45 protein-coding genes and 2 riboswitches (2 of these 47 cut by a window edge) are annotated in these 57,671 nt (G+C 43.8%); of the genes, 24 read left to right on the plus strand and 21 right to left on the minus strand.

The window, feature by feature from the left end:
- Nucleotides 1–585: the end of a Gfo/Idh/MocA family protein gene (locus DWX23_RS09975; RefSeq protein WP_122352528.1), read on the plus strand. Its footprint begins 822 nt before the window's first position; only the last 585 of its 1,407 coding nucleotides appear in the window; the start codon falls outside the window, past its left edge; the stop codon is at nt 583–585.
- 94 nt (nt 586–679) lie between these two features.
- On the opposite strand, the gene trxA is transcribed toward DWX23_RS09975, so the two are convergent.
- A complete protein-coding gene (trxA, locus tag DWX23_RS09980) occupies nt 680–1,042 on the minus strand; it encodes a thioredoxin (protein WP_122374369.1) in 363 nt (120 codons plus the stop codon).
- A gap of 407 nt (nt 1,043–1,449) precedes the next feature.
- Between trxA and DWX23_RS09985 the strand changes: the two genes are divergently transcribed.
- A complete protein-coding gene (locus DWX23_RS09985) occupies nt 1,450–3,240 on the plus strand; it encodes a TlpA disulfide reductase family protein (RefSeq protein ID WP_122374370.1) in 1,791 nt (596 codons plus the stop codon).
- 92 nt (nt 3,241–3,332) lie between these two features.
- Here DWX23_RS09985 and DWX23_RS09990 read toward each other — a convergent pair whose 3' ends face one another.
- Entirely contained in the window at nt 3,333–4,001 is a 669-nt protein-coding gene (locus tag DWX23_RS09990) for a superoxide dismutase (protein WP_122374371.1), read from the minus strand.
- Nucleotides 4,002–4,294: 293 nt separating this feature from the next.
- On the opposite strand from DWX23_RS09990, the gene DWX23_RS09995 reads away from it, so the two are divergent.
- The 10 genes from DWX23_RS09995 (at nt 4,295) to DWX23_RS10040 (ending at nt 15,940) form a co-directional block, all read left to right on the plus strand.
- On the plus strand, nt 4,295–4,834 hold the full coding sequence (locus DWX23_RS09995; RefSeq protein ID WP_122352532.1) for a pyruvoyl-dependent arginine decarboxylase: 540 nt from the start codon (nt 4,295–4,297) through the stop codon (nt 4,832–4,834).
- Between the two features lie 173 nt (nt 4,835–5,007).
- Nucleotides 5,008–5,484 (plus strand): PaaI family thioesterase, encoded by a 477-nt coding sequence (locus DWX23_RS10000; RefSeq protein ID WP_122374372.1) that lies wholly within the window; start codon nt 5,008–5,010, stop codon nt 5,482–5,484.
- A 37-nt stretch (nt 5,485–5,521) separates the two neighbouring features.
- Entirely contained in the window at nt 5,522–6,358 is an 837-nt protein-coding gene (gene nfo / locus DWX23_RS10005; protein ID WP_122374373.1) for a deoxyribonuclease IV, read from the plus strand.
- Between the two features lie 102 nt (nt 6,359–6,460).
- Nucleotides 6,461–7,870 carry a sodium:proton antiporter NhaD gene (gene nhaD / locus DWX23_RS10010; protein WP_122374374.1) on the plus strand — a complete coding sequence of 470 codons (1,410 nt, stop codon included), beginning with the start codon at nt 6,461–6,463 and terminating at the stop codon, nt 7,868–7,870.
- Between the two features lie 10 nt (nt 7,871–7,880).
- Nucleotides 7,881–9,521, plus strand: a complete 1,641-nt coding sequence (locus tag DWX23_RS10015) for a dipeptidase (RefSeq protein ID WP_122374425.1) — start codon at nt 7,881–7,883, stop codon at nt 9,519–9,521.
- 39 nt (nt 9,522–9,560) lie between these two features.
- Nucleotides 9,561–10,067, plus strand: a complete 507-nt coding sequence (locus DWX23_RS10020; RefSeq protein WP_122352536.1) for an outer membrane beta-barrel protein — start codon at nt 9,561–9,563, stop codon at nt 10,065–10,067.
- Between the two features lie 200 nt (nt 10,068–10,267).
- A riboswitch (cobalamin riboswitch) is annotated at nt 10,268–10,450 on the plus strand.
- Between the two features lie 146 nt (nt 10,451–10,596).
- Nucleotides 10,597–11,916: a DUF5074 domain-containing protein gene (locus DWX23_RS10025; protein ID WP_122374375.1), complete on the plus strand. Its 1,320-nt coding sequence runs from the start codon at nt 10,597–10,599 to the stop codon at nt 11,914–11,916.
- A 53-nt stretch (nt 11,917–11,969) separates the two neighbouring features.
- Entirely contained in the window at nt 11,970–13,049 is a 1,080-nt protein-coding gene (locus DWX23_RS10030; protein ID WP_147382532.1) for a YncE family protein, read from the plus strand.
- On the plus strand, nt 13,046–14,986 hold the full coding sequence (locus tag DWX23_RS10035) for a TonB-dependent siderophore receptor (protein ID WP_122374377.1): 1,941 nt from the start codon (nt 13,046–13,048) through the stop codon (nt 14,984–14,986). Before DWX23_RS10030 ends, DWX23_RS10035 begins: the two co-directional genes overlap by 4 nt.
- Before the next feature lie 15 nt (nt 14,987–15,001).
- A complete protein-coding gene (locus DWX23_RS10040; protein WP_122374378.1) occupies nt 15,002–15,940 on the plus strand; it encodes a T9SS type A sorting domain-containing protein in 939 nt (312 codons plus the stop codon).
- A 99-nt stretch (nt 15,941–16,039) separates the two neighbouring features.
- Here DWX23_RS10040 and DWX23_RS10045 read toward each other — a convergent pair whose 3' ends face one another.
- Entirely contained in the window at nt 16,040–16,675 is a 636-nt protein-coding gene (locus DWX23_RS10045) for an HAD family phosphatase (RefSeq protein WP_122374379.1), read from the minus strand.
- Nucleotides 16,676–16,871: 196 nt separating this feature from the next.
- Between DWX23_RS10045 and DWX23_RS10050 the strand changes: the two genes are divergently transcribed.
- Nucleotides 16,872–18,248 carry a DUF1080 domain-containing protein gene (locus DWX23_RS10050; protein ID WP_122352542.1) on the plus strand — a complete coding sequence of 459 codons (1,377 nt, stop codon included), beginning with the start codon at nt 16,872–16,874 and terminating at the stop codon, nt 18,246–18,248.
- Nucleotides 18,249–18,271: 23 nt separating this feature from the next.
- Here DWX23_RS10050 and DWX23_RS10055 read toward each other — a convergent pair whose 3' ends face one another.
- From DWX23_RS10055 to proS, 4 genes are all read right to left on the minus strand, one after another.
- Nucleotides 18,272–20,038 (minus strand): glycosyltransferase family 39 protein, encoded by a 1,767-nt coding sequence (locus DWX23_RS10055; protein ID WP_122374380.1) that lies wholly within the window; start codon nt 20,036–20,038, stop codon nt 18,272–18,274.
- Nucleotides 20,039–20,133: 95 nt separating this feature from the next.
- Nucleotides 20,134–21,693, minus strand: a complete 1,560-nt coding sequence (locus DWX23_RS10060) for a DUF4435 domain-containing protein (RefSeq protein WP_122374381.1) — start codon at nt 21,691–21,693, stop codon at nt 20,134–20,136.
- 199 nt (nt 21,694–21,892) lie between these two features.
- Nucleotides 21,893–24,610 (minus strand): alpha-L-rhamnosidase, encoded by a 2,718-nt coding sequence (locus DWX23_RS10065; protein ID WP_122374426.1) that lies wholly within the window; start codon nt 24,608–24,610, stop codon nt 21,893–21,895.
- A 217-nt stretch (nt 24,611–24,827) separates the two neighbouring features.
- Nucleotides 24,828–26,309: a proline--tRNA ligase gene (gene proS / locus DWX23_RS10070; RefSeq protein ID WP_122374382.1), complete on the minus strand. Its 1,482-nt coding sequence runs from the start codon at nt 26,307–26,309 to the stop codon at nt 24,828–24,830.
- A 99-nt stretch (nt 26,310–26,408) separates the two neighbouring features.
- Between proS and DWX23_RS10075 the strand changes: the two genes are divergently transcribed.
- The gene (locus tag DWX23_RS10075) at nt 26,409–27,509 is read left to right on the plus strand and encodes a Gfo/Idh/MocA family protein (RefSeq protein WP_122374383.1); all 1,101 of its coding nucleotides are present in this window, start codon (nt 26,409–26,411) and stop codon (nt 27,507–27,509) included.
- Nucleotides 27,510–27,516: 7 nt separating this feature from the next.
- On the opposite strand, the gene nrdG is transcribed toward DWX23_RS10075, so the two are convergent.
- The 3 genes from nrdG to pgk all read right to left on the minus strand — a co-directional run bounded on the left by nrdG (nt 27,517) and on the right by pgk (nt 31,836).
- Nucleotides 27,517–27,990 carry an anaerobic ribonucleoside-triphosphate reductase activating protein gene (nrdG, locus tag DWX23_RS10080; protein WP_122374384.1) on the minus strand — a complete coding sequence of 158 codons (474 nt, stop codon included), beginning with the start codon at nt 27,988–27,990 and terminating at the stop codon, nt 27,517–27,519.
- Entirely contained in the window at nt 27,974–30,067 is a 2,094-nt protein-coding gene (gene nrdD, locus DWX23_RS10085) for an anaerobic ribonucleoside-triphosphate reductase (protein ID WP_122352548.1), read from the minus strand. The genes nrdG and nrdD overlap by 17 nt, the downstream gene beginning before the upstream one ends.
- A 122-nt stretch (nt 30,068–30,189) precedes the next feature.
- Nucleotides 30,190–30,398, minus strand: a riboswitch (cobalamin riboswitch).
- A 166-nt stretch (nt 30,399–30,564) separates the two neighbouring features.
- Nucleotides 30,565–31,836 (minus strand): phosphoglycerate kinase, encoded by a 1,272-nt coding sequence (gene pgk / locus DWX23_RS10090; RefSeq protein WP_122352549.1) that lies wholly within the window; start codon nt 31,834–31,836, stop codon nt 30,565–30,567.
- Nucleotides 31,837–32,159: 323 nt separating this feature from the next.
- Between pgk and DWX23_RS10095 the strand changes: the two genes are divergently transcribed.
- The 3 genes from DWX23_RS10095 to DWX23_RS10105 are packed head-to-tail and all read left to right on the plus strand — an operon-like array spanning nt 32,160 to nt 35,007.
- Nucleotides 32,160–33,314: an NEW3 domain-containing protein gene (locus tag DWX23_RS10095; protein WP_199673264.1), complete on the plus strand. Its 1,155-nt coding sequence runs from the start codon at nt 32,160–32,162 to the stop codon at nt 33,312–33,314.
- A gap of 3 nt (nt 33,315–33,317) precedes the next feature.
- On the plus strand, nt 33,318–34,058 hold the full coding sequence (locus DWX23_RS10100) for an ABC transporter ATP-binding protein (RefSeq protein ID WP_122374385.1): 741 nt from the start codon (nt 33,318–33,320) through the stop codon (nt 34,056–34,058).
- Nucleotides 34,051–35,007: an ABC transporter permease gene (locus DWX23_RS10105; protein ID WP_122374428.1), complete on the plus strand. Its 957-nt coding sequence runs from the start codon at nt 34,051–34,053 to the stop codon at nt 35,005–35,007. Before DWX23_RS10100 ends, DWX23_RS10105 begins: the two co-directional genes overlap by 8 nt.
- Nucleotides 35,008–35,094: 87 nt before the next feature.
- Here the strand turns inward: DWX23_RS10105 and DWX23_RS10110 are convergent, their stop codons facing one another.
- From DWX23_RS10110 to DWX23_RS10120, 3 genes are all read right to left on the minus strand, one after another.
- Nucleotides 35,095–35,562: a hypothetical protein gene (locus DWX23_RS10110; protein ID WP_122374386.1), complete on the minus strand. Its 468-nt coding sequence runs from the start codon at nt 35,560–35,562 to the stop codon at nt 35,095–35,097.
- Nucleotides 35,563–35,591: 29 nt separating this feature from the next.
- Nucleotides 35,592–36,668: a GNAT family N-acetyltransferase gene (locus DWX23_RS10115; RefSeq protein WP_122374387.1), complete on the minus strand. Its 1,077-nt coding sequence runs from the start codon at nt 36,666–36,668 to the stop codon at nt 35,592–35,594.
- A 144-nt stretch (nt 36,669–36,812) separates the two neighbouring features.
- The gene (locus DWX23_RS10120; protein ID WP_122352620.1) at nt 36,813–37,328 is read right to left on the minus strand and encodes an outer membrane beta-barrel protein; all 516 of its coding nucleotides are present in this window, start codon (nt 37,326–37,328) and stop codon (nt 36,813–36,815) included.
- Nucleotides 37,329–37,478: 150 nt separating this feature from the next.
- Between DWX23_RS10120 and panB the strand changes: the two genes are divergently transcribed.
- Both panB and DWX23_RS10130 read left to right on the plus strand, forming a co-directional pair.
- Nucleotides 37,479–38,306 carry a 3-methyl-2-oxobutanoate hydroxymethyltransferase gene (gene panB / locus DWX23_RS10125; RefSeq protein WP_122352554.1) on the plus strand — a complete coding sequence of 276 codons (828 nt, stop codon included), beginning with the start codon at nt 37,479–37,481 and terminating at the stop codon, nt 38,304–38,306.
- Nucleotides 38,307–38,485: 179 nt separating this feature from the next.
- Entirely contained in the window at nt 38,486–39,811 is a 1,326-nt protein-coding gene (locus DWX23_RS10130; RefSeq protein WP_122374388.1) for a cobyrinate a,c-diamide synthase, read from the plus strand.
- On the opposite strand, the gene DWX23_RS10135 is transcribed toward DWX23_RS10130, so the two are convergent.
- Complete coding sequence (locus DWX23_RS10135) at nt 39,804–40,511, minus strand: DNA alkylation repair protein (RefSeq protein WP_233587567.1); 708 nt, start codon at nt 40,509–40,511, stop codon at nt 39,804–39,806. The genes DWX23_RS10130 and DWX23_RS10135 overlap by 8 nt on opposite strands.
- Nucleotides 40,512–40,614: 103 nt before the next feature.
- On the opposite strand from DWX23_RS10135, the gene DWX23_RS10140 reads away from it, so the two are divergent.
- Genes DWX23_RS10140 through DWX23_RS10150 form a run of 3 tightly spaced genes read left to right on the plus strand, consistent with a single transcriptional unit; the run spans nt 40,615 to nt 43,327 of the window.
- Entirely contained in the window at nt 40,615–41,109 is a 495-nt protein-coding gene (locus DWX23_RS10140; RefSeq protein ID WP_122374390.1) for a hypothetical protein, read from the plus strand.
- Between the two features lie 21 nt (nt 41,110–41,130).
- A complete protein-coding gene (locus DWX23_RS10145) occupies nt 41,131–42,759 on the plus strand; it encodes a flotillin family protein (protein WP_122352558.1) in 1,629 nt (542 codons plus the stop codon).
- A gap of 1 nt (nt 42,760) precedes the next feature.
- On the plus strand, nt 42,761–43,327 hold the full coding sequence (locus tag DWX23_RS10150; protein WP_122374391.1) for a cob(I)yrinic acid a,c-diamide adenosyltransferase: 567 nt from the start codon (nt 42,761–42,763) through the stop codon (nt 43,325–43,327).
- Between the two features lie 209 nt (nt 43,328–43,536).
- On the opposite strand, the gene DWX23_RS10155 is transcribed toward DWX23_RS10150, so the two are convergent.
- On the minus strand, nt 43,537–44,388 hold the full coding sequence (locus tag DWX23_RS10155; protein ID WP_122374392.1) for a histidinol-phosphatase: 852 nt from the start codon (nt 44,386–44,388) through the stop codon (nt 43,537–43,539).
- A gap of 125 nt (nt 44,389–44,513) precedes the next feature.
- Between DWX23_RS10155 and DWX23_RS24970 the strand changes: the two genes are divergently transcribed.
- The gene (locus DWX23_RS24970) at nt 44,514–44,684 is read left to right on the plus strand and encodes a hypothetical protein (protein WP_183669684.1); all 171 of its coding nucleotides are present in this window, start codon (nt 44,514–44,516) and stop codon (nt 44,682–44,684) included.
- A gap of 206 nt (nt 44,685–44,890) precedes the next feature.
- On the opposite strand, the gene kbl is transcribed toward DWX23_RS24970, so the two are convergent.
- Complete coding sequence (gene kbl, locus DWX23_RS10160; protein ID WP_122374393.1) at nt 44,891–46,081, minus strand: glycine C-acetyltransferase; 1,191 nt, start codon at nt 46,079–46,081, stop codon at nt 44,891–44,893.
- A 151-nt stretch (nt 46,082–46,232) separates the two neighbouring features.
- On the opposite strand from kbl, the gene DWX23_RS10165 reads away from it, so the two are divergent.
- Entirely contained in the window at nt 46,233–47,186 is a 954-nt protein-coding gene (locus DWX23_RS10165; protein ID WP_122374394.1) for an NAD-dependent epimerase/dehydratase family protein, read from the plus strand.
- 261 nt (nt 47,187–47,447) lie between these two features.
- Here the strand turns inward: DWX23_RS10165 and DWX23_RS10175 are convergent, their stop codons facing one another.
- The 5 genes from DWX23_RS10175 to mfd form a co-directional block, all read right to left on the minus strand.
- Nucleotides 47,448–48,773, minus strand: coding sequence for a Na+/H+ antiporter NhaC family protein (locus DWX23_RS10175; protein WP_122374396.1), 1,326 nt, complete (start codon nt 48,771–48,773; stop codon nt 47,448–47,450).
- A gap of 54 nt (nt 48,774–48,827) precedes the next feature.
- Complete coding sequence (locus DWX23_RS10180; RefSeq protein WP_122374397.1) at nt 48,828–51,419, minus strand: DUF5686 and carboxypeptidase-like regulatory domain-containing protein; 2,592 nt, start codon at nt 51,417–51,419, stop codon at nt 48,828–48,830.
- A gap of 153 nt (nt 51,420–51,572) precedes the next feature.
- Nucleotides 51,573–54,176 carry a glycoside hydrolase family 2 protein gene (locus tag DWX23_RS10185; RefSeq protein ID WP_122374398.1) on the minus strand — a complete coding sequence of 868 codons (2,604 nt, stop codon included), beginning with the start codon at nt 54,174–54,176 and terminating at the stop codon, nt 51,573–51,575.
- A 42-nt stretch (nt 54,177–54,218) separates the two neighbouring features.
- Nucleotides 54,219–56,120: a long-chain fatty acid--CoA ligase gene (locus DWX23_RS10190; RefSeq protein WP_122374399.1), complete on the minus strand. Its 1,902-nt coding sequence runs from the start codon at nt 56,118–56,120 to the stop codon at nt 54,219–54,221.
- 12 nt (nt 56,121–56,132) lie between these two features.
- Nucleotides 56,133–57,671, minus strand: partial view of a transcription-repair coupling factor gene (mfd, locus tag DWX23_RS10195; protein WP_122374400.1) — the final stretch only. 1,809 nt of this gene lie beyond the right edge of the window; the window shows 1,539 of its 3,348 coding nt (coding positions 1,810–3,348); the start codon falls outside the window, past its right edge — the gene reads right to left on this strand; it ends in the stop codon at nt 56,133–56,135.

Genomic DNA, 57,671 nt, shown 5'->3' on the forward strand with positions numbered 1-57,671 from the left:
TCCACCAACCAGTTCGGCCTTGCACTTTGGGCAAAAGAAAACCTGACGGACGACGAACGTATCACCCTTTCAGAACGTTATGCAATGGGCGATATGAATACCACGATCATTCATACCGTGAACGGTAAATCCATTATGATTCAGCATGACACGACTTCTCCGCGCCCTTATTCCCGCATCCATCTGGTACAGGGAACCAAAGGTATGGCTGTCAAGTATCCTGAACAGAAGGTCGCTATCCAGCCTGATACACATTCATTCCTGCAAGAAGGTCCGCAAAAAGACGTGATGGCAGAATATGAACACCCGTTAAGCAAATATATCGGCGAACGGGCGAAGAAGGTAGGAGGACATGGGGGTATGGACTTTATCATGGACTGGCGCCTGATCTACTGTCTGCGTAACGGTTATCCGCTGGATCAGAGCGTATATGATGCGGCAGCCTGGTCGTGTATCGTCGAGTTGAGTGAGCGCTCCGTATTGAATAAGAGCTGTTCGGTCGCTGTTCCTGACTTTACACGTGGTGCCTGGCGTGATTATAAGCCATGGCCTGTTATTGACATGAAAGAGATATTACACGGATAAATTGTAAAAATAAAAAACTCCTGAAAGCCGATAGTCATTTCTGTCTGTCTGCACTTTCAGGAGTTCCTTCAGTAAGATAATTGCGTTGCTTACTTTATTTCTTTAAAAGAACTTCGTCGATTGCTTTCTTGAAGTCGGCCTTACTCATCGCACCTCTTGCCATTTGCGGTTGCTCGCCCATCGGGCAGAACAGGAGGGAAGGAATGCTCCGGATACCGAAAGCGGCAGCCAGTTCTTCTTCTTTTTCAGTATCTACTTTATATATATCAATTTGTCCGGTATATTCGTCTGCCAATTCTTCCAGGATAGGAGCGATCATCTTGCAAGGACCACACCAGGTTGCGAAGAAATCTACGATACAAGGCTTATCACCTTCATACATCCATTTATCGGGACTTGCTTCGTAGTTAGCTACTTTACTTAAAAAATCCTGTTTTGTTAATTCGTTAATTTTCATAATTATAACTCCTTGTTATTTAGTTACTATTCATATCTCTATTTACATAACAAAGTTACTACCTGTTATTCTTGTAATTATTGGCTGTTTTTCCTTAATAATTGACATTTTGTCCTTCTGTAGCGATATAACGCAGAAGGAAGCTATATAGGATATGTTGCAGAGTCATGTTCTTTTTAAAAGGTGAAATTCCTGAACCCCATGTTTTACAATTTCTCTGTTAAATAATGAAAACTCGTATCAACCCATTGATAGATTTGCTAGCTTTACGTTTCACAGGAAAGCTACACATTGTTTTTGGTAATTATCTTAGATAATTTGTTTTGTAATAACTGATTGATACCTTTCCTGATTGACGTTGATACAAGCATTGATAGGACAAAATATAATACTTATGGAAAAAAAATATGAAACAGGTATTTCTACTTGTTTGCTCTTGTGCCTTGCTGGGGTGTACATCTTCTGTAAAAAACAATACGGAAATCAATTCAGATACCTTTTTGCTTACCGGTCATATTGAGGGATATAAACCGGCGGCAGAACCTCTGATAGGAAAAATCTACTATGAAGAATTATTTACAGGTAAACCTCTGGTAAAAGTGACAGAAGTAGCTCCAGGAGGATATTTCCAGGCCTCGATTCCGCTCGGTCACTCACAGGAAATGAATTTGAATGTCGGTTCACGCTATTATACACTTTATGCATTGCCTAAGGGAAAGTTGCATCTCACCCTGAATCCGGACTACCCCGATAGTTGCGAATATAAAGGGGACGGTGCGGATATATCCAAAGAACTGAATTTTTATTATGGATTCAGGAGAACGCATTATTCCAATGACTTTTCAGGAATGCAATCCGATATGGAACGTCTTTCTCCCAACGATTTTAAAGTCAAGAGGGAAAAGGTCCTGGCGGAAAGGCTTCGCACGATCGACTCTTTGCAAACGGCCCGTAATCTTTCTCAGGATATAGCCGATTTGATTCGTTATCATGAACAGTTGTATAACGGACATATTCTATTATCCTTTGCTGATTTTCGCAGACACCTCGGTAGAGCAAAGCTGGATAATCAGATACTCCAACAGCCCACACCTCCGGATTATTATACGTTTTTACAGGATATGCCTTTTGAAAAGAAGGATGCTGTGTCGTTATCCCAATACAGGGACATGATAGGGAGTATCCGGTTTGCACCTCCGATCATGGATGCAGGAAACTCGGTTAAAGACACCATTATAACGGTTAAATACACTTTTCTCACTTACTTATTAGATAAAAATGCTCCTTTAACGGATGAAGAACGCAAGATAGCCGAAGGTCATCGTTACTTTATCGGTACACATAAGGCTAATCCGGCTTTCCTGAAAGCTTTCAACGAAAAACTGGACAGATCGGTTTATTCTCCTTTCGAAGAAAAATACAAAGCCTGGTGCGATTCCTTTAATGTAAAGTTACAGAAAGATGTGGACGCCGGTAATTCTGTATTGAGCGTTCATATAAGTTCTGTAGAAAACGATCTGGAATCACTGACAAAGCGCTGGGAGAAATGTAATAACACTTTTAAAAAGATGTATCCTCAAACTCCGTCGCTGGCATTCGATATATTTGCATTGCAATACTTTATCGGACAACTGAAAGGAATTGCTTCACCGGCCGATGCCGATACGCTGTATAATGAGCGTATTTCCTTTATTACCGATAATACGATAAAAGAGGTTATGAGAGAAAAGTACCAAAAACGGTTTTCTTCGTCAGACCCGCTTCAACAGACAAAAGGGGGCGAGATTGTCCGTCGTCTGATAGCTCCTCATAAAGGTAAATATGTATTACTTGATTTCTGGGGCACAACTTGCGGACCTTGCCGAGGGGATATTGATCAGTTTTCTGAATTAAGAAAGTCATATACGGGTAGTCCGGACTTTGCATATCTCTTTATCACATCCTCTCAGAATTCTCCGGAGAAGGATTACAGGAAATATATCGCCGAGCATCTGAAAGGGGAAGAGTCCTATTTTCTTTCCGATTACGAATATGCTTATTTGGAGGAATTATTCGCTATGAGTGGAATTCCCCGTTATGTATTGATTAATCCGGAAGGGGAGATCTTGGACGATGGATATGATATTTATCAATTAGAAAAGTTCCTGAATGAAAAAGGAATAAAGAAGGGAGCCTCTGTGTTTAAGACGTTCTTTTAATCACTTAGGCACGAATTACACGGATTCTACGAACATTAAATCGTAGAATCCGGTAACCCGTGCCTAACTATAATTACATATTAATATCGATATTAATACCTTTCGCCAACGGTATCCCAATCAACGATTTGCCATAAAGCGTTCAGATGATCGGGACGACGATTCTGGTAATCCAGGTAATAAGCATGTTCCCATACGTCGAATCCCAAAATCGGAGTCAGACCCTTGGCAACAGGGTTGCTACCGTTAGCTTCTTTGGTAATTGAAAGTTTGCCGTCTTTATCTTTTGCCAGCCATACCCATCCTGAACCGAACAAACCGGCTCCTGCTGCGTTGAATTCTTTCTTGAAGTCTTCAAATGAACCCCAGGTTGCTTTGATAGCATCTGCTAACTTGCCTTTAGGTTCGCCGCCGCCTTTCGGGGAGAACTGGGTGAAATACAAATTATGATTGAGTATCTGTCCGGCATTATTAAAGATAGCACCGTCAGATTCTGCTACGATCTTTTCCAGAGGAGCGTTTTCAAATTTGGTTCCCGGGATCAGGTTGTTCAGATTATTTACATAAGCCTGTAAATGTTTTCCGTGATGGAAATCAATTGTTGCTTTACTGATGACTGGTTCTAATGCTTCTGGAGCATAAGGCAATTTAATTAGTTCGAATTTCATAATTTCTTCTTTTTTATCTGTTATTTGACTACTACTATTACTATTACTATTATTAGTTACCAACAATAATAAACTAAGACATAATGTAAGCATAATTACTAAGTTTTATCTTGTTTCTACTATTCTAACATGGATGGTTTGATATTTGTTCAAAGAAATCGGAGCAAAATCGATAACTTTTATTGATTAAACGATAAGTAAAATTTATGACCTTTAACCGAAGGTTCTCTAACGCTTGATTATTATACATCTTTAAAATGGGCTGGAAATAAAATGAATAATAATATGTAAAAAGCTGTTTTTTTATCGTTAGCAGAGAGCAAAATCCCAAAGAAGTTTCTATTTTTGTGCCCTCATATTATTAATTAAGTAACACATATTTGTAGATGGTAAAGAAAGTTGGGAATTTAATTCCAAACACCTTTTTTATTACAAAGGGTAGTGGTGATTCAGACCTGGAAAAACATGCAGGTTCTTATCACATGGCTCTTTATGATGCTGGTATTTCAGACTTTAACATTATGACTTATTCGTCTGTAATCCCTGCAACAGCGCATCTTGCAACCATGGATGAAATTGATCTTCCTCCATTTGGCACTGAATTGAAAACCATTATGGCGGTTTCTCATGGTTATCAGGATGAGTTTGTATCTGCCGGTGTGGTTTACGCCTGGATGTACAAGGACGAAAACTTCGATGAGAAGGTTGGAGCCCTGGTATGTGAGGTTAGCGGCCGTTATCGTATCGAGGAGTTGGAGTCACGTCTGATCCGTGTAATCAACGACCTGCACCAGAAAACTTACGGTAAGTATTATCTGGGTGAACTGAACTTTATTACCGAAGGTATTACCATCGAAAAGAGATATGGTACAGCTTTGGCTGCTCTGTGTTTCGTGGATTTCTTAATGCCTGAGATCGAGGACTAAAGAAAGATAATATACCCGATAATTAGTATGGAAAACAGAGGTAAGGCACAGGTTCTTATCTCTGTTTTTTTGTCCTTACGGGAAAAAACGGCATAAGTTTGTTATATTTGTAAGCGACTTAGGTCATAAAATTCTTTTTATTTAAGAAACAATCCGTTTAAAGCTGTTGTTGTATGAAAAAGATTATTAATCCCTGGAAGGGGCTGGAGGGCTATATGTGTTTCGGGTGTGCACCCGGAAATCCGCAAGGACTGCACATGGAGTTTTACGAGGATGGCGATGACATCGTTGCTTTCTGGGAACCGGAAAGCCATTACCAGGGATGGTTGGAGACATTGCACGGGGGAATCCAGACGACAATGATGGATGAACTGGCCGGTTGGGTAGTATTGAGGAAATTACAGACGTCGGGCGTGACTTCACGGCTGGATGCCCGTTTCCTGAAAAGTATCTCGACACGCGAACCGCGCTTGATGATACGGGGGCGTATCAAAGAGCAGAAACGGAATGCCATATTTATAGAGACAGAGATATACAATTCGCAGAACGAACTTTGTTCACGCGCGGACATCGTGTATTTTGTTGTCACTAAAGAACAGGCAACGGAGAAGTTTCATTTTTGCGGTTGTAAAACCGAAGATGAAAAATAGAACACTGAACGAAAAGAATAAAGTAAACGATTAACAAATGAAGTACATTGGAGCTCATGTAAGTGCGTCGGGTGGGGTTGAGAATGCTCCGCTGAACGCCAATGCTATCGGGGCGAAAGCTTTTGCCCTCTTTACCCGAAACCAACGTCAATGGAAATCTTCTCCGTTGACGAAGAAAAGTATCTCCTTATTTAAAGAACGTTGTGAGGAATTCGGCTACGAAGCCAAACATATTTTACCTCACGACAGTTATCTGATCAATCTGGGACATCCGGACCCGGACGGTCTGCAAAAGTCACGCGATGCCTTTCTGGATGAAATGCAGCGTTGCGAACAACTGGGACTGGACCGGCTGAACTTTCATCCGGGAAGCCATCTGAATGAAATTTCGGTAGACGATTGCCTGGCACGTATTGCCGAATCGATCAATCGGACACTGGAGCAGACTGTGGGAGTATGTGCCGTTATAGAGAATACGGCCGGACAGGGTACAAACCTGGGATACACTTTCGAGCAAATCGCGGCTATCATCAACCGGGTGGACGACAAATCCCGTGTAGGTGTTTGTATCGATACCGCCCATACGCTGGCTGCCGGTTATGATATCAAAACGGAACAGGGCTTTACGGAGACATTCCGCCATTTCGATGAAGTGATCGGTTTTTCATACCTACGTGGAATGCATATCAACGATTCCAAGAAAGACCTGGCAACCCGTGTAGACAGGCATGACAGTATCGGGAAAGGCGTGATGGGAATGACGACTTTTCAGATGTTGATGAAGGATACCCGTTTTGACGATATACCTCTGATATTGGAGACGCCGGACGAATCGATCTGGGCGGAGGAGATCAGCTATCTGTACACTTTATAAGTAGATAATGAACCGGGAGAAGGGGCACTTGAGCAAGTCTCCTCTTTTTCCATATATTAATAAGTCCCTTTGATGAAAGGGCAGACTAAATAAAATACACGTATGTTTATATTAATGCCAATTATTTTTGTTCTGGGCATCCTGGGCATTGCGCTTGAAGATAAGATTAAGATCAACAAAGCGGCAATAGCTCTTTTTATGGCCATTTCCTTATGGATGATATTGATGTTCGATGCTTACAACATTTTTGTCGAACGTTCTAACCCTTTGTTTGAAGAGTTTCTGGTACAGAACCCTGAAATGACTGATCTACCGGCTAAAGACCAGTTCATTAACTTTATAACCAACCGTTCCATCGTTTACCATCTGGGAAACGTAGCCGAGACATTATTCTTTGTAATGTGTTCCATGCTGATCGTCGATATTGTCGATAAACATGGTGGTTTCAGGGCCGTTACGGGATATATCCGGACTTCCAACAAGAGAAAATTATTGTGGTACATCAGTTTTGCCGCTTTCTTTTTCTCTGCCTTACTGGATAACCTGGCGGCAGCGATCGTAATCATGGCGGTGCTTCGTAAATTGGTTCCCGACAGGACCGACCGCTTGAAGTATGCCTGTATGGTGATCATTGCGGCGAATGCCGGTGGTTCGTGGTCGCCGATCGGTGATGTGACGACGATCCTGCTTTGGGTAGGAAAGAATGTGACGGCTATGCATCAGATCTCCCATGTATTTATTCCTGCACTGATCAATATGCTGGTTCCGCTGACGATAGCCCACTTCTGGCTGTTCAAGAAAGATGCCCGGTTGCGTGTCATGAGTGAGGAAGAGGCAGCCGACGAGTTTATACCGGAGATACCGAATCATTCCCGCCGGGTGATATTTGTGATCGGTGTCCTTTCGTTGGCATTGGTTCCTGTATTTCAGATGTTGACAAACCTGCCGCCGTTCCTGGGCGTATTGCTCGGGTTGGTTGTTCTCTGGATATATACCGACATTATGTACAGCCGTTTGCATGTCCATGAATCGGAAAAGTTGCGTATCACACAGTTGTTGCCTAATATCGACCTGGCAACGATCTTTTTCTTCCTGGGTATCCTGATGGCTGTAGGTGCACTGGAAACATCGGGACAGTTGGGAATCATGTCTGCCTATCTCGACCAGCATGTACATGAACCTTATCTGATCAGTTTCGTGATCGGAGTTTTATCTTCTTGTGTGGATAACGTGGCTTTGGTGGCTGCCACGATGGGAATGTACCCGGTCGTACAGCAGGCTCCCGATCTGGCTCCTTATGCCCAGTTCTTTGTTTCCGACGGCGGATTCTGGACGTTCCTTGCTTATTGTGCCGTGACAGGCGGTAGCATCCTGATTATCGGTTCGGCAACAGGTGTAACGGTGATGGGATTGGAGAAGATTGATTTCATGTACTATACAAAGCGATTTTCTATATTGGCATTGATTGGCTATATTTGCGGTGCGGCAGTATATATGCTATTATTCGCTTAAACTTATTTATATGAAAAGAAAATGGATTATCGCAGCAGCCTGTGCCGTTTTGCTTTCCGGGATGGAGGCAATGGCTTGTACGGGTTTGTTGGTTGGAAAGAAAGCATCGGTCGACGGATCGGTCATGATCAGTTATGCAGCAGACTCGCATACTTTGTATGGCGAGTTGTATCGTTGGCCGGCAGCGACCTGGCCAAAAGGGGCGATGCTGGAAGTCAGGGAATGGGATACGAATAAACCGCTGGGGCAGATCCCGCAGGTGGAACAGACTTATTCGGTAGTCGGCAATATGAACGAACATCAGGTGGCTATCACGGAAAGTACATTCGGCGGCCGTCCCGAGTTGGTGGATACGACAGGTATTATGGATTATGGAAGTCTGATCTATATCGCATTGCAACGTTCCAAATCGGCTCGCGAAGCGATCAAGGTTATGACCGACCTGGTGAAGGAACACGGCTATTACAGCAGCGGCGAGACATTCTCCATCGCTGACAAGAACGAAGCGTGGGTAATGGAACTGATCGGAAAAGGTCCGGGTAACAAAGGGGCAGTCTGGGTAGCGATTCGTATTCCGGATGATTGCATCTCTGCACATGCCAATCAGTCACGTATCCAGCAGATTCCTTTCGATGATAAAGAAAACTGTATATATTCGCCCGATGTAGTCTCTTTCGCTCGTGAAAAAGGTTATTTCAGCGGAAAAGATAAGGATTTCAGTTTCCAGAAGGTATATTGTCCTTACGACTTCAGTGGTTTGAGAGGTTGTGAAGCTCGCGTATGGTCTTTCTTCCGTAAGTATGATACTACGATGGATAAATATGCGGATCTTATCAAAGGCGATCCTTCTAAAGAACCGATGCCATTGTATATAAAACCGAATCGTCTGTTGTCCGTTCAGGATGTTCAGAACGGTATGCGCGATCATTTTGAAGGGACAGACCTGGATATGACGAAAGATGCCGGAGCAGGTTCTTATAAAGTGCCCTACCGCTGGCGTCCGATGACATTTAAAGTGGATGGTGAAGAATATACGAACGAACGTGCAATAGCTACGCAGCAGACCGGTTTTGTGATCGTTCCGCAGATGCGTAACTGGTTGCCGGATGCTATCGGCGGTATCCTTTGGTTTGGTGTGGATGATGCAGACATGGCTGTATTTACTCCGTTATATTGCTCCATCACCGAGTCTCCCGAATGTTACCGGGTGGGGAACGGCGATATCATGAATTTTTCTTGGACTTCCGCTTTCTGGATCCATAACTGGGTGGCTAACCAGGCATACGGTAAATACAGCTTTATGATCCGGGATATCCGTCCGGTTCAGCAGGAGTTGGAAAACAGCTATAAGGAAGCCATTCCGGCTATTGACAAGGCTGCATCCGAGTTGTATGCAAAGAATCCGGCAGAAGCTGTCAGGTTCCTGACCTGGTTCAGTACGACAACGGCCGATCAGGCAACTGCCCGCTGGAAGAAACTCGGTGAGTATCTTTTAGTAAAATATATGGACGGAAACGTTAAGAAAGAAGAAAACGGCCAGTTCAAACAAAATGGTTACGGATTGTCTGAATATCCGGACTTCCCAGGCTATGATGAAGATTATTATCGTAGTATTGTGAAGAGTGCAGGCGACAGACTTAAAGTAAAATGATTATATTTGTTGCAATGTTGAACTAAATTAATTGAGAGTATGAAAAAATTAATTGTTATGTGTATGCTGGCGATTATCAGCATGAGTGCATTTGCACAGACTCAGCAAGGACAATCGTCTTTTGGTTTTAATATTGGTTATGGGTTTAATGATAACGGTAATGCGCTGCTAGGGCTCGATTATCGTTATAATTTGACTGACGAAGTTCGTCTGGCTCCTTCATTGACTTATTTTGTGAAGGATAATGGTTTGAGTGCCTGGGCTATCGATATGAATGTCCATTATGTATTCAAACTGAGCGATATGTTCGGGTTCTATCCGTTGGCTGGTCTTGACCTTTCTTTCTGGAAGGCTAGTGTAAGTGGCGATTGGAATGGAAATCATGTGAAAGCAAGTGCAAATACTACCCGCTTCGGAGCTAATATCGGTTTAGGTGGTGAAGTTTATGCAACAGATCAGTTAACTGTCGGTTTGGAATTCAAATACAATATCATTAAAGATTTCGATCAGCCTATTTTAGGTGTTCGTGTCGGATATAATTTCTGATAAACAGATAACTTTATAAATAGAAAGGCCTCCCGGTGGAAGATTATTTCATCCGGGAGGCCTTTTTCGTTGCTGCTTCTTTGTTTTACAAAACATAGGTCTTTTGAATTCAAAACTCCTATCTTTTGATTACAAAGCATATATGTTTCGAAGTCAAAAGACCTATGTTTCTTTTATATGCATTATTTTGTTCGCTTCTTGTTTATTGTTATTTTTGCAATCCTTTTGGGAATAGGGAATCAGGTGAAAGTCCTGGACAGACCCGCTGCTGTAAGCTTCAAGAACGGTTAAGCATACATGCCACTGACTTTGATCGATAAAGTTGGGAAGGCGCTTAAAACCGGAAGCAAGTCAGAAAACCTACTCCAAAATGTAGTTTAAGGCTTTCGAGGATTAGAGCTGAAGAACAATAGAATAGGTAGGACTTTTCTGCTTATTTTTATTATTTCTTCCCTTCTTGTGTTTTTACCTTAAGCTACTTAATGTGTTTATATAAATGATTCTAGTAATAACATTAAGTAAAACAATCATGAAGAAAAATTTGATTTATTTTTCCCTTTTTGTGTTTGCAGGCCTTGTTGCCTCATGTAGTGATGATGATGAAAAATATACTCCAATTCCTCCTGTTGTATCTATCGAGAATACAAGTGGAACGCTTTCTGTAGCCCAGGAAGATACACTTTATTTTAAAGCTAATATCGAAAGTCCGATTGAAAGTTCTTTCCAATGGTCAGTAAACGGCAAAGAAGCTTCTACTGATTCTATCTTGAAGTTTACTTCCGAAGAAATGGGTAAGTTTGAAATTGCCCTGACTGCTAAAAATGCGGATGGGGAACATTCGGCAACAACATCTGTAGAGGTGTATGGAAAATATAAATATGGTACGTTTGTGCTGAATGAAGGAAGCGGTAGCAATGGTACATTAATATTTATCAGTCCGAAGGGGGGGATAACTGATAGTATTTATTATAAGGCAAATGGTTCTTTCTTGGGAGGAGTTTCACCGGATTTGTTTATCGCTAACAATAAGATGTATATAGTTTCCCAAAATGGGGGTGGGGATGGCTTTTTAGTTATCGCTAATGCTGAAACCTTGAAGAAAGAGGTTGGTTATCAAGATGAGTTAAAAACAACTCTATCATGGCCTACTCATATTGCAGTATTGGGAGAAAATGATATATACCTTCGTGATAATAATGGAGTTTCTTTGTTTAATCCGTCTAGTAAAACTGTAACATTTATAAAAGGAACTAAAAATGCTCAGAAAAATAGAATGGCCGTAGCTGATAATAAAGTTTTTGCTTCGACAAATTCGAAAACGATTGTAACAATAGAAACAGGAAAAGATACTATTTCTCATACGATAGAATTTGATGATGCTATTTCCGGACTGATCAAAGCATCTGATGGTAATTTGTGGGTATCAAGTGGAAAAAAGATCATGAAGATTAATACAAAAGATTATTCTGTTATGCAAGAAAATGAAGTAGAGCCTTTCTCTAGTAGCAGTAATATGGCTACTCCTGCTATTAGTGCTAAAGGTGATACCTTGTATTTTAGTGGAGGAACAACAAAAATCTATCGTCATGTTTTCAGTAAAAATCAAACAGATTTTATGGTGGATGCAAGGACAATGGTTGAAAATGCCGGAATAGTGTATAATTATTTAGGAGTAAATCCCATGACCGGAGAAGTTTTATTGAATACAATTAAAGGTTATGGAAAAGATTATCTGATTAATAACATCAGTGTATTTGATTTTAGTAGCAATGAACCTAAACTGGCTGCTAATTATGAGAATTACACCCGCTTCCCGGCCGGTATTTTCTTTACCTATAATTTTGAATAATACGATTATTTCTCTATATGTATAAACAGATGAAATATGCTGGGAATATACTCATGAATGCAATACTTGCTGTTGCATTCATGAGTATGCTTTTTGTTAGTTGTTCAGACAATGACGATATTCCCGATGGGCCTGATCCTGATTTAAAGGTGAGGGCTTATGTGGCTTGTGAGGGAAACTTTACGAAAGGAACGGCCTCTTTGAATGCTATTATGGAGGATGGTACTGTGCAGACTGATATTTTCAGAAATGCAAATAATCGTCCGCTGGGAGATGTCGCGCAATCGTTTTCTATCATCGATGGAAAGATATTTATTACACTGAACAACTCCGAAAAGATTGAAGTTGTAAATGAATCGGATTATAAATCTGTAGCAACCATCCTGTATCCTGAACGAACGATAAGTCCGCAATACATTATGCAGATCGACGATCACCGGGCTGTTGTTTCCGATCTGTGGAATGCCTTTTTGTGGATAATCGACACGAAAGAGTATAAGGTTTTACAGGAAATACCAGTATCGACCTATTCAACGAAGCAGATGGCTGTTGCCGATGGAAAACTGTTCGTTACGTTGGCTGCAAAGAAAATAGCGGTTATTTCATTATCTTCCCTGAAAGTGATCAAAGAACTGGATATACCTGTGGTGGGCGATTCCAAACTGTTGAAAGATAAGAATGGCCTGATCTGGGCACTTGCTTGCGGATTTGATGACGATCCCGAAAGTATTATTCCCCGGACGGTAACCTCTTTGAACGGCATCGATCCGACTACCCTGGAGACAGTGAAGACCGTAAAATTCCCATCGGATTATACGGTGAGTAAGTTCGGTGCCCGTTTGGACATTAATCAGGCAAAAGATAAGTTATATCTAAATGTGATTCATGATAATAAGGAAGGAATTTACTCTTTCCCCATCGATGGAGAACAATTACCGGCAGAGCCGCTTTTCGTTTATAGCGATAAAGTCGAACTGTTGTATAATATGGCAGTCTCGCCCGAAGAAACGATCTTTATCTGTGATGCCCTGGATTACCGCCAGCGTGGCTGGGTTTATGAATTCGATCTAAGCGGAAAACGTCTGAATGAATATCAGGTAGGTATTATTCCGCAATATATATTATTCAAATGAATATAAGAATTTCATCCTTTGTTTTCTGTCTTTTGCTCTTTTCCCTGGTTGAAGGAAAGGCACAAACATCTATTACCGATACTGTTATCCAGATACGGAATGTAACGGTTTCTGCCGAAAGGCGGCAACGGGATAACAATATAGGAAGCCGTCGTTCCGATATTCAATCTGTACTATTGGAAAGCAGCAAGACACAAACATTGGGTGAACTCCTTTCCGAAAACAGCCTTGTCTATATCAAAAGTCTGGGACAGGGCGGTTTATCGACCTCTTCTTTTCGTGGAACTTCCTCCAGTCATACCCAGGTTAACTGGAACGGGATTACGATCAATCCGATCATGGGAGGGAGTTTTGACTTCTCCCAGTTCCCGAACTTTTTTACCGACGAGGTAACGTTATTTCATGGTAATACGTATCTGAAGAACGGGACAGGCGCATTCGGCGGCAGTATTAATATGAATACCCGACCGGACTGGAATAAAGAAACAAACCGTTTTCGTGCTTTGCTGGAATACGGGGCAAATGATACCTATACCGGCGGATTGGCTTACAGGCATGTTACTTCCCGTCTGCTATCCAATACACGGCTTTATTACCAGCAATCGGATAACGACTTTAAATATCTGAATAAAGTGCTGCAAAAAGACCCGTTTTATGAACGCCGGAAAGAAGCCAAATATTGGCAGGGTGGCCTGATGCAAGAGTTATATTATAAACTGGGGGATTCACAGCAACTGTCATTGGCCGGATGGTATATGTATAATCGGAACCAATTACCTCAACCGATACTTGTGAATAAGAAACAACATGAACTGCAAGTGACACAAAATGTGCGTCTGAATGCCGGTTATCAGTTGGTGGAAGAAAAACATAATTTTAAGGCCAACCTGGCTTATTTGCGTGATGATCTCCATTATACGCAGCGTTTTGACGGTGATTATCGTGGTACAGACAGTGACAATAAATCGAATAGCCTGATCGTTAAAACCGATTATACCTATCATTTCAGGGAGAATCTCGAACTGGGCGGCAGCCTGAATTACCGCTATGACTGGGTACATACCAATAACTATGACGATCCGATCAAAAGGAATACGGTGACGTTGACTACTAATCTGGTTTGGAGGCCGAAAGAGCGTACTACGCTGAACCTGCAATTGATGGGTGAACAAAACGATCATCTTTTCATGCCGACTTTTTCTGCCGGTGCCAGTTATGCTTTGATCCGGGATTTGCTGGATGTGAAAGGGAGTGTTGCTTACAACTATCATTATCCGACATTGAATGATCTCTATTGGGTGCCCGGTGGTAATCCTGATTTGAATCCGGAAAAAGGATTTGCTTATGATGCCACTGTCAGTCTGAATAAGACGTTAGGTAATTTTTCTTTTAAATTGGATGCCAGTTACTATCTGATGACGGTGAAGGACTGGATTGTATGGCTTCCGACACAACAGACCTATCTGTGGAGCCCAAAGAATATACAAAAGGTTTTTTCTCATGGCGCGGAAATTATGGGAGAGGTAGGGTTGAAGACCGGAGTATTCTCTCACCGGGTGATTGCAAATTACGGATATAGTCCTGCTATCAATAAAACTCGTTCGTCGGATAAAGATGCAACGGTAGATAAACAATTGCCTTATATCCCTTTGCATAAATGGAACCTGCATTATTTATTGCAGGTAAAAGACTTTTCCTTTAAGTATGGAGTTGCTTTTACGGATAAGCGATATACATCGACCGATGAGGAATACAGTACGGTTGCTTTTACGATCCACGATGCGGAAGCCGGATATATGTTTCATTTCCCGAAGAGTCGTTATAAAGCGGAGTTTAAGTTGAGGGTAAACAATATTTTCAATGCTTATTATGAAAGTACTGAATTCTATCCTATGCCTCTCCGGCGCTTTTTCGGTTCGATGATGTTTTACTTCTAACAACAATATGAAAATATGAGAAGACTATTTTATCTGTTTATAGCTTTATTATTGGTTTCCGGAGGATTCGCACAACAAAATGCGTCTCCCTTCACGATGGATGATATTAAGAACTGGACTGGAACCGGACCGAATCGGGCAGCTTTAGCAGTTCAGTGGGTTACCGGTGAAGATCCGACTGAACTGGTTGCGGAAGATATTCATTTTCTTGTATGGGGCTATCGTTGGGAAGATGGGGAGAAACCTTCTGCCCTGGATATGATACGTGCCGTTGCCCAAAATGATTCACGTTTTTATGTAATGCTGGGAGATGCAGGAAAGGATCCTGTCATCTGGGGATTTGGATATGATGCCGATAACAGCGGTTCTTTTTCCCTCTTGAACAAAACTACTTCCGTAACCATTAAACAGGATCAGTTTGTTGATGGAGTAGTTTTTCTCAAAGCTGATCCGGATGGTTTCAGGCCGGTGGATGTTGCTGATTACTGGATGGGAGGATGGAAAGAATATTATTGTTCATATTATACTGGCCCTGTAGGAAATGAGGCACCTTCTACAGCCGATTTTCAATACTCGCAGTTCGGGGCAAGCCAGCGTTATCTGACAAACGGTTCCTGGGATGCCTGGACCTTGTCGGCCATCGATTATGTCAGTGAACAGAATACTCCGCCGGTTTCTAAACTGATGCAGGCTGCCGAGGCTAATGATCCTACCGGCAATGAATCATTGTCGTTTTCAGATACGAAAGCATATTATTCTGCCCGGACATTATTTATGGAGAATATGAATGATTATACTTGCCGGATTGTATCGATGAATGGTAGTGTCGTAAAGTATTTCCTGGTCCGGGATGAAAAAGAAGTTCTTCCTGTAAATCTGCAAAAAGGTATTTATATATTATCTGCAGTCAAAGGAAATAAATCGGTATCCTATAAATTTGTAGTAAACGATTAACTGGCTGTTTGGAGATATTATTTTACTGAATATTAAAGAAAGCGGGACGAGTCTTATTTCAATAGATTCGTCCCGTTTTCTTTTAGCGAAAAAGGCTGTTTACCATTTCATATAATCTTCTAAAGTGATCTTCTCGAAGTTCGGTATCACTTCATAAACTTTATCCTTCAGCGATTCTTCCGGATTGGTAGTGCTCAGTCCGATGACCCGCATACCTGCAGCTGTACCGGCCTGTATCCCGGCAAAGGAATCTTCAAAGACAAGACAGTCGGAAGGGGAGACACCCAGATCGTTTGCAGCCAGCAGGTAACACATCGGGTCCGGTTTGCCCCGGGTGATACGGTCGGCGGTAACGATTGTATCGAACATACCTTCCAGGTGATGTAATTTGAATGCACGTTCCACTTTTGAGTTGTCGGAGCTGGTGACCAGACCCATTTGTACACCCTGCTCTTTCAGCAAATGCAGAAATTCCAGTGAGCCCGGCATGGCAGGCAGGGGCATTGTACTTTCATATTCGGTCGATTCCTTTATTACCATCTGACGGAATTCTTCCGGACGGTCGGAAAAATACTTTTCCATTATGTAAGGGAGTGTTGTGCCTTTGATAACAGCTGCGAAGTTGTCTATGCCGGTTCCATACCGTTCGCCTGCTTCATTCCAGAAAATATCATAAATTGGTTCAGTGTCGACTATCACACCGTCAAAGTCAAAGAGAGCCGTTTTTAATTTCATAAAAATACCTTTATTGATTACATTTTGCAGGCAAAGATAAGCCTATTTCTTTGAAAAAGATTCTTCTGCTGTAAAATAGCTACACTTTTGCAGTACATTTATGAATAATATTTTATCTTTGTGCCCGTACACATGTGTTGCTTGACAGACCAGTAGATACTATTTACTTATTTATAATACCTAAAAGAAAAACAGAATGAAAGCATCTTTGAAGTTTGCAGCCTTGTCTTTAGCGCTGCTTTGTTCCTGTCAGCCGAATGATGGTTGGCAAAAGTTATTCAATGGTAAAGACCTTACCGGTTTCAAACAATTGAATGGGGAAGCACCCTATCGGGTAGAAGACGGTTGCCTGGTGGGAACATCCGTGACGGGTCAGCCAAACAGCTTTATGGCTACCGAGCAGGAATATGGAGATTTTATCCTGGAATTTGAAGCCTTGTGTGATCCTTCGCTGAACTCAGGTGTACAGTTTCGCAGCGAAAGCCGTCCGGATTATCAGAATGGGCGTGTGCATGGTTATCAGTGCGAGATGGACCCTTCCGACAGAGCCTGGAGCGGTGGCGTTTATGACGAAGCCCGTCGTGGTTGGCTGGTAACGCTTGTCGATAACAAACCCGGGCAAGCTGCTTATAAGAAGACAGATTGGAACAAATACCGCATCGAAGCTATTGGTAACAATATCCGCATTTGGCTGAATGGTGTAAATACTGCCAATCTGTATGACGATGAAACGGCAAAAGGTTTTATTGCATTCCAGGTACATGGTATCGGAAAGAATACCGATCTGGAAGGTAAGGAAATCAAATGGCGTAATATCCGTATAAAGACTGAAAACCTGGAAGCGGAACGTATGCAGGGCACATTAGCTCCGGAAGTGAACCGTGTACCCAATTATCTGACCGATGCAGAAAAAGCGGATGGCTGGAATCTGTTATTCGACGGTCAGACAACAACCGGTTGGCGTGGTGCCCATAAAGAAGCATTCCCTGACCACGGTTGGAAAGTAGAAGACGGACAGTTGATCGTATTGAAATCAGGTGGAGGTGAATCTACAAATGGCGGTGATATCGTAACCGATAAAGAATATGCAGCATTCGAACTGAGCCTGGAATTCAAAATTACTCCGGGAGCAAACAGCGGTATCAAATATTTTGTAACGGAAGCAGAGAAACCGAGCGGTTCCGCTTATGGCCTGGAATATCAGATATTGGACGACCAGCGTCATCCGGATGCCAAATTATACACTACCGTTCCCGGCAGCCGTACACTGGCCAGCCTTTACGATATGATGCCTGCAAAGAACAAACGTTTTAATGGTGTAGGAAACTGGAACCAGGCTGTCCTGAAAGTATTTCCTGACAATCGTGTGGAACATTGGCTGAACGGCTTCAAGACATTGGAATATGAACGCGGTTCGGATGCTTTCCGCGAAATGGTAAAAGGAAGTAAATATGCAGCCCCGTCTTATAACGAGAAAGGACGCTTCGGCGAAGCTCCCCAGGGACACCTCCTGTTACAGGATCATGGCGATGAGGTCGCTTTCCGCAGTATCAAGATCAAAGAGCTGAAATAGTCCTGTTTTGAGTTGAAATAAGTTTATTCTATACGAAGGAAGCTGCATAGGAGAACCGGCCGGCGTACTTCGTGAATGATACGTTCAGAGGAGGTCAGTATATTAAATGTATATTGGCCTCCATAATTTTTTTGTACGACTTCCAGATCGCTGGGAGTGGCAAAGAAGAATCCTTCCTTAGGCATCACCTCCTCAAAATTATGGAAACGGTTACCCAGATAGAAGTTAAGTCCGTACAGGTTCCTGTATACTTTGAGGTTGTTCATGACGAACATATTATCCTTAGTCAGCGGATATTCTTTCATCACCCTTTCAGCAAAAGGACGGGCCGAACCTTCCTGACGGATACCGCGCATAATAACTCCGTCGACCAGTAAATTGATCGCAAAGGTCAGTGCTATCGTAGCATAAAGTATCTTGATGTTTATCTTCTTGGACATTTGATAAAGCACAGTCAGTAGGGCTATCAATACGATGATAACGATACAGACAGTCAGTCCGCAACCGGAAGAGAACATGTTGGATACAGCTTCCACCTGTGTAAGGGTAGAAGGACGGCTGGTATATTGGGATGCAATGGCAACCGGGTCGATAATACCTGTCATTGTCAATCCGATAGCAATCAGTACGACCGTCGTGACGGAGACCAGGAAAGCAGCGAATATACGGGTTACCTTTGTCCTGTATTCAGTGATATAGATGGCATATTGAGCCAGGAATATAGCAATGAACGGATAGGCAGGCATCAGGTATACGCTTCTCTTACTCGATGGAAGACTATAGAAAAAGATAATGCAGACCAAAGCCACCAGGCTGAACAACTTCTCCTTTTCCATTGATAGAATGTTGTTCCAGCTATCTTTGGCGATCTGCTTGAAAGAGATATTCTTTAATTGCCATTTCAGTCCGAATATAGAAAAGAAGAAAAAGATTGTCCAGGGGATAAAACCACCCGCTAAAGTGACAAAGTTATACCATACTCCGTTCTCATGTCCTAAATCATAAGTGATATCAGGCGTATCGAGATGGAAGAAACGGCCGAAATTTTCTGCAAGTACGACATTCAGGAATTTGTCCCCTCCCTGTTTCCAGGCTGCAATATACCATAATAACGGCAGGAATGAGGACGCAACGCCGATATAAAGAAGTGCTTTGAAGATAGTCAGCAGGCTATATTTACGGAGCATCAGCAAATAGACTCCGAATACGAACAAAGGCAGGATAATGCCTACCGGCCCTTTGGTCAGTACTGCACACCCCAATAGGATCGGGATAATGATCGGCAGGCCTTTCAGTTCGAGCCTGTCTTCCCAGCGGAACAATTGGTAAAGCCCGATGACAATAAAAGTCGTCAGCAACATATCGACCCGGGTAGTCATGGCCGCCCGGTGCATCTCCACACAAGTAAGCAAGAGGAGGGTGGCGATAAATGCTTGTTGAAACTTTATCCTTCGCCCGAAAAAGACCAGCGTGCATCCCATCAGGCAGATAAAGGCAAGGGTAGACGGCAGGCGCGAAGTGAACTCCGATACATATCCCTGCGGATAAGAGAAAGCAGCCATCAGCCAATGTGCCATCGGAGGTTTGTAAGCAAACTCGTTGGCATAAACCTGCGGCAGAACCCAGTTGCCGGTTTCAAGCATGGATATGGCAACTGATGCTTCGCGTGGTTCCCCTTTCGTTGAGAAATCTCCCAACCCTATCCAGGGAAGGACGGAGATTATACAGATTATGATAACCATTGTTACCGGCTTTTGCAGGTAGAGATATTGTAATGTCGGTGTACGCATATTCTTTTTGTAAAGGACTAAACCAGTTAATGTCGTTATATCAATTTGCAAAAGAACAATTTTTTACGGACTTTTTCCGCATTTTAGATAACTTTTTATGTCCCTAAAGATTCTTTGATAGAGGAACGGATCACTTCTGCATCCTCTTTGTTTTCCTTTAATATGGAAAGGATGAGGTTCAGATAGCTCTCTTTGTTACTGATTCCGCAGATGTTACACAAGCGGCTTTGCGGGAGCATTCCTTTCTGATTGTACACACGGAGGATATTTTTGTAGTCTCCCGTTTCAGTATATTGAATGAATTTATCCTTGATGCCACTGTATATTTCGTCGACATGCACGTTGAAGCGTATGCTTTCTACATGTTCGGTCAGTTGCTCGACAGTCGTTATCTTACGGTCGACGGTTGTCTCCAGTTTCTTACGGACACGATGTTTGGCATGCAGGATCACCTGGCTTTCCAGGTCTTTCTCAAACAGTTTGATCACATTATCCTTTACCTGCTCGAAGACTTGTTCGGGGTCTCTCATCAAACGGCGGGCGACTGTTTTGATAACCGGTTCGAGCATCAGCAGGTTTTCTACTTCGGCTACGTCGGGGACAAAGATATGCTGGTCGCGCAGGTAATCTATCTCTCCCTGCGTACGGCGGTCACGATCTACAATGCCCATCGATTCCAGTGTATGGAAATCCTGTAACTGGCGGAAAGCTTTCGTTGTTTCGATCACTTTCTGGCAGCCACCCATCGGTTTGACCATAAAGTCGGGGAAGATTAACGGGTAGAGTCGGTTGTCGATGCTGTTGGAGTCGGTTCCTTCGATAAACAGGATCGGCTTGCGGCTTCCTAGTATGTCGATATAGACCTCTTCGGGCAGGCTGTCGCTTCCTTCTATCAGTTGGTAATCCCACACATGGGCATCGGCATTATAATCCCTGATCCATATCCGTTTACCTTCCGGACGGGAGGTCGCAAAGTCAATGTCGTGTGTCAGATAGACATACGTGCAGTCCGGACGCAAAGCCTCTATTTCGTCCCATAACAGGTTCTTGATCGAGTTGTGAAGCAGTATTTCCGGCTCTTCGATAATCAGCAATTCATTGGGACGGGCACAGAGCACAGCACCGATCAGATAGAAGACAATCTTTTCTCCGTCGCTCATCCTTCCGGCTGTATAGGAGTTACCGTTGCGACTGGTCGAGGCGAGTTCGATAAAGCCCGACTTACGTACCAGCCGGTTGTGTGGGAACATCTTTTCCCAGATCGTCTGTATCCGGTCGATCTTGGTGACGGGTGGGGGAAGGTCGGGATGCAGTTTGCATGCTTCTTTATAGTTTACTGCCACTTCAAACTCTTCGCTTTGCAGGCGGAGAATCAGTTTTTCGTAGTCCGACAGCCGGGGCATGAAGATCCGTTCCGCTATCATCGACTGCATGCGGGCCAGTTCGTTGCCTTCCGACGAAACCGGCTCTTCGTTGCTGCATAAGAACAACGAATGCATTCCTGATATCTTTTTAGCATTCTCAGCATAGCGTTCCTGCAAATCTCTGCCGAACGAACTTTTACCGGCTCCGTTAGCTCCGATCACAACCAGTACTTTCGTTTCAAGCACAGTCGGTTCCGAAGCATTCAATCTGGTGGGGAGAATCAGTTCCATACAAGTACAGCTTATTTTTCTTCCAAAGATAATGAATTTATTCGTATTCTGTCATTATTTTCTGTACTGCCGGAAAACAAAAGCAGGAAAGAATGTCCTTTTCGACCGGACTGTTCTTTCCTGCTTCTGGTTCTCTTATATGTTAGTTAATCACAGTGTGTGCAAATGATATACGTTCTGTTCCTTTGAGAGAAACGAATTATTTGTTTGCGAAATGATAACTACCCGAACCGATTTCAAATTCTGTATAGTCGGCTGTCTCGTTCGTCTGTCTGATGCCCGGCTGACCGGAAGCGGTCACACCGAACTCTTTCGGTATGCGTACGACGGCTGAAGTATTCCCAGGGATGGTAATATCCCATTTGAAAGCTCCGTCTTTCTTTGTCCAGGCACTTTTTATTTCTCCGTAGACTGATTCGTAGGATGCGGATACGCTATCCAATCCTTCCGGGAATACAGGAGCCATGATCAGTTTCTTGTAAGCGATTGACTCAGGGGCACATTTGATACCTGCCAGGTCTTCGTAATACCAGATGATGAGGTCGCCCAGCAACATGACATGGTTGGCGGAGTTCATTGCAGGATCGGCAGTATCTCCGTTCCATAACTCCCAGATAGTGGTTGCACCTTTTTTCGCCATATATCCCCAACTGGGATAAGTCTCGTTGGTGGCGATTTTCCAGGCGATATCTACACGACCGTATTCGCTAAGACCGCGCATCAGGTGTTGGATACCCAGGACACCTGTACTGACATGTCCGCCGAAGTCTTCCTCTGTTTTCTTTACGATATTGGCGAAGACTTTTGTTTCGTAGCCTCTCGGAACGAGTCCCAGGCGTAATGATAACAGGTTTGCTGTAACTGTGTTATTGCCATACTGGGCCGTTTCCGGATTGAAGAATTTGGCATTGTAGGCCTCTTTCATCTTTGCGGCAAGCTGCTGGTAAGTGGCAATATCTTTTTCCTGTCCGCTTAAACGGGCAAATTCGCTCATCATATTCAGCAGGCTGTAGTACATGGTCGTTGCTAGGATTGCACCATCTGTTTTACGGGCAGGGTCCTGCGAGTGGATCAGTTCCTGCGATTCAGGGGGCATACACCAGTCGCCGTATGTATCTTTTATCATGATATTATCCTGCATTGCCGTAGCCTCCATGTGTTGCATCCAGCGTTTCATGGACGGATAGTGTTTGATGATGGCACTCTTATCCCCGAACTGGCGGTATAGGAGGTTGGCAACATAGAAATAAGCGGCAGGCCAGGTGACATCGTCGTTATAAATCGTCCAATAGCGGGGCGATACATCGGAGATGCTTCCTTCCGGACTTTGGGAATCTTCGATATCCTGTAGCCATTTATTATAAAGGAGGGCATTGTTGAAGATAAATGCTTCCCCGTAAGCACCGGTTACACGGTCTCCGAGCCAGCCATGGCGTTCGTCGCGCTGCGGACAGTCGGTCGGCATTCCACGGTAGTTTCCGCGGATACCCCAGTAAGCATTTTGGTAAATCTGGTTGACCAACGGATTGGATGTCTCAAACTTACCGGTCGTATTCATCTGGTCGTAGATGACTTTTCCGGTGAAAGATGCTAACTCCGGTTTATAGTCGAGTCCGGAGATTTCGACAAAACGGAAGCCGTGGTAAACAAATGACGGTTCCCAACTGAACTTACCGTCCTGGGCAGGTGTGTAGATATCGGTAACGTTGGCACTACGCAGGTTATCCAGGTAGAGTGAGCCGTCTTTTTTCAATATCTCTGCAAACTTCAGCGTGATAGGTTGGTCTTTTTTTCCTTTCAGGTCGATAGCCAGTCTGCCTACCATGTTCTGCCCCATATCGATGATGTATTTGCCGTCCGGTCTTTCGGTGATGCCGACAGGTTTGATTTGATCCTGGATACGGAGGTTCGGGTTAGCTTGCACGGTTAATTCGCCTGCGGGAGTATCCATTACATCTGCCGTGAGCCATTTACTGTCGTCGAAGCCGTTTTTGTTCCATCCGTTCAATTCCTGGCGGGCATCATATTCTTCTCCGTCGAATTCGTTGTTGGCGATGATCGGACCTTTGGAGGTTACCTTCCAGGAAGTATCGCTAACGAGGATTGTCTGTGAACCGTCGGCATATTCGATCTCCAACTGTGCCAGCAAGGAAGGTAAAGTTGCTTCCTGCAAGTCTCTCATACCGAAATAACGGCCGTTACCGAGGGCGATGCCGATCGTGTTCTTGTCTTTTGATAATAACCCGGTCACGTCATATACATTATAATATACCCGGGACGGATACCAGGATGGTCCGGGAGCGAAGATATCTTCGCTGATGCGTTTGCCGTTTATGTATGATTCGGAAGAACCGAGCCCTGATATATAAAGGACAGCTCTGCGGACAGGTTTGTCTGCCGTGAACTCTTTACGAAGGTAACGGGCGGCAAGGCGTGTCTTACCTTTATATGTTTCTCCGGGGTTGGAAAGGTTCTTTTCTCCGATCCATGTCGCTTTCCAGTCAGACGGGTTGAGAAGGGTCATCGACCAGGTATTTGTTTTGCTCCACTCGGTCGATCCCTGGTTTGTATTGGCTTTAACGCGCCAGTAATACTGTTTGCGGGATTGCAGTGGGGTTCCGCCGTAAGGGATCAATACGGATTCATCGCTTTTTACTTCGCCGCTGTCCCATAACAGGTCCTTGCCGCTTTTCAGTTGGTCGGGCGATTCGGCGACCTGTATCTGATACGAAGTCTGCATAAGATCGGGTGATCCGGAAGAAAGTTTCCACATGAAGCGTGGGTGTGCGACACCGATACCTACCGGGTTTTCTTTCATCTCAACCCGGAGATCATTCAGGTTGACCGTTTGGCCGGAAGTACATCCAGCCAGAATGATAACCAGAGAGGTTAATAAAGAGGATAAGGTTATTTTCATCTGCATTTGAATTATGTTAGGTCTATTATTCAGAGATAGGGATAATTCATATCCCTTGTTGCACAAAATTAGAACTTTGAGTATTGAGGAAGGTTCTATTTTTGACCTTTTTTCTTTGTAAAATGATACTTTATATTGGAGAGTATGGTTAGGTCTTGTAACAAAAAGAGGATATACTTCTGGAAGCATATCCTCTCTATAGTTATATGTATTTCGCTTAGTAAGCCCGTGCAAACAATACGCGTTGTGCAGAAGGTTTGCCGGTAACCATGCATTTACCCGGTGTCTTGTCACCTGCCAGAGGTATACAACGGATAGTTGCTTTGGTTTCGTTCTTGATCTGCTCTTCTGTTTCGGGAGTACCGTCCCAGTGAGCCATGATGAAGAGGCCCTCTTCGATCTTTTCTTTGAACTCTTCATAGGTATCGACTGTAATCGTGCTGGCTGTACGATGATCGAGTGCTTTCCGGAAGATGTTCTGCTGGATTTCTTCCAACAGGTTCTGTACGTATTCTTCGATACCGTCGCAAGTGATGGTTTCTTTTTCCAACGTATCGCGACGCATTACTTCAATCGTATTGTTTTCCAGATCGCGTCCACCCATGGCCAGACGTACGGGAACACCTTTCAGTTCGTATTCGGCGAACTTCCATCCCGGTTTCTTATTGTCTGCATCGTCGAACTTAACAGAGATACCCATCTTCTTCAGGTTGGTAACGATACCGTTCACCTTTTCGCTGATCTGTGCCAGTTGCTCTTCACTGCGGTAGATCGGAACGATCACTACCTGGATCGGAGCGAGATGAGGAGGCAATACCAAACCGTTATCGTCTGAGTGAGACATGATCAGGGCACCGATCAGACGGGTGGAAACCCCCCACGAAGTAGCCCATGCATAGTCGCTTTTTCCTTCTTTGTCGATGAAAGTAACATCGAATGCCTTACCGAAGTTCTGTCCCAGGAAATGGGAAGTACCTGCCTGCAAAGCTTTTCCGTCCTGCATCATAGCCTCGATAGTATATGTATCCAAAGCACCGGCAAAACGTTCGCTGGCTGATTTTACACCTTTGATAACCGGCATTGCCATATAGTTTTCGGCAAAGTTTGCATATACTTCCTGCATCTTCTTTGCTTCGATCTCTGCTTCTTCGCGGGTTGCATGAGCAGTATGTCCTTCCTGCCACAGGAATTCGGCAGTACGAAGGAACAGACGGGTACGCATTTCCCAACGCATTACGTTAGCCCACTGGTTGCATAAGATAGGCAGGTCGCGGTAAGACTGGATCCAGTTACGGTATGTGTTCCAAATGATCGTTTCTGAAGTCGGGCGGATGATCAATTCTTCTTCCAGTTTAGCTGCCGGGTCGACAACTACACCTGTACCGTCATGATTTGTTTTCAGACGATAGTGTGTAACAACTGCACATTCTTTGGCGAAGCCTTCTACGTGTTCGGCTTCCTTGCTCAAGAATGATTTCGGGATCAATAGCGGGAAATAAGCGTTTACGTGTCCTGTTTCCTTGAACATATCGTCGAGGATACGTTGCATCTTTTCCCAAATAGCGTATCCGTAAGGTTTGATAACCATACAGCCACGTACAGCAGAGTTTTCTGCCAAATCCGCTTTAATTACCAGATCCTGGTACCACTGAGAGTAGTTTACACTTCTCTTGGTCAGTTCTTTCAGCTCTTTTGCCATCTTCTTTATTGTTATATATGTTACCTATTCTTTTTTATGAGGGGCAAAGGTACAAAAATATTTATATCTTTGTCACAAACAATTCTTATTATATAGGCCATGAATACTCACAAGATTATCAGGACATTCTTGTTACTGTCTGTTGTTTGTTTATCTTTTATATTGAATGCTCAGAATACGGCGCCGCTTCGTCTGGGAGTGGTAGGTGTGTCGCACGGACATCTCCATGAAGTAGTTATCCGCATGGATAGGGGAGATTTTGAAGTAGTAGGTGTTGCCGAACCGGATGAGCAGTTGAGGGCTAATAACCCGCTTCGGAAGAAACTGGATGCATCTCTTTTTTATGCCGATCTGGGAGAAATGCTGGATAAGACAAAGCCGGAAGTAGTGGTAGCTTATGGTTCTGTTTATGATCATCTGGCCGTAGTAGAGGCTTGTGCACCGCGTGGTATTCATGTGATGGTGGAGAAGCCTTTGGCTGTCAATATGCAACATGCTAACCGGATGGCCGAGTTGGTACGCAAAAATAATACCTTGTTGCTTACCAATTATGAGACAACCTGGTATAATACGAACCATGAGGCTTACCGTTTAATAAAGAAAGGGGATGCGATAGGTAAAATAAATCGTATGGAGGTCTATGACGGGCATGAAGGTCCTATCGAGATCGGATGCGGTAAAGAGTTTACCGACTGGTTGACTGACCCGATACTGAATGGGGGCGGGGCTGTTGTCGATTTCGGTTGTTACGGGGCGAATCTGGTTACCTGGCTGATGGACGGAGAGAGGCCGGTAAGTGTATATGCAGTTCTGAAACAGCTTAAACCGGATAAATATCCGAACGTGGACGATGATGCGACGATTCTGGTTGAATATCCTTCCGCAACCGTACAGATTATGGGATCGTGGAACTGGCCGAAAGGACGGAAAGATATGCATATTTACGGAACTAAAGGATATATTTATCAGGACACGCCGACTTCCATGCGTATTTACACCGACCGGAAAGAAACTACAGTACAACCTCCAGCATTGGAAGCTCCCTATAATGATTCTTTCTATTATCTGAAAGCAGCCGTTCGTAAAGAAATCCAGGTTGCTCCCACCGATCTGTCTTCGCTGGAGAACAACCTGGTTGTTGTGGAGATTCTTGAATCTGCCATAAAGAGTGCTAAAAGCGGTAAACCGGTCCGGTTCTAGCTGTTTGTTATTTAGCTGTAGAAAAGAATCGGTAAGTGATATCTTTCATCACTCCGTTCTCGATACGGTAGAAACGTTGGTTTGTTGCGGGTGATTTCAGTCCTCCCTGGTGTTCTATATAGGGACCTAGTTTGATGTATTCAAAGAAATCCAGATCAATAGCCGGAGACAGTTCGGTTTTTCCCGAATACCATCCAACTTTTACCGGAGCGACAGTCTGACGATGCAGATATTCTGCTAATTGTTCTATATCTGCAGGTGAAGCATCTCCGCCCATGAAGCAGACGCATGTAATAGCCTTACCGTACTTCCTGAGAAGTACGGTAAGGCTATCTTCTGTCAGTGGTTCGCCGATATCTTTCAGTAAATAGGGGCTATGACAACCTTTGCATTGGTTGGGACAGTTAGATATGTTGATCGCCAACGTTATCTCGTCCGGTACTTCCTGAAAGACAATATCGTAATCAGTGTAACGTAGCATAATGTCTGATATGAGCTTCCTTCTGCCGGGGTTGTGAGAAATTACTGATACGTTTCATATAACCGATAACGCGGGTCAGATAATCCACATTCTGGCTGTGGCATTTAGGACATTCTTTCAAATAGCGTTTGTCGATATGGTTGCAATCGTTACAAATGGTATTAGGAATGTTGAATGTAAAATAATTACAACCTTCTATAGCTGAGACACGTAGTAACTGGCGGTATTGTTCTTTGCTCAGATGTTCTTCCAGATTCATGTGTAGTGCCGAACCACCGGTCAGATGCTCGATATAACGTCGGCCATGGATACGGAACTTGTCGACAACGTTGAGTGTCGTATCTTCCACGATATAGAAATAGCTGTTATAACAATCGCGAAATGTCTGATATCCTGCTTCTCTGTCCCATTTAGCATGTTTTACTCCTACATTTTCGGCAGGAATCATTTCGCAGTTGAACAAGACCTCTTTATTACGGTACTTTTTGTTGTATTTTTCTACCATGCCGAGTATTTCTTGTACAAATGTTTCATATTTAGGGTTGTCATTGATTTCGATACCCATAAACTGGGCAGCTTCTACCAATCCGTTCACCCCGATCGTAAGATACTGGCGGTTCATATTAATATAACCGGCATCGAACAGGGGGAGCATGCCTTTGGATTGTAACTGTTTCAGATTCTCGTTGTAGGCCAACTGGACTTTATGTACGAGATCGATTACCTCTTCCAGGAAGAACGGATAAAGTATACCGGACTTCACAGCATGCTGTATGCAACGGTTCAGGTTGATTGTCAATACGCTTTTAGAACCGGTAGATACCCCTCCGGCTCCCAGCGTATAACTGAAACCGTTGTCTTGTATCTCGTTGCGCAAACGGCAACAACTGCTTAACGAATCGGCATTATCGCTCATATAAGTGAAGAAGGAGTGTCCTTCGGCATACATCTCGGCCGTAAAATCCCCGTATTCCTTATCGAGTACATCTCCATCTTTCGACAGGAGCGCCATAGTCTCGACCGGGAAGGTCAGAACGTTGCGGGTACGTTCTTTGTTGAACCATTTCATGAACCGCTTTTGCAACCAGTTTAACGAATCCCAGTCGGGCTTGTTGCCGTCAGGGAATACAAAATTCTCGAAAAGACTGTTGAAATAATATTTGTCATAATAGGCAATATTCCAAAATACAGCCTGGAAGTTTCTGGCACCGGTCGGCTGGTTGATAGAATAGACTATTTGTTCGAAACAGTCTGTAATCATTTTGTCTATTGTACGTTGCTTACTGGACGAGTCTACCACATCATCGGCGTGCCGGTAATAATCTTTTCCATATTCCAATCCGACGAAATAATTCATATACATCAGAAACTCGGGAGTTGCACATGCACCGCTCAACATGCTTGAAACGATGAATACCATATTGATGAAACCACCACAGAAAGATTTCAGATTGGTTGGGGCCGTAGAGTTGCCTCCCACGGAAGCTGTACCGCTTATCAGCCAGGGATACATGGTTATACTGGCACAATAGTTGGCAAGGTTCGTTTCATCATTCTTATAAATGAAATGGTGATTCAGCAGTTCCAGGTAACGGTCCGATACTTCTTTTCCGTACATATCTTTCAACCGGTCTGTCAGCAGGCGGCGGTTCAGGCGGATAAAGTTCGATTTCGGTAACTCACCTATCAGTGTGGCGATATTTTTATTCTCTACATTGGCATTAGCGTCGTATTTACTTCCGGTAGCCGGATTGGATGCATCACAATAATCCAGTAGAAAGCGCAGTTTATCCCTAACTTCCCGGTCTTCCAGATGTTTCTGACGGTATAGCATATATGACTTTGCTACCGCATAATAATGTTCTGCCATCAAAGCAACTTCCACCTGGTTCTGAATATCTTCCACACTTGTCCCTTCGCTGACACTGATGCGGCTGAGGATATTGGTTATTACTTCCTGGGTAGCGAAACTACCTACTGATAAAAATGCTTTAGCTATTGCATTTTTGATTTTGTCAAGTGAGAATACTTCTTTTTTACCATCTCTCTTGACAATAAAAATCTCCGTGCTGATCATACTTTTTATTTAAGATTAAACAATACTTCTGTTCATGCAGTTCCGCAATGATTCCCGGAGATAAAGTGATAAATGGATCTTATAAAGGATTCATACCACTGCTTTTCACCCGAAAGCGCTGGATTCTGTCTGATTGAAATGGCAGGTCTTCTGACTTGTTTCTGTTGTAACACCTTCCCGATCTGAGACCAGTGGCATACAGAGGTTACAACATTTTTCCTTTGCAGGAATAAAACTTACAGCTACGGGGATAGTCCCTGATTTTCACAGGATTCCCTTTTAATCTTCCTCACTGAATTGTGATTCGGAAACCATTGTCGATAACAAAGATATGAATTAATTCAATATTGCAAGGAGCCATATATGGCTATGTTATTCTTCCGTAATATATCCCGGATGGGATATTATGAGGTAGTGATTATAAAACAAGAAACTCCGGTGAAATCACTTCACCGGAGTTTTATATTTAATTAGGATATTATAAACAATATCTAAAATTATTTGTACGGTTCGCCTTTAACAGCAGCGATACCCGGCAGAACTTTGCCTTCGATAGCTTCCAGTAAAGCACCACCACCTGTAGATACGTAAGAAACTTCGCTTGCAATACCGAACTTGTTAACGCAAGCAACAGAGTCGCCACCACCAACAAGAGAGAATGCACCGTTCTTAGTAGCTTCAACTATAGCGTTACCTACTGCACGAGAACCGTCGGTGAAGTTTTCGAATTCAAATACGCCTGTCGGACCGTTCCAAAGGATAGTCTTAGACTTCTTGATAACGTCAGCGTAGATTTCAATAGTCTTAGGACCAATGTCAAGACCTTCCCATCCGTCAGGAATTTCGTTAACATTAGCATATTTTGTATTTGCGTCGTTGCTGAAAGCGTCAGCAATCTTTGCGTCGACAGCCAATACAAGGTTTACACCTTTTTCTTTTGCTTTCTTCATCAGGTCAAGAGCCAGATCCAACTTATCGTCTTCAACGATAGAGTTACCGATCTTACCGCCCATAGCCTTTGTGAAAGTATAAGTCATACCACCTGTTACGATCAGATTGTCTACCTTGTTCAACAGGTTTTCGATGATTTCGATCTTAGAAGAAACTTTAGAACCACCCATGATAGCAGTAAACGGACGAGCGATGTCGTTCATTACTTTTTCTACAGCTTTTACTTCTTTTTCCATCAGGTAACCGAACATCTTGTGGTCAGCATCGAAGTAATCAGCAATCAGAGCTGTAGAAGCATGAGCACGGTGAGCAGTACCGAATGCATCGTTTACATAGCAGTCTGCATAAGAAGCCAATCTCTTTGTGAATTCTTTCTGGCTTTCTTTTACTGCTTTTTTAGCAGCTTTCTTTTCGTCGTCTGTTGCATCTTCTGCCAAACCTCTTGGTTTGCCTTCTTCTTCTGCATAGAAACGAAGGTTTTCCAGCAATAAAGCTTCGCCCGGTTGCAGAGCTGCAGCCTTAGCGCCAGCTTCTTCACCAATACAGTCGTTAGCAAACTGAACTTCTACGCCCAGTAATTCAGATACACGACCCAAAATATGTTTCAGTGAAAATTTATCAGTAACGCCTTTCGGACGGCCCAGGTGAGAACCTATGATTACGCTGCCACCGTCTGCCAGGATCTTCTTAAGTGTAGGAAGAGCGGCACGAATACGAGTGTCGTCTGTGATGTTGAAGTTTTCGTCCAATGGAACGTTGAAGTCAACTCTAACAAATGCCTTTTTGCCGGCAAAATTGAAATTGTCAATTGATTGCATAACTCTTGTATTTAAATTTCTGTATAAAATGTCTTTCTTAGCGCTCGCAAACTTACACAAAAATATTTTATTTCAATGTTACATTTGCAGAATAATTCGGTCTGTTTAGCATACAAATGGCTTCTTTTGGGGGTGTATATATATAATGTATAGGGAAAGGCCCGTTTGTTGTCGCATTCATGACAGAGATTTACCAGATAGGAAAGGGAGGTACTTTTATGATAGCTTTTTTTTAATTCTTTTAAAAGTATCTAATACTCTCAGTATATATATTTGCCCCCGGCTAATAAGTAATCATTTTTGTATACTCTATAAAAATCATTATGAAAATGCAAATTAACTGTTTAAACCTATTATTTGTACTGTTATTGGGAATAATCCCTTGTAGTAAAGTCCACGCTGGTGATTCTGAAAAGAGCGTGATGTTGTATACTCCCTACACAAAGATAGCGGTTCCGCCGGGGGAGTCGATCGATTACAGTATTGACGTCATTAACAAGAGTGACGAAGTGAAAAACGCGACTATCTCTGTCGAGGGAATACCTCGGGGATGGAGTTATGAAGTAAAGTCCGGGGGATATTCGATCAGCCAGCTTTCGGTCCTTCCTGATGAGAAGAAGAATTTTTCCCTGAAAGTGGAAGTGCCGGTGAAAGTGAATAAGGGAACTTATAATTTTACGGTTTCGGCCGATGGTATGGCTAAGCTTCCGCTTACGATTACCGTTTCCAAGCAGGGAACTTATCAGACTGATTTTACAACAACTCAGCCGAATATGGAGGGTAACTCCAAATCTACTTTTACCTTTAATGCAACGATCAAGAACCGTACTGCGGAACAACAGCTTTATGCCCTGACGGCTGAAGTAGAAAGAGGTTGGAATGTGGTATTCAAACCAAATTATAAGCAGGCGACATCTGCGCAGGTTGAACCGAATGCTACTCAAAATATAACGATTGATATCAATCCTCCGGCTAATGTTGCTGCCGGTAGCTACAAAATTCCTGTTCATGCTTCTACCGGCTCCACTTCTGCCGATCTGGATTTGGAGGTTGTGATAACGGGTTCATACGAAATGGAGCTATCCACACCAAGAGGTTTGCTTAGTTCCGATATCACAGCGGGAGAAACAAAAAAGATCGATCTGGTTGTTAAGAATACAGGTTCGGCAGAGTTGAAGGATGTACAGCTTTCTGCAAGTAAACCAGTCGACTGGGAGGTGACCTTCGATCCTGCCAAAGTGGTAAAGCTGGGAGCCGGACAGACAACCAGTGTGATTGCTACCGTAAAGGCATCTAAAAAAGCGCTTCCCGGCGATTATGTGACGAAGATGGAGGCCAAAACTCCGGAGGTGAATGCTACAGCCGATTTCCGTATTTCTGTGAAGACCCCGATGATCTGGGGATGGGTCGGTGTCTTGATTATTATTTTGGTATTGGGAGGTGTTTATTATCTGTTCCGCAAATATGGAAGGAGGTAAGCCATGTGTCAACCTGTTATTGAACTTACCGGACTGACAAAGAAGTATGGTGATTTTACTGCGGTGAACGATTTGAACCTCCGGATAAACAAGAAAGATATATTCGGATTGCTGGGGCCTAACGGGGCAGGGAAGTCGACTACGATCCTGATGATGTTGGGACTAACGGAGCCAACTGCCGGTTCAGTGAAAGTTTGTGGTATAAACTCTACAACACATCCGATCGATGTGAAACGGATAGTCGGTTACTTACCGGAAGATGTCGGCTTTTACGATGATATGACCGGTATTGAAAATCTCGTATATACCGCACAGTTGAACGGTATTCGGAAGAATGAAGCCAAGGAAAAGGCAGGGCAATTATTGGAAAGGGTAGGGCTTGCCAATGAAGGAAAGAAGAAGGCCGGTAAATATTCAAGAGGTATGCGTCAGCGCCTGGGCTTGGCAGATGTTCTGATAAAAGAGCCAGAAGTGATTATTCTGGATGAACCGACTTCGGGAATTGACCCTTCCGGTGTGCGTGAGTTTATGGATCTGATCCATCAGCTCAGTAGCGAAGAGGGATTGACTGTTTTGTTTTCTTCCCATCATTTGGACCAGGTGCAGCAGGTTTGTAACCGGGTTGGCTTGTTCTGTAAGGGGAAACTGCTGGCAGATATTGAACTGACCGAACAGCAGAAGAGGGAGCATGGGCTTGATGATATTTATAATCGTTATTTCGAAGGAGGTAAAGATCATGAATAGAGTGTATCATCCATTTTGGGTTATTGTGAATAAAGAGGTGTCCGATCATGTAAGGAGCTGGCGGTTCATTATCCTGATCGTCATTATCGCTCTGACTTGTATGGGGTCACTGTATACGGCTTTGACGAATATTGGGGCTTCCATTAAACCGAATGATCCGGACAATGCGTTCCTTTTCCTGAAACTGTTTACCGTATCGGATGGAACTCTACCTTCTTTTGTCGTGTTTATCAGTTTCCTGGGACCACTGTTAGGGATTGCTTTGGGATTTGATGCGATAAACTCGGAACAGAACCGGGGTACATTGAGTCGTATCCTGTCTCAACCGATCCATCGGGATTTCCTGATCAATGCGAAATTCGTAGGTGCTTTGATCGTGATAGGTATCATGTTGTTTGCCCTCGGATTTCTGGTGATGGGTTTTGGCCTGATTGCGATCGGGATTCCTCCAACGGCGGAAGAGTTTTTGCGAATGGTGTTCTTTATTATCGTCAGTATCTTCTACGTAGCATTCTGGCTGAATCTGTCGATTTTCTTTTCCATACAATTCCGTCAAGCTGCGACTTCAGCGCTGGCCTGTGTGGCGATCTGGCTGTTTTTCAGTGTTTTCTATAATATGATCATTAACCTGATCGGGAAAGCACTTAGTCCTTCAGACTTTGCCAGTGATTATCAGTTTGTACATTATCAGCGTTTTATGCTGAATCTGTTACGGTTTGCACCGAGTCAGTTGTTCAATGAGGCAACGACAACTCTGTTGATGCCTTCAGTCCGTAGCCTGGGACCATTGACTATGGAGCAGGTACATGGGGCTATTCCCAGCCCGCTGCCGTTAGGTCAGAGTCTGCTGGTTGTCTGGCCACAGTTGACCGGATTGATTGCTGCGACAGTTATTTGTTTTGCTTTATCGTATGTCTCTTTTATGAGACGAGAAGTGCGTTCCCGATAATTTGATAATAAATAGAGAAAAGGCTCTTGTCTGTTTTGTATCAGATAGGAGCCTTTCTTTTTTTATATCTCAAAACCATATCCTGGTTTACACAGCTTCCAGTTTGAAACGCAGACGTAACCGTCCGTCGGTATAATCGTAGTTCAGTAATTTAAACCGTCCGATTTCAGAGGTATTGCTGACATGGGCACCGATACAGGCACAAGCATCATAATCGCCTACCCGTACGATGCGCAATGTTTCGCTGGCTTCTTCCGGTAGTTTGCTCAAATCTACAATATCGGCAGCCGCTTCACGTGGCATAAAGTCAATAGTAACCGGCAGATGTTGTTCAATGACTTCGTTGACACGGCGTTCCACTTCAGCCATTGTTTCTGCAGAGGGGGCTTCCGATAAAATATAGTCACATTTGCTCTTTTTCCTTTCTATATGAGCGTTCTTAGAACGGGGACAACCGAACATCCGGACCATTGTCTGATTAAGAATATGTTCGGCAGTGTGCATAGGTGGATATTCCTGTTTGTTGTGATCGTTTAATTGGATTTCCTGTTCCATAAATATACTGAATCTTTCTTTTTGATAATTTATTCTGCAATCTCTTTTTTCAAAATGCTATATACATTAATATCTGTATATTCTCCGGTTATTAAAAGTTCACCGTCGCGTTCCGTACCTTCTTGTGTAAATCCTAAGCGTTGAGGAATGGCATTGCTGGCTGCGTTGCCTACGGCGCATCTTATTTGGATGCGGTTGAAACCTTTTTCAAAGAAAGCCAACAGGCATAAATGATGTACGGCTCGTGTCACAATGCCTTTCCCTCTGTATTCGGGGAGCAGCCAATAACCTATTTCCGTACGATAATTGGCGCGGTCTGAAAAATGGAAGCCAATCAATCCACAGATGCTTTTGCCTTTCTCAATGATATAGACGATATCCCGTTCTTCATACGGGACCTTTAAGGATGATTCCAGGAACGATTGTTCGTCGGCAATACTTTTCAGGCTATCGACAAACGGTAACCAGGTTCGCAGATCGTCACGATTTTTATCTATCGCGTTATAAATAACTTCGGCATCCTCGTAAATAGCTTCACGGATAGTATAACCCGGAACACCGAAAGACGAGACATGAGGATAAATACATTTCTCAAATGCCTTTCTTGTATTGTTACCTCGGTAACAGACTTCTCCCGTATATTCAAACCCTAGCGAATCGATCAGGTGAAGCATGTATTCATTGTCGTAATTGGTGTCGACACGGAAATTATAAATACCTTTCCGACGGCTGACCTTTTCTGCTTCCAGCATGAAACGTTTGGCTATTCCCTGGCGTTTCATTTCGTCGGCAATAGCCAGACGGTGGACGATCATATAAGGAAGTTCATTCGTCCATTTACCATCTATTTCTTTATAAACAGGTTCTCCGTCAAATGAGATGACACCATAGGCTACCACTTTATTTTCTTTACAAAAAACGTAGCCGTTACCTGTTTTTATATCTTGATCGATCGTTTCGAGAGCCGGGTAACTTTCATCCCATTGGTGGCTGTTAAGTCGGCGCATTTGTTCTTTTGCCTGCCCGATAATGACCCAGATACGCTCGATATCCGTTTCTTCAGCTTTCCGGAATTGTAAGTCGGAGGTGATATTTCTATTGTCCATATTATATACTTATATTTCAGCAGATGCAAATATAATGATATATTTCGGGCAATCGGATATTTTAGGGGAGAAGTAGAAAGCGATCCCGGGTTGAGCCCGGGATGAAAAGACTGTGGTTTTTGACACAGTCTTTTGTTTTCTTAATTAGAACTCGTAGTGGAAACCGAAACTCAGGTCTTCCGAACTCAAACTGATACCGGAAGTGCTGTTTGCATATTTGTAATCGTCACGATAACCGGCAAATCCGTATTTGGTAACGAATGTCAGGTTTTTGCATATCTCCAGTGCAATACCCGGTTTGATACCGACTTCGAAGCCATTGACATTGTCATAACCTTCTTCTTTATAAGTAGAAATACCAACGCCACCATCCAGGAATAAACGAACGATACCTTTTTCAAAGAAAGAGAAACGGGCATAAGGTGCAAAACTGAATGCATTTGCTTTTGCTTCATCTTTTTTGACATGAGTATAGCCGATTTCTGCAGCAATAGCCCAATTCTTGTTCAGGTTGTAACCGACTTCAGGAGCGATAGTAAAATTGGTGATATCAGTGTTCTTATCGTGAGTCAGATTGAAAGAACCACCTACATAAACCTGTGCATCAGCACTGATGATTGCCATAAAAGCAACCACCAAAGTAAAAACTAACTTTTTCATCTTTGCTTGTATTTTAAACTTTAAATGTAAACGGCTGTAAAGATATACAAAAATAAACATATGTTGTACGGCATAAATATTTTATTGTTTGTCTTGCTTATTACAGAATATCCTTAACTTTGTCGCCGTAACAATTAACAAAAAAGCATTATGTCAGTTGCAAAGAGGGATTTAGATGATACAAGAAAGGTGACAACACATCGCCTGATGGAAATGAAACAACGTGGAGAAAAAATATCCATGTTGACAGCTTACGACTATTCTATGGCTAAACTGATTGATCAGGCAGGTATGGACGTTATCCTGGTCGGCGATTCTGCATCGAATGTGATGGCCGGAAATGTAACAACGCTTCCTATAACACTGGATCAGATGATTTATCATGGTAAGTCTGTTATGAAAGCCGTTAATCGTGCATTGGTAGTAGTAGACCTGCCTTTCGGTACCTATCAGGGTAATTCGAAAGAGGCTTTGGCTTCCGCTATCCGTGTCATGAAAGAGACTCACGCTGATTGTATTAAATTGGAGGGAGGAAGTGAAATAAGAGAATCCATTGAGCGCATCCTTTGTGCAGGTATACCTATCATGGGACATTTGGGTTTGACTCCGCAGTCTATTAATAAATTCGGAACTTACACAGTTCGTGCCCGTGAAGAAGCTGAAGCACAGAAGTTGATTGACGATGCACATCTGTTGGAAGAGATCGGTTGTTTTGCCATCGTGTTGGAAAAGATTCCGGCAGACCTGGCTGCACGTGTCGCTTCCGAACTGACTATTCCTATTATCGGTATCGGTGCCGGTGGAGGTGTAGACGGTCAGGTTTTGGTGATGCATGATATGTTGGGCATCAATATGGGATTCTCTCCGCGTTTCCTTCGTAGATACGCTAATATCGGAGAAGAGATCACTCGTGCCGTACAAGCTTACATTGAAGATGTAAAGACACAGGATTTCCCGAATGAAAAAGAACAATATTAGAAAATATTGAACCCAAATGACAGGTTTTGTAGGGGCGGGGTTTACCCGCCCTTTGTGACAATAATATAACAACCGATGGAGAGGGGCGGGCAGACCCCGCCCCTACCAACGACACTACATTCAATTTTGATAAATACTGAATCTATTGCCATCCCCATTGGCATATTAGCACATTATTTATGAAAGCTCATCTTTTAATAGGTGCCGCTTCATCGGGAAGCGGAAAGACAACATTTACACTCGGATTGCTTCGGGCATTGAAGAACCGGGGTGGAAAAGTCAGACCGTTTAAATGCGGACCGGACTATATCGATACACGCCATCATAAGGAAGCGGCCGGTTTCCCTTCCGTAAATCTGGACAGTTTCATGATGTCGGAGCAACATATACGGGAACTGTATCAACGTTATACATCCGGTGCCGATTATGCCGTAACCGAGGGTGTCATGGGACTTTTCGACGGCTATGACGCTATGAAGGGCAGCAGTGCGGAAATTGCCCGGTTACTGAATATCCCCGTTATCCTGATCGTTAATGCGAAAAGTACAGCTTACTCCGTTGCCCCCTTATTATATGGGTTCAGGAACTTCTATAAAGAAATAAACATTGTCGGTGCAGTCTTTAATTTCGTTGCCTCTGAAAGCCATTATTCCTTTCTGAAACAAGCCTGTGAAGATGCCGGAGTGGAAGCTTTGGGATATCTACCCAAACAGGCAGATGTGGAAATACCGAGTCGTCACCTGGGTTTAACGCTGGATGAAGCATTTTGTTTCGATACTTTTGCCGACCGTGTAGCCGAATTAGTGGAGAAACACGTCGATATCGATCGTCTTTTAGCATTGACAGCTTGCCGACCGAATACTGTTTCGCCCGTATCTTTCCAGGAGGAAAGACAATCTTCTCCTTTGAAAATATCCATAGCCCGTGATGCCGCCTTTAACTTTGCCTATGAGGAAAATATCCGTTTCCTACACCAGTTAGGAAAGGTTACTTTTTTTAGTCCGTTGAAAGATTCAAGATTGCCGGAATCTGATTTTGTCTATTTACCAGGTGGTTATCCTGAATTATTCCTTTCCGGATTATCAACCAACCGATCCATGCTCCAATCCATTCGCAATTATGCCGAAGCAGGAGGGAAGTTGCTTGCAGAATGCGGTGGAATGATGTATCTCTGTAATGATATAAAGTCGTCCGAAGGAACGAGTTATCCGGTAGTCGGTCTATTGAACCAATCGGCGACTATGGAACAGATGAAACTTCGTCTCGGATACCGTACGTTACGTTATAAGGATCATATCTTAACGGGCCACGAATTCCATTATTCACGTATAGAATCTCAGGAAGAGAAACTCCTGTCTGTCGCAACGGCCTATACTGCTAAGGGCAGTCCCGTCGACACTCCTTTATACCGATATAAGAACGTGCTCGCCGGATATACCCATCTTTATTGGGGAGACCCGGCAAGGAACCAATGGTTCATCGACTATCTGAACGGACTTATTTAGCCATTGCCAATGCTTTCAACTCTTTGGGCATTTTCTCGATCGCATATCTCAGGGAAGTTCGTGGCATAGCCGCTTTTTTTGCCATCACATAATCGAAGACTTCTTTCTGATGGGCTTCACTGGCCGCTTTCAGCATCCAGCCATATCCTTTTTGTACCAGATCGTCCGGATCATTGAAGAGAATATCGGCTATTTCAAATATATCGTTTAGGAAAAGCCCTTTTCTGGCAGGGATGATCAATGTTACAGCGGCGGCACGTTTCGTCCAGCGGTTGTCGGAATGCGCCCACTCTTTTAACCGGGTAATATATTCCGGGTACATTTCCAGGAAAGTTCCAACGGTATGATTGCATAATGTGTCGCAGGATGCCCAGTTGGATACATATTCATTCACCCATCCCTCGAATACAGAAAAGTCTTCCGGCTCATATCGTTCGTGGATATAATAGGACCAGTTGCAGGCAATATAAGATTCTTCCGAATACCCGGACTTCCACAATTCTTCGCATAAAGCAAAGATTTCGTTCTTGGGAAGTTCCTTGATCGACTGATAAAACTCCTTACTGATCTTGTTGACCATAGGAATTTTTACTCCGTGATACAAGATCTTCTCTTTGAAGAAGCTCTGTGCATTCAGCCGGGTCTTTTCATCAATGTTTTCTTTCAGTGCCTGACATACTTGTTCTATAGCTGTTTTCATGAGGTATATATAATATATTTGATTACAAACATACATATTTTTCCTATATATGTCCATTTTATCGAAATTATCCTTATTTTCGTGAAAACTAATAACTCATACCATGGTCAATACTATTTTTCTGGGGATCGCCATCGTCGCATCCGCAATATTTCTGATACAGTTCATCATGTCTGTCTTCTTTGGTGATCTGGATACGGACACCGATGTCGACGTCGATCTTGGCAGCGTGGTTTCCTTTAAAGGATTAACCCATTTTTGTATCGGCTTCGGATGGTATATGTATATTGCTAAGAGTACAGCCATATCCACTTTTCTGATCGGAATCCTGATCGGGTTGGCGTTTGTTTTCATTTTATGGTTCCTGTATAAGAAAGCTTACCAGCTTCAGAAGGAGAATAAGCCGGAGAAGACGGAAGCCCTGGTCGGACGGGAATGTACTATTTATGCCCACGACGGAATACGTTATATCGTACAGGTGGCTTTGAACGGAGCTTTGCGTGAAGTGGAAGTGCGTTCCCTGGAAGGTAAAACCTACCAGACCGGAGACCGGACGTTGATCTGCAAAGTGGAATCGGGAACAATTTATATACAATAATAATAAATCAGCGAGTAAATTATGACACAGGAAATGTTAATCATGGTAGCCATCCTTGTAGGGGTTATCATCCTTTCTTTTATCGGGATCCTTTCCCGTTATCGCAAATGTAAGAGTGATGAAGTGTTGGTGGTGTATGGTAAGACCTCCGGTGAGAAGTCTGCTAAACTCTATCATGGTGGTGCTGCCTTCGTTTGGCCTATCATTCAGGGGTACGAATTCCTGTCGATGAAACCGCTTCAGATCGATTGTAAACTGACCGGAGCCTTGTCTGCCCAGAATATCCGTGTGGATGTCCCGACGACCATTACGGTCGCGATCAGTACCGACCCCGAGGTGATGCAGAATGCTGCCGAACGTCTGTTGGGGCTGCAACCGGAAGATAAGCAGAACCTTATTACCGATGTCGTGTACGGTCAGATGCGTCTGGTCATTGCCGATATGACGATCGAGGAACTGAACTCCGACCGTGATAAATTCCTCTCTAAAGTGCGCGACAATATCGATACGGAATTACGCAAGTTCGGTCTCTACCTGATGAACATCAACATCAGTGATATCCGCGATGCAGCCAACTATATTGTCAACCTGGGTAAAGAAGCGGAAAGTAAAGCTTTGAATGAAGCCCAGGCGAATATCGAAGAACAGGAAAAACTGGGTGCTATCAAGATTGCGAACCAGATACGTGAACGTGAAACGACTGTAGCCGAAACACGTAAGGACCAGGATATCGCGATTGCCGAAACCAAGAAGCAGCAGGAAATCTCCGTAGCCAATGCCGACAAGGAACGTATCTCGCAGGTTGCCGTAGCCAATGCATCAAAAGAATCGCAGGTAGCCAAAGCAGAAGCCGATAAGAATATCAATATCGAAAAAGCAAATACAGAAAAGGAAAGCCGTATCGCAGAATTGAATTCCGACATGGAAATCAAGAAAGCCGATGCCGGAAAGAAAGCAGCCGTAGGGCGAAATGAGGCAAATAAAGAGGTTGCCAAATCGGATGCCGAATTAGCAGTAACACAGGCAGAAGCAAATAAACAGGCCGGTGAAGCAGCAGCTAGATCAGAAGCCTCCGTACAAGCAGCCCGCGAAATAGCTCAGCGTGAAGTGGAAGAAGCAAAAGCGAAGAAGGTGGAATCTGCCCTGAAAGCACAAAAGATCGTCCCGGCAGAGATCGCCCGTCAGGAAGCGATCCTCCAGGCGGAAGCTGTTGCCGAAAAGATGATCCGTGAAGCCGAAGCAAAAGCAAAGGCAACATTAGCGCAGGCAGAGGCCGAAGCAAGAGCGATCCAGATGAAGCTGGAAGCCGAAGCTGAAGGTAAAAAGAAGTCATTGCTTGCTGAAGCCGACGGTTTCAAGGCGATGGTCGAGGCCGCCGAATCGAATCCGGCTATCGCTATCCAGTATAAGATGGTAGATCAGTGGAAAGAAATTGCCGGCGAACAGGTGAAGGCATTCGAACATATACAGCTGGGTGATATCACTGTCTTCGATGGAGGCCAGGGCACAACCGGTAACTTCCTGAATCAATTGGTTAAAACTGTAGCTCCGAGTCTCGGCGTATTGGATAAGCTGCCTATCGGTGATACGGTAAAAGGAATCATTCACCCGGAAGAAAAAGAAGATAAGAAAGATACAACAAAGAAGTAAAATGAGAATTTATACCAAAGGAGGGGATAAAGGCCGCACCGGTATCCACGGTGGCGAACGGGTTGAGAAAGACGATATCCGTATCGAAGCGAACGGTACATTGGATGAAGTGAATGCACAGATCGGTATCGTGCGGGCTTTATTGCCTTCGGAACATGAGTGGCAGGATGTCTTAGGTAAAATACAACGGGAGTTGATGGTGGTGATGTCGCACGTGGCAACTCCGTCCGCTATCCGTGATAAGAATCCGAACAGCCTTTCGGACGACCTGGTGTCTTTCTGCGAACAACAGATCGATGTCTTGACGGGACAGATGCAGGATAACGGCTTCTTTATCCTGCCCGGTGGTACATTGATTTCGGCTCACCTGCAACTGGCGCGTACCGTTGCCCGCCGTGCCGAACGCCGCCTTTGGACTTTGTACCGGAAAGACCCGCTTCCGGAAGAGATCATGCAGTTTGTCAATCGCTTGTCAGACTTGCTCTTTACAATGGCTCGTTACGAGATGTTCAGGCAGGATCATGCCGAAGAGCGCTGGAACTCCTTCTTGTATAAGCGTAAAAGATAGGAACTTCAATATGCTAGGATAGCATATCTAATGTCTTTTGTCCGCAGTTTTGAATAAATAAGGCCAAAGTTACCAAATAGCAAGGCGTGCCTTACGTATTTGTAGCTTTGGCTTTACCTTTTTGTTATGCCAACCTTACGTATTTTAATCTAGGGAGGAATGAGCTTAAAGTATGTCCCTTTTTACTTTACATATAAGGATGTAAAGGTTTACTCCCCGGTAGGGATATCCTGCCAGGTCCCTTTCACCAGTTCGCGGGTAGTCGTAAACCCAATCTCTTTCAGTAGTTTAAAAGCCTCTTCCCGTCCGTCATTCACCAGATCCGGATAGTGGCAGTCGGAGTTGACCATTACCGGTATATTCATCTCTTTCAGTAATCCGAGATATTCTTTCCGAGGGAATAGCTGCTGTTTTTTTACCAGATTTTTGGTGTTTACTTCTATCATCAACCCCTTTTCTGCGATCAGATCGAGGGTTGCCCTGAACGGTTCCTGATACCAGTCCGCATCAAATGAGAAACCTTCGCATTTGTGTCCGTTCATATAAATCTTGTCCATGTGCCCAACGATATCGATTCCTCCTGCCTGGATCATCTTCATGGTCGAATCGAAATAGCGGGCAACCAGTTTACGGATATCACCTTCGAAATAGTGATCGAGGGAAGCTTTGTAATCGGTAAAAGAACCGTCGATGCAGACCATGTTCTCTTCACACAAATGTTCTGATATAGGGAGGAAATGAATGGAGCCGATGCGGTAATCTAACGGTAATTCCCGGAAATAGGCGATAGAAGGATTATAGGTTTCATCCAGATAATCGATCTCCAGGGCTGTATATATTTCCAACCGGTCACTGTATTTCGTTTTCAGCCGGTTTATTTCAGCCAGGTATTCGGGCATATCGTCTTTCGACATATTCCAGAATGTTTCGAAGGGCAGGGGAGAATGCGATGAAAATCCATACGCCCGGAACCCATGGGATATAGCGAACTTTACAAAGTCTTCAGGCGTACTACGCCCGTCACAGAATGTACAATGACTGTGATAGTTACTAAGCTGCATAAATTATTGTCGATTATTTAGGGACACAAAGATAGGAAATCTTTCCGGGTTATCATAAACATATTGTTCCGTACTGTTGTTTAATAGTTGAGAGATTGTTAAACAGGTGATAAATATTAAGAGATATGAACAGGCGTGAAAGGCTGGAGTTGGAAGTTTCCAATATTCAGGAAAAGATAGATAAAGCTTCTAAGGATGTTCCTTCCCATATTTTGAATTCGTGGAAGAAGGATCTGGTGAGTCTGGAGTTTGAACTGAACAACCTCGTGGATGGCGAGGAAGATAATAATTATTGAAAGTGTATATTTATAGGTTAATAGATTGTTTTAGAAAGAAAAGAAGAAGATGCCTAAAAGCTATTACCGGATGCAGATAACGCAGAATACGCAGAGTTTCGCAGATTTTTTAATTAATAATACATATGGTCTGCGAGACTCTGCGCTCTGTCTGCGTATTCTGCGTTCCTTAATATAGACTTTTTAGACAACTCCTTCTTTTTGTCTTATTTGATAACGTTCAGCTCTTTACCCACCTTGATAAATGCAGCGATCGCTTTATCCAAATGTTCTTTTTCATGTCCGGCAGACAACTGGACGCGGATACGTGCCTGGTCTTTCGGAACTACCGGGTAATAGAATCCTGTTACATAGATTCCTTCTTCCTGCATCTTGGCAGCGAAATCCTGAGATAATTTAGCATCATACAGCATAACGGCACAGATAGCGGACTGAGTCGGTTTGATATCGAAACCGGCAGCCAGCATCTTATCGCGGAAGTAAGATACGTTACCCATCAGTTTGGTATGCAGGGCATCGCTTTCTTTCAGCATCTTGAACATTTCCAGACTGGCTCCGACAATAGCTGGTGCTACTGAGTTAGAGAACAGATAAGGACGTGAACGCTGGCGAAGCATGTCGATAATTTCTTTTTTACCTGTAGTGAAACCACCCATTGCACCGCCGAATGCTTTACCTAATGTACCTGTGAAGATGTCTACTTTACCATATACATTATATTGTTCTGCCACACCGTGACCGGTCGGACCGACAACACCGGCAGAGTGAGATTCGTCTACCATGACCAGTGCATCGTATTTTTCAGCCAGTTCGCAGATCTTATCCATCGGAGCAACATTACCGTCCATCGAGAACACACCGTCTGTTGCTATGATGCGGTGACGCTGAGCCTGCGCTTCCTGCAGACAACGTTCCAGATCGGCCATATCGGCATTGGCATAACGATAACGTTTTGCTTTACACAAACGTACACCATCGATGATGGAAGCGTGGTTCAGTGAATCGGAGATGATAGCGTCTTCTTCGCCGAACAACGGTTCGAACAAACCTCCGTTTGCATCGAAACAAGCGGCATACAGAATAGTATCTTCCGTTTTGAAATAATCGGAAATGGCAGCTTCCAGTTGCTTGTGAAGATCCTGTGTTCCGCAGATAAAACGAACGGATGACATACCGTATCCGTGAGTATCCATGGCTTCTTTAGCTGCATTGATCAGACGTTGGTTGTCTGACAGACCAAGGTAATTGTTGGCACAGAAGTTTAAAACATCACTTCCGGCATTTACTTTAATGTCGGCTCTTTGAGGCGTAGTAATGATACGCTCGTTTTTGTACAATCCGGCTGCTTTAATGTTAGCCAGTTCCTGTGTAAGGAATTCTTTCAGTTTACCGTACATAACTTTGTTTTTTGTTAGTATTTTTAAATCGGGCAAAGTTCCTATTTTTTTTTGATAATGTGTAAAAAAAAACACAAGAAAATCGTGCAGGAACAATTTTATTCTCTATACCTTTGCCGCAGAAAAAACTTAAAAGAACAATAAAAACGCAATGAAGAATGTATTAATTATCGGTTCTACCGGTCAGATCGGCTCAGAGTTAACCATGGAGTTGAGAAAACGCTACAATGGCGACATCGTAGCAGGTTATATTTCCGGTGCAGAACCTAAAGGTGAATTATTAGAATCAGGACCTTCTGCACTTGTTGATATAACAAATGAACAGCAGATCGCTGAAACAGTGTCTAAATATAAAATCGACACGATCTATAACCTGGCAGCGTTATTGTCTGCTGTAGCTGAAGCAAAACCTCAGTTAGCATGGAAGATCGGTATGGGTGGTTTGTTCAACGTATTGGAAGTAGCTCGCGAAATGCATTGTGCCGTATTTACTCCGAGTTCTATCGGTGTATTCGGTAACAACACTCCGAAAGACAAGACTCCGCAGGATACAATCCGTAATCCACGTACAATGTATGGTGTTACTAAAGTTTCCGGCGAGTTGTTGAGCGATTATTACAACATCCGTTTTGGTGTCGATACCCGTTCGGTTCGCTTCCCGGGATTGATCTCTTACGTAACTCCTCCGGGTGGTGGTACGACCGACTATGCTGTGGATATTTACTATTCGGCTGTAAAAGGTGAAAAGTTTGAATGCCCGATCGCTGCTGGTACATTTATGGATATGATGTATATGCCGGACGCTTTGCATGCTGCTATCCAGATCATGGAAGCCGATCCGACTCGTCTGATACACCGTAACTCATTCAACATTGCTTCTATGAGTTTCGATCCGGAAATCATTGCAAACAATATCAAGAAATACATTCCTGAATTACAGATGGAATATAAAGTCGATCCGTTACGCCAGGCAATTGCCGAATCATGGCCTAACTCGCTGGACGATACTTGTGCCCGTGAAGAGTGGGATTGGAAACCGACTTACGATCTGGATACAATGACCCGCGATATGATCGCTAAACTGAAAGAACGTTTCGGTAAATAATAATTATAAGAGGTTTGGTGAAGAGAGGGGATGTCCGGTTTCGGGTGTCCCCTTCGTTTTTATGTGTTGTAGAACATGTTTTGGCTAAATAATGTTAAGGTGATGCATTTTTCTTGCTAAAATTATGCTGAATAACATAAAACCTCTATATTTGCACTGTGTTTTTCATGGTATTAGATTTAAGGTTAACAATGAAGATTGGCTGTCCGTGATGGATAGCCTTTTTTTGTATATACAGGTCTCTGTAATGTTTATTTTTAATTATTTAGCCGGAACTGTTTTACTGAATTTTCGTGGATATCCGAAGAGAATAGCCAATAGTGCACCAAATCCTAATAAATAAGGATAATACAAGTATTGCATCACTTCAATAGGGGATACGTTCCCTAAACCGGATGCCATCAGTAATTGTGCCCCGTAGGGAATGATTCCCTGTATGAAACAAGAAAAAATATCCAGGATACTTGCGCTGCGACGCGGGTCGACTTTGAAACGGTCTGCTATGTCTTTAGCGATTGGGCCTGCCATGATCAGGGCAATCGTATTGTTCGCCGTACAAAGATTGGCGAAACTTACCAATGCGGCAATGCTCAACTCTGCACCTTTCGAAGAACGGATACGAGAAGTCAGCTTGAGGATGATCCAGTCGATTCCACCGTTGTAACGGATCATTTCCAGCATTCCTCCTGCCAGGAGCGTTACAATAATTAGTTCTCCCATATTGGTGATACCGAGGCCCATTGAAGCTGTCCATCCCCAAATATCGAAACCTCCGGTCAGCAGTCCGACGATGCCTGAGAGCAGGATACCGATGAATAATACCAGCATTACATTTACGCCGCAAATGGCCGCTACAAGAACGACCAGATAGGGGACCACTTTTACCCATTCAATAGCTCCTGCTGTATAACTGCTGTCTACGCCACTTCCTACTATGACATATATAATACCTGTTATGATCGCGATAGGAAGGGCGATACGTATATTTACTTTAAACTTATCGTTCATATTGCACCCTTGTGTACGGGTTGCAACAATTGTCGTATCGGATATGAAAGACAGGTTATCGCCGAACATGGCACCGCTCACGACAACTCCTAGCATCAAAGCATCGGGCATCCCAGTTTTGGCGGCAATCCCGACGGCTACCGGTGCCAGGGCAACGATGGTGCCTACAGAGGTTCCGACAGAGATCGAAATAAAACAAGCGGCAAGGAAAATACCGGCCGCCAGCAGGTTGCCGGGCAGGATCGACATCGCCAGGTTTACTGTCGCGTCTACTGCTCCCATTGCTTTGGCTGTCTGGGCAAAGGCTCCGGCCAATATAAAAATAAGGACCATAAGCATTATATTGCTGTTGGCCGCTCCGCGACAGAATTGTTCGATACGGTTGGATAGTTTTCCCCCTTTGGATATGGCTATGGCTACAACCGATGAGATAACGAAGGCTACTGTTATCGGCATCTTGTAGAAATCTCCAGCCAGTATGGAAACAACCAGATAGGTGAACAGGAATACCAGCAGGGGTATCAGTGCCCATGCATTCGGTGCATGATTGAGGGGAGTATTTATATTCGTATCTTTCATAATTGTCAATTATCAATTGTCTTTGTCAATTGTTTTGAATCCATTTCCAACAGCCTAGAAGGAGAAGCGTAACGCGATACGTACCCCGCCTTTCTTAATATTGGGCTCGTCCAGGTAAGTCAACCGGCGGTAATAGTCTATACGGAGGATCTTGAAGATATTTTCCAGACCGATACTGGCTTCCATATACGGTGTTTTGCCTAATGGACGTGTACCGTCAGGCAGGACAAACAAGCCGGGAGTCATTGTCGGGTTGTTCTTATCTGTTAGTCCGCCGTAGATACCGTTGAAAGATATCACTTCACGCAGACGTAACCATTTGATACCCGGAATACGATTTAGTATCCATCCTTTCATATAATAGGTTGCGTTGAATGATACATACTGGTCGGTTACGAATTCCAAAGCGTTCATCATGTGGAATGCTTCCGGCTGGATCGTGATAGACTGGTTGGTATTCGGCAGGATCAGCAAAGGGAAAGGTACCTTGTTCCATACTTTACCAGCTTTCAACTGTGTATCGATATGGCCGAATGAGGATAACCAGATACGCTTTTCGGCACTGAGCTCCGTATGGTTATAATTGTATTCTCCACCTAAGACACCTTTAAATCCCAACTGATGCGACAGCTTAAAGATAGGAGCGTCTTTCGACAGGTTGAATACGGATTCTTTTCCCGAACGTCCGTCGTAGGAACGTTCTCCGGGGGCAAAACGAAGCTGTGTACCGATTTCTGATGTGGTAATGTCTTTTTTATGGATCAGTGTACCGTCTGCTTCTTTCTGGATATATTTAAGTGTACCGGCAGCCTGGTTATTCTGGTTGTACACCCATGATCTCCAGGTGAGACCGTTCAGCCATTCTTTTTCGTATTGAAGCATGGATTTGCGGATGTACTGCATTTTTGTTACAGGTTCACCGACTTTCCAGGCGACAAAGATATTATCCTTGCTGGTGAATAGGAAATCCTGTCCGGGAGTATAAACGTCATATTCCTGGATAAAGGATAAATTATTGACCGGACTTTCCCCTTCGTGATAGAGTTTCTTATTAAAACTATGGGTCAGTTTTACATTGTATTTTAATTTTCGGTCGTTCGTTCCGTAGGCAAGATAACCACTGGCAAACCAGTAAGGATTCAAATTTGCTGTTGTCATACCGCCGACACGCAACCGGACACCTTCCAGGCGGTTACCGCTGATGGTGGTATTCATCGGACCGAAATCGAATTTGGTTGATTTCTTATCTCCGGCTGTCGGGATATAACCGGATATAAGGATCTCCGCCGTTTTAATGATCACATTGAATGCCGGGACTTTACGGAGTTGTGCCAGCAAATCGTCCAGGGCATTTTCTTTTTCTTTCAACGGGACATGACGATTGTTGATCCAGAAGGTATCCGTCTGTTCGATTGCTATAGGTAATGTATGAAGCGAACCTAATAAATTGAATACCGAATCGGCCTTTGCCTGTTCTATATTGAAATTGTATTTATCGTAATTACGGAGTTGGTGCGCATAGAGTTGTTGTGCTCCTTTTACCAGATAGAAGTTGACATAAGTGTTTTCATTCTTTACTACCCAGGTACTATCCGGCATTCGTTCAAATTCCTGTTCGATACGGAGCTTTTCGACCCAGTTCAGATTGATGTTGACCGGCGTGTTAAGCAGGAATTTCTTCAATGCGTAGTTGCCGTCCAGTGTAATGTATAATCTACCGGTGAAACCATAACTTTGGCTGTTGACCGGGACGAAAGCCAGGTCGACACATTTATCGCCTCCGATATCCAGCGTATCCATGATGTAGTATTTGTAGTAGCTGGTAGCTAGGGTAGAGGACAGGGGACTGACAAAGCGGTTCAGCAGGATATTGATATTGTTATCGAAAATGTCGATGCCTTGAAATATCTCTTCCAGGTTAGAGGTGATGCCGCCGCCGTCATCCAGAGTCTGGTCGACACCTTGCATGCGTTTACCTTTGACGATCGTCTTTTCGGTCTTCGGTTGTTTCCGGTAATACTTGTCCGCGATCGTTTCACGAACGGAGAGGGTCAGGATGGGTTTACCGTTAAATTCGGATGTATCCAGATAGTTCTTGATGAATTTGAATTTCTTCATGAACTTGTTTTTCTCGAAGTCCGGGTTGAAATCGTCCAGGGAGAGGGAGAGCTTTTCGTAAACTTCCGTTTGGTATTCGTCTTTCGACTCGATACGGTTGTCGTTCTTATGTTCAATCACTTTTTTGATCAGTTCGACTGCCGGATTGTCTTTACGGGTATATTTTTCTTTCTTTGGTTTTACTACGACCTCGGATATTTCAAAAGCAGTAGGACGGAGCGCAATCATCAATCCATCGTTCTTTTGTCCCGTTTTGAGGTCTAATGTTTTAGTATCGTATCCTAATGATGCAATAGCTAACTTGTTGTATCCTTTATCGTTCTGTAAAGCAAAAGCTCCGTTGTCGTCGGTCATTGCCCCTATAGTGGAACCCTCGAAATAGACGGAAACAAATCCCAGAGGTTCTCCGGTGATTGAATCCTTTACAATACCGGAAGCAGAGGTTATGCTTTGTGCACATAAAATAGAAACACCGGTCACTGTTTGCAACAGTACCAACAGTAATATTAATCGAATTCTTTTTACCATGAAACTAACGTTATTCCTTCTCGGATAATGCAGTTGGCAAAGGTACTATTTTTCCCGGTTGAAGCCGTGTAAGCCTTATTAATAATATTTAATCAAGGTGGATGATAATGAAGGGTGAGGACCCTGATCTTCCAATCAGGGCCCTTCCTTTATTTAGTTATAAGCATCCACAATACTTTGGTATTTCAACTGTTTGTCGAATGAATCCTTATCTAGTTCGGTAGTGACATGGATTGTTACCGGTTCATTGGGTAATAAATCGAAATAGTTGTCGGAGAAGAAGTTGTCGATGCCGTCGATACTTAAGAATACGGCACGGGCAAAAACATCGCTTTGAACCGTTACATCGAAACCGTCACCAGCAGGAACGGAAGTCATCTGTATATCTGCTTTCGGGAAATCAATATCTTTATAGCGGGTAAAGAAGTAGTTGTTGGAGATTACTTCGCTTTCTTTACCATTTTCGGTGAAACGGGCGTTTACTACGACTTCGTTCAGGTTCTTACCAGCCACCAAGCTTTCTATCGGGGCGGAGAACTGAATCTTGCTCGTATTGGCAGGTAATGTGATATTGCTGTTCTTTGTAAATAACACAGAACCTTTCAGATCCATTACGCGAATATCCAGTTTCCCTTTAACCGCTTTCAAGCGGTCGGATATTACCCATACATTTAATATACCATCTTCTGCGATTGGAGATACCAAAATGTCGCGGAAAGCTTTTTTCGTGAAATAATGCTGCGCTTTCCAACGTCCGTAATAATCACGGCTGGACCAGGAAGCGACAGGCCAACAGTCATTATGCTGCCAGAACAGAGACCCCATATTATAAGGCATCATGCGTCGGTGAGCTTCCATAGCAGTCTTCATCGCATCTCCCTGGAGCAGGATACTCATATAAAGTGTACTGGGGAAATCTTTCGGTTTACGATATTCTTCCAAAGTGATGTTTTCGATACGTGAATTAGCAATCTGTCCGCCACGCTGGTGCGCCATCATCACATCCGAATAAATATCGTGGTCACGTTCTTCTGGTGCATATTTCAGTACAGATTGATATTCAGGGAAAGACTGGAAGCCGTACTCTGAGAAGAAACGAGCTTTCACTTTGTTGAAGTGCGCAACAGAATCGACACCTTGCCATACCCCCCAGTAATGGGCATCACCATTCGGGTTCCAGTTCGGTTTACCACTTTCGCATTTGGCATCCGGATCACCGCCGTAAGGAGAAGACGGCCAATAGAAAATGGTAGGGTCATATTCTTTTACCACATCAGCCAGAATACCATTGAATAACTTTTTGGTGTCGTTATGTAGCTGTTCTGTTACACCGTATTGATCGAACTTTTTCATCCACCCCCAGTTGAACCAAGCTGTGTGGATTTCATTATTTCCGCACCAGATTGCCAGACTTGGATGGTTGCGCAGACGAATCACATTATCGATCGCTTCCTGGCGGATATTCTCCTCCAAATCCGGTGTCAGCGGATAAACGCTGCAAGCGAACATGAAATCTTGCCAAACCAGAATACCGTGTTTATCACAAAGATCGTAGAAGAGGTCTTCTTCATAGATACCGCCTCCCCATACACGAAGCATGTTCATGTTGGCATTGACCGCATCCATAACTGTCGTTTCATACTGTTCGGCGGTAACACGTGGCAGGAAGTTATCCTGGGGAATATAGTTGGCACCTTTCATGAATACCGGTACACCGTTCAGTTCGAAGTAGAACGTATGGCCGTCTTTGTCCGGCTTATTAATGACACGGATACTGCGGATACCGATATTTGTAGTATTGCTGTCGGCAACCTTATTATCCATGCTGATAGTTGCAGTGAACGGATACAAGTGAGCTTCACCCAAACCGTTCGACCACCAGAGTTTCGGGTTATTAACGGTCAGATCGGTTTCTATAACGTTGATACCTTTTTTCACCTGTGCCTTTTTCGTCCAGGTATTTTTGATACCGTCAGCTTTGATGTTCAGCGTAATTTCACCGTCTTTATCCGCTACGACCTGTACACGGGTTTTGATATCGGCACGTTTGGCGGTTACGTTTGTCTGGTCATAAAAGATATTATCAATGCGTGCATTATTCCATCCGACCAGATAGACGGGGCGCCAGATACCGCTGGTGACGATGCGGGGTCCCCAGTCCCAACCATAATGATAACCGGCTTTACGGGCAAAGATGCTTACCTTTTTATCGAAGATGCCACCGTTTTCCGATTGGTCGTTGCCAGCCTCGACGGGGAACTTTAAGGCTTCGAACTTGGGCAGGTCTACTTTGATGGGTGAATGGAAATAGACACGAAGTTCGTTGTCATCCTTTTTCAACAGGTTCTTTACGTTTACCGTCCATTCACGGAACATATTGTCGGCTTTGAGGATACACGAGTCGTTCAGATAGACGTCCGCATACGTGTCCAGTCCTTTGAAATCCAGTTCAATGTTGTCTTTATTGAAGATATCCGGGGATACATTCAATGTCGTTTTATATTCCCAGTCTTCTTTGTCTATCCATTGAATACTCCGCTCATTCAGACGAAAAAACGGGTCTTCGATGATCTTGTTATCCATTAGGTCGGTTTGAACGACACCCGGTACGGTTGCCGGATACCAGTTATTACCGCGGACCTGTTTAAAGGTCCAACCTTTATCGATGTTTTGTTTAGCGACGCCATCTGCCAGGGCCGGAGTGGTCGTAGCCAAAGCGGCAAGGGCGACAGCGGATAATACAGTTTTGTAACGCATAATTATTGTGTTTAGTGATTTATTTGGATTTAGCAATATCGTTTATAATGACTTTAAGTTTTCGGCATTTACCGGATTCTTACCTTCCGGTGTGTACAGATGGTCGATTCGGGCAGTATACGCCTTTTCTACTTTGCCGCGTACGATTTTCATCGTACTGTTCACCATGCCGTTCTGTTCGGTGAACGGTTCGGGCAGGACGGCAAATGTCGTCGGCAACCACCGGTCGGGGAACATAGATGCCAGCTCACCGCCTTTACGGAACCGGTCGATCTGTTTCTGTATGATACGGATTGCTTCTTCTTTTCCTTTTTCAGTACTCAGGTCGAGTTGCAGATGTGCCAGATGTCTTTTCAGATGATCTTTATTCGGAACCAGGAGTGCCACCGTATAAGGATTCTGGTTGTTGTAAAGCAGGAGCTGGTCGATACAGGATGAGTGTTCGACCAAAGCCTCTTCGATGCCTTCCGGACTGTATTTCTCTCCGTCGCTACCGATCAGCAAACTTTTGAAACGGCCTAATACATATAATAAACCATCTTTTCCCATATAGCCCATATCCCCGGTATAGAGCCAACCATCCCTAATGGTCTCGGAGGTAGACACCGGATTCTTCCAATAACCTGCCATCACATTTTCACCCCGGATAACGATCTCTCCCTTTTCACTGGTAGGAAGTTCTTTTCCATCCAGGTCGCATATCTTCAAGTCCAGTGGCTGAACCAATATACCGCTACTACCGAATCGGTGATGACGCGGACCGTTAGTTGAAATAACAGGAGTCGCTTCACTTAATCCGTATCCCTGATACATCGGTAGTCCGATGGCATAATAAAATTTTTGCAGGTCCTTATCCAACAGGGCACCGCCGCCGATAAAGAATTTCAGTTCACCTCCGAAATTTTCGCGAACCTTGGAAAAGATGATGCTGTCGAACAGATTGACTACCGGTTTTAGCAAGAACTTCCAGCCACGTCCTTTGTCATCGCCTCCGTCACCGTTATAGGTATAGGCAACGTCCAGTCCCATATGGAACAGGCGGTTGACCATATTACCCTGGGCACGGATACCCTGTTCGATATTTTTCTTGAAGTTCTTGGCAAGGGCCGGAACACTCAATATTAAGTATGGCTTGAACTCTTTGATATTTACAGGTATATTTTTCAATGTTTCCATACCTGTTTTTCCAACCTGTACGGTAGCAACCGAAGCCCCTTTATACATAAATATATAGAAGCCTACTACGTGGGCGAAACAATGATCGAGCGGAAGGATGACCAGCGTGCGCCAGGTATCGTCAATATCCACACAGGTAAGAGATTGTTCCACATTTGCCGTGTAATTGCGATGGGTGAGAATGACGCCCTTCGGGTCGGCAGTCGTTCCCGAAGTATAGGTGATTGTGGCGTAATCGTCATTGGTCAGCGATTGTCCGATAGCCAGGAACTCGTCTAACGAATGTGTACCGAGATATTCTTTTCCCATCTCTATTATTTTAGACAGGGAGATTTCCTTTTCCTGATATTCTTGTTGTTCGTCGAAGATAATGATCTGCTGAAGTAACGGTAGTTTGTCGACGATGGAACGGATTTTTTTCAGTTGGTTGCCGGAAACCATGATATATTTCACATCGGCATGCGTCAGACGGAACAGTAGGTCGTTGGCCTCTTCCAGTTTGATGGAGAGGGGAACATTGGTAGCTCCGGCATAGAACATGGCTAACTCACCGATGATCCAGGCGTTGCGACCTTCACTGAGGAGGGCCATGTTCTCGCCTTTTTTTACTCCAAGGGCAACCAGTCCGGCTCCCAGTGTGTAAACCTGTTCCTTAACCTGTGTATAGGTGGTAGGCTCGAATTTGTCTGTTGTCTTCTCCCATAAAAACGGGTTGTCGGGATATAATTTCACCGAGTTTTCAAAAAGGTCTACCAATGTTCTTCTCATGACATCTTCATTTTATGATTTTTCTATTTCTTCTACTAATGCGCAGGCGGTTTCTACTGTACGGACATTCTTTATCACGATACTGCGCTTACCATTCTGATCGCGGAGGTTACATTCACGTGGATGTTTCTGTATAAAGGCGAGCAACTTGTCGAAAGCCTCGCTCTGATAATACGGGCTATCCGGATTATTGATTAGGAAGATGCTCATCTGCCCCTTCTTCAGAACCAGTTTTTCCATGCCCAGCCTCTTCGCCATCCGGCGAAGACGAACGATGCGGATCAACTCTTTACCTTCTTTCGGGATCTTTCCGAAACGGTCTTTCAGACGTTCCGTGAAAGCAAGTATCTCCCGTTCCTCTTCCATATTATCCAGTTCACGATACAAGGAAATACGTTCCGAGTCGTTTGGAATATAAGTAGGTGGGAACATTAGTTCCAGATCGCTTTCAATATAAGTTTCGCGGACATATTCGCTACCCGAGTCACGTTTACCTTCATCCGAGTCGGCATACAGGTCGGCAAACTCTTCGCTTTTGAGTTCATCGACTGCTTCTTCCAGAATTTTCTGATAAGTTTCGTATCCGAGGTCGGCGATGAAACCGCTTTGTTCGGCCCCCAGCATGTTACCCGCCCCACGAATGTCGAGGTCCTGCATGGCTATATGGATACCGCTTCCCAGTTCGGAAAAATTCTCGATTGCCTGCAAACGGCGGCGTGCTTCCTGTGTCAATGAGGACAGGGGGGGAGAGAGCAGGTAACAGAATGCCTTGCGGTTGCTTCGTCCTACACGTCCGCGCAATTGATGCAAGTCGGATAATCCGAACTGTTGTGCGTTGTTGATGATGATGGTGTTGGCATTCGGTACGTCGATACCGCTTTCCACGATGCTGGTAGCGATTAACACGTCATACTCGTAATTGACGAAGTCGAGAATGATCTTTTCCAGTTTCTCCGGTTCCATCTGTCCGTGTCCGACTGCCACGCGGGCGTCGGGTACTTCCCGGCGGACCAGCGTTTCTATTTCATAAATGTTCTGAATGCGGTTATTGATAAAGAATACCTGTCCGTTACGGCTCATCTCGAAATTGATGGCCTCGCGGATGATATCCGGGTTGAAACGTTCCACTTCTGTCTGCACCGGATAGCGGTTAGGCGGGGGAGTAGTGATGCTGCTCAGGTCGCGGGCGCCCATCAATGAGAACTGTAATGTCCGCGGAATAGGTGTTGCCGTCATTGTCAGCGTATCTACATTCACCTTCATCTGACGGAGCTTCTCTTTAACGGATACACCGAATTTTTGCTCTTCATCGATAATAAGCAATCCCAGGTCCTTGAACTTGACATCTTTACTGACGATACGGTGCGTACCGATCAGAATGTTCACCTGTCCGTCGGCCACGTCTTTCAGAGTAGCCTTGATCTGTGCCGCAGTTCTTGCCCGGCTGATATAATCGATCCGGCAGGGGAAATCTTTCAAACGTTCCGAGAAAGTCTGGAAATGCTGGAAGGCAAGTACTGTCGTCGGAACCAATACTGCCACCTGTTTATT

It is taken from the genome of Parabacteroides sp. AF18-52, from assembly GCF_003479145.1.
GTDB lineage: Bacteria > Bacteroidota > Bacteroidia > Bacteroidales > Tannerellaceae > Parabacteroides > Parabacteroides faecis.

What these genes read in the sequence shown, in the direction of transcription:
- DWX23_RS10175 (WP_122374396.1), bottom strand. Translation starts at nt 48,773, where the DNA reads ATGAAAGATACGAATATAAATACTCCCCTCAATCATGCACCGAATGCA.
- DWX23_RS10050 (WP_122352542.1), top strand. Translation starts at nt 16,872, where the DNA reads ATGAAAGCATCTTTGAAGTTTGCAGCCTTGTCTTTAGCGCTGCTTTGT.
- nhaD (WP_122374374.1), top strand. Translation starts at nt 6,461, where the DNA reads ATGTTTATATTAATGCCAATTATTTTTGTTCTGGGCATCCTGGGCATT.
- DWX23_RS10025 (WP_122374375.1), top strand. Translation starts at nt 10,597, where the DNA reads ATGAAGAAAAATTTGATTTATTTTTCCCTTTTTGTGTTTGCAGGCCTT.
- DWX23_RS09995 (WP_122352532.1), top strand. Translation starts at nt 4,295, where the DNA reads ATGGTAAAGAAAGTTGGGAATTTAATTCCAAACACCTTTTTTATTACA.
- DWX23_RS10065 (WP_122374426.1), bottom strand. Translation starts at nt 24,610, where the DNA reads ATGAAAATAACCTTATCCTCTTTATTAACCTCTCTGGTTATCATTCTG.
- panB (WP_122352554.1), top strand. Translation starts at nt 37,479, where the DNA reads ATGTCAGTTGCAAAGAGGGATTTAGATGATACAAGAAAGGTGACAACA.
- DWX23_RS09985 (WP_122374370.1), top strand. Translation starts at nt 1,450, where the DNA reads ATGAAACAGGTATTTCTACTTGTTTGCTCTTGTGCCTTGCTGGGGTGT.
- DWX23_RS10100 (WP_122374385.1), top strand. Translation starts at nt 33,318, where the DNA reads ATGTGTCAACCTGTTATTGAACTTACCGGACTGACAAAGAAGTATGGT.
- DWX23_RS10105 (WP_122374428.1), top strand. Translation starts at nt 34,051, where the DNA reads ATGAATAGAGTGTATCATCCATTTTGGGTTATTGTGAATAAAGAGGTG.
- DWX23_RS10035 (WP_122374377.1), top strand. Translation starts at nt 13,046, where the DNA reads ATGAATATAAGAATTTCATCCTTTGTTTTCTGTCTTTTGCTCTTTTCC.
- trxA (WP_122374369.1), bottom strand. Translation starts at nt 1,042, where the DNA reads ATGAAAATTAACGAATTAACAAAACAGGATTTTTTAAGTAAAGTAGCT.
- DWX23_RS10155 (WP_122374392.1), bottom strand. Translation starts at nt 44,388, where the DNA reads ATGCAGCTTAGTAACTATCACAGTCATTGTACATTCTGTGACGGGCGT.
- DWX23_RS10180 (WP_122374397.1), bottom strand. Translation starts at nt 51,419, where the DNA reads ATGGTAAAAAGAATTCGATTAATATTACTGTTGGTACTGTTGCAAACA.
- DWX23_RS10000 (WP_122374372.1), top strand. Translation starts at nt 5,008, where the DNA reads ATGAAAAAGATTATTAATCCCTGGAAGGGGCTGGAGGGCTATATGTGT.
- DWX23_RS10165 (WP_122374394.1), top strand. Translation starts at nt 46,233, where the DNA reads ATGAAGAATGTATTAATTATCGGTTCTACCGGTCAGATCGGCTCAGAG.
- DWX23_RS10150 (WP_122374391.1), top strand. Translation starts at nt 42,761, where the DNA reads ATGAGAATTTATACCAAAGGAGGGGATAAAGGCCGCACCGGTATCCAC.
- DWX23_RS10185 (WP_122374398.1), bottom strand. Translation starts at nt 54,176, where the DNA reads ATGCGTTACAAAACTGTATTATCCGCTGTCGCCCTTGCCGCTTTGGCT.
- DWX23_RS10140 (WP_122374390.1), top strand. Translation starts at nt 40,615, where the DNA reads ATGGTCAATACTATTTTTCTGGGGATCGCCATCGTCGCATCCGCAATA.
- DWX23_RS10055 (WP_122374380.1), bottom strand. Translation starts at nt 20,038, where the DNA reads ATGCGTACACCGACATTACAATATCTCTACCTGCAAAAGCCGGTAACA.
- DWX23_RS10135 (WP_233587567.1), bottom strand. Translation starts at nt 40,511, where the DNA reads ATGAAAACAGCTATAGAACAAGTATGTCAGGCACTGAAAGAAAACATT.
- proS (WP_122374382.1), bottom strand. Translation starts at nt 26,309, where the DNA reads ATGGCAAAAGAGCTGAAAGAACTGACCAAGAGAAGTGTAAACTACTCT.
- DWX23_RS09990 (WP_122374371.1), bottom strand. Translation starts at nt 4,001, where the DNA reads ATGCTTACATTATGTCTTAGTTTATTATTGTTGGTAACTAATAATAGT.
- DWX23_RS10130 (WP_122374388.1), top strand. Translation starts at nt 38,486, where the DNA reads ATGAAAGCTCATCTTTTAATAGGTGCCGCTTCATCGGGAAGCGGAAAG.
- DWX23_RS24970 (WP_183669684.1), top strand. Translation starts at nt 44,514, where the DNA reads ATGAACAGGCGTGAAAGGCTGGAGTTGGAAGTTTCCAATATTCAGGAA.
- DWX23_RS10095 (WP_199673264.1), top strand. Translation starts at nt 32,160, where the DNA reads ATGAAAATGCAAATTAACTGTTTAAACCTATTATTTGTACTGTTATTG.
- DWX23_RS10040 (WP_122374378.1), top strand. Translation starts at nt 15,002, where the DNA reads ATGAGAAGACTATTTTATCTGTTTATAGCTTTATTATTGGTTTCCGGA.
- DWX23_RS10015 (WP_122374425.1), top strand. Translation starts at nt 7,881, where the DNA reads ATGAAAAGAAAATGGATTATCGCAGCAGCCTGTGCCGTTTTGCTTTCC.
- DWX23_RS10115 (WP_122374387.1), bottom strand. Translation starts at nt 36,668, where the DNA reads ATGGACAATAGAAATATCACCTCCGACTTACAATTCCGGAAAGCTGAA.
- nfo (WP_122374373.1), top strand. Translation starts at nt 5,522, where the DNA reads ATGAAGTACATTGGAGCTCATGTAAGTGCGTCGGGTGGGGTTGAGAAT.
- kbl (WP_122374393.1), bottom strand. Translation starts at nt 46,081, where the DNA reads ATGTACGGTAAACTGAAAGAATTCCTTACACAGGAACTGGCTAACATT.
- DWX23_RS10060 (WP_122374381.1), bottom strand. Translation starts at nt 21,693, where the DNA reads ATGGAACTGATTCTCCCCACCAGATTGAATGCTTCGGAACCGACTGTG.
- DWX23_RS10020 (WP_122352536.1), top strand. Translation starts at nt 9,561, where the DNA reads ATGAAAAAATTAATTGTTATGTGTATGCTGGCGATTATCAGCATGAGT.
- nrdD (WP_122352548.1), bottom strand. Translation starts at nt 30,067, where the DNA reads ATGATCAGCACGGAGATTTTTATTGTCAAGAGAGATGGTAAAAAAGAA.
- DWX23_RS10190 (WP_122374399.1), bottom strand. Translation starts at nt 56,120, where the DNA reads ATGAGAAGAACATTGGTAGACCTTTTTGAAAACTCGGTGAAATTATAT.
- DWX23_RS10145 (WP_122352558.1), top strand. Translation starts at nt 41,131, where the DNA reads ATGACACAGGAAATGTTAATCATGGTAGCCATCCTTGTAGGGGTTATC.
- DWX23_RS10030 (WP_147382532.1), top strand. Translation starts at nt 11,970, where the DNA reads ATGAATGCAATACTTGCTGTTGCATTCATGAGTATGCTTTTTGTTAGT.
- pgk (WP_122352549.1), bottom strand. Translation starts at nt 31,836, where the DNA reads ATGCAATCAATTGACAATTTCAATTTTGCCGGCAAAAAGGCATTTGTT.
- DWX23_RS10075 (WP_122374383.1), top strand. Translation starts at nt 26,409, where the DNA reads ATGAATACTCACAAGATTATCAGGACATTCTTGTTACTGTCTGTTGTT.
- nrdG (WP_122374384.1), bottom strand. Translation starts at nt 27,990, where the DNA reads ATGCTACGTTACACTGATTACGATATTGTCTTTCAGGAAGTACCGGAC.
- DWX23_RS10120 (WP_122352620.1), bottom strand. Translation starts at nt 37,328, where the DNA reads ATGAAAAAGTTAGTTTTTACTTTGGTGGTTGCTTTTATGGCAATCATC.
- DWX23_RS10110 (WP_122374386.1), bottom strand. Translation starts at nt 35,562, where the DNA reads ATGGAACAGGAAATCCAATTAAACGATCACAACAAACAGGAATATCCA.
- DWX23_RS10045 (WP_122374379.1), bottom strand. Translation starts at nt 16,675, where the DNA reads ATGAAATTAAAAACGGCTCTCTTTGACTTTGACGGTGTGATAGTCGAC.